This window comes from Escherichia marmotae, from assembly GCF_002900365.1.
Classification (GTDB): Bacteria; Pseudomonadota; Gammaproteobacteria; order Enterobacterales; family Enterobacteriaceae; genus Escherichia; species Escherichia marmotae.
In genome coordinates this window covers 3,328,697-3,385,983 of the sequence record NZ_CP025979.1, presented here as the reverse complement: position 1 = coordinate 3,385,983, position 57,287 = coordinate 3,328,697, and the positions used below count along the sequence as shown (strand labels likewise).

The window sequence follows — 57,287 nt, the reverse complement described above, 5'->3', positions numbered from 1 at the left end:
CGAAGCATTTTTTGCCTCCATAAAGGCTTGTGATACAGGATAATCCCAGGCCCAGTCATGCCAGGGCTTGGTTGGACCGATATAATGGATAAAAATAGTATTTTCGTTTACTGGGTTTTTAAAACTTTCTTTGAGTTGATAATTTAAGCTAAACTGGGTGTTATATTTAATATCAGCAAAAATAAGTTTGTCTGCCAGCAGCATATTTAATACATCCTGATCAGGATGTGTTATTTTTTTGATTATTTCTGGTTCATTTAACATTGCAATGGCTCGCGCAGAAACCTGCTCGACTGCCCATTGTTCTGTATTGATAAATAAAAAACCGGAGTTAAAGTAACCTTTAGCAATCCCCGCAACACCTAACGAATGTGCGCGTTTTTCCCACCAGTCAGCCTGGCCTTCCGTAACAACCATTGCGACTTTATAGTCTGGAAACGAGAAATTGGTTAGTGGCTCAATAGCCCCCTGGCAAATGATATCTGCATCCAGATAAAGGACTTTAGGCACCTTATTAATAAAGTAATCCGCAATAATAAATCGAAAATATATTGCATAAGTCCAGTTCTTGGTACTTGGCAATGATCGAAGTCGATCACCATTAATTAGATATATTTTAATTCTGGTTTTATACTGTAACGCCAGAGCATCAAAATACTTACGATCATCATCACCAAAATAATCAGTAAAAATATGGAAACACAATCGACTTCCTTCATTATATTTTAATATAGAAGCAATCGATATTCCGCAACCAAAAAGAAAATTTTTGTCAGTTCCATAAGCGATGTCCAGACAAAGATTTTCTGTTTCTACTTTATGATTATAATCAATAACTGAATTAAGAAACTCAGTTTCCTGGAAAAACACCTGCTGCATTATTTCCTCCGGGAAATAGCAGAAATAATTATCTTATGTAATCTGTCGTAATACTTCGGTTTATAAAACTTATCTATCGATGAAGGAATTTTTCCATGTTCGATATGAATTTCACCTGCTATATATTTATTCAGAAGAGTTACAAAACCAGTAATATCTCCCGGTTGATACAGATGACCATTAACATCAGATTGAATAATGTCAGCAGGTCCGGAGACACAATCGGCACTGATACAAGGAATTCCCCATGATAAAGCTTCAAGTAAAGTCATTGGGAAACCTTCAAAAGATGACGTGAGTAATAACGCACTCACTTTTTTAATATCTTGCTGGACTAATTCCCAAGGATGTTGTTGCCAACCATACCAGACAATTCGATCATCAATATTTAATTCTCTACTATAAGCCTGGCATTTTTCAAAATCGGAGCCATCACCCAATACATGGAGTTTCCAGTTACCTTGAGCTTGTGATAAGCCATCAAGGAGGTCTTTAACCCGCTTCTGGCTCTCGAATTTCATACGCCCAACATAAATGAACGTTGCCGTTTCGCCTTCCTCAGGCGCAGGAATGACTGTGTCTTTAGCTTCGGCTGGATTAAAAATAACATTTATCGTCGATTCTGGTACACCCCGATTAATCATTTGCTGTTTAATGCCAGAGCTGATTGCTAAATGATAGTCGGCACAGGTGATATATTCAGCATGTTTTTTGTGATCTAAAGAAAAATGTGGCCATGAAAATACTGGCACATCAATTCCTGATTTTTTACGTGCTTTGGCCACATACAAACACGAGATAACGTCAATACAAATAACAACATCTGGCTGATAATCCTGAAGCCATTTGCTTAAAGCATGAATATGTTTCGTTCGACGCAAAAAACCTAACCGAATATTGGAAAATGAACACGAGTATTCAATACCTTCCAACCATCCCTTATCCATTTTGTCATTGCGACAAAAGAAAAACATTTCACTTTGGATGTGTTGTTGCCTGAAGGTATTAATGACATCGCGGATAACCGTTTCCATGCCACCAAATCCAGAAACCGCTTCGCCGATAAATGCTATTTTCATAATTATATTAGTTTTCCATCTAAATTTTCACGTTGAATAATTTAGCGAACAGATAATGATAATAATAAGAAATGGCTTTGCCATATTTCCCTTCGGACCAATAAACTTTAGCTTTTAACCTAATATCACTTGATGATGGTGATAACATCCTTTTATGATGTCTCCACGGTGAATTATAAAAATAACGTTCAAAGTTTTGTGCCCTAAATATTTTATACCATGGTTTATTCTGAGTAACATAATGCATTATAATTGTGTTGGGTAAATTTTTTTGTTCTTCATCACATCTTACTGATAATGTTGTCTTTTTATTATATTTTTTATCGAGATAATATAATCGCCCATTAAGTAAAATATTTAGCACATCCTGGTCTGCATACCTATATACTTTCCCATTGTTGATCATCTCCAACGCTTTTTGTGTTATGTTCTCGTTTTTCCATGCGCTGGTATTAATAAGCATAACTCCGGCATTAAAATAATTGATAAATTCAATGCCATAGTCTAACTGTTTCACACGGTCTTGCATATCTGGTGAGTCAGGGATGACGCATGCTATATAATCATTTAAATCGTAATCAACGAGCTCATATAAAGAGCTATTACATATGATATCACAATCAAGATAAAGTATATTTGTTATTTTATCATCAATAACCTCTGGGATTAAAAAACGCAAACACGTTGATAACGGGATGCCCAGGATTAAGGTGTCCGGATTAATATCAAATTCATCTGTCACATGATATACTGATATTGACGTATTCGGTCCCTCTAGTTCGGAAAATACGGAGCATTCATTTTCACTTATTCCTGAAACAAGAAGGTGAAAGTGAAGATTAATATCACTATTATTTGAAATGATTGAATATAATGCAACACCCGCTGGCATTATGAATCCACGGTCAAAGCATAATGCTATATGCAAATGTTTAACATTCGGTATTTCGTGTTGAAATAAATTTTGTTTCTTAGCGACGAAGTTCCTAATATTTAACAATTTTTAAGCCCTTATTATAAAAAATGAACATTTAAAGCTTTTTCCTTATTGTTCTTTCTTTTATTTTTTGCGCCTTAATTCCTGCTTCTTTAATTAAGTTAACTTCCCGCAATAGAACTTCGTGTAAAGGCATTCCAAAATAAACCTTCATAAATCGCCATATATCTCTCTGCGTCAGACCAATATTCATTGATGAGAAATATAAGCCAATCAAGTCTTTATCGCGCCAACGGCGCGGTACTTTTGAGCGTATCTGCGCCCGATGTAGATCGATAACCGAAATTTTTAATTCATCTTCCCGGCCAGTAAATGGCAAATGAAGCAAAAAGTGGCAAATGTAACAGTCACGGTGATTTATCCCTGCTGCGTGCATTTTACGCACCATGGTTGCCACTCGCGTGATCAACATACGTTTAATACGCACATCAGGTGGGTTGACTGCCCAATCTGCACAATAATCTTCAAGGCTAATCGTGGGAGTGAGATCTTCGGTAATAATAAATGATGTACGGGTTAATGGATTTAAACCTTTTTCACCAAACCCAATGCCATTCATCGTATCAACACCGACATCACTCAGGCGATGAATAGCATGCCACTCTCTGTCTGCGCCCAAAACGGGCATCCGCAATGAGAGCAGATTTTTTATAATCTCTTTTAATGTTGTCCCCTTGTGCCATTTAAGAAAATAGCTTTTCCCGGACAGTTCAAAGCGTAATGTGCGACGTGTCTCCAGTTCGCGGAAGACCTCGCCATTCAGTTCCTTAACTTCGGCAAAAGCATCTTTACCACGCCAAAGTGTGGCAAGCGGCTCTTTTAATTCAACCATCTAAACCACCTGTAATGATATCCGCGGCTTTCTCTGGCAAGCTATACAAATCCTGAGTATCGGCATAATGGCGAGCATTCTCCGCCCAGGCCATTCGCAATGAAGATTGTGTTAATGCTTTACGTAAAACTTCATTTAATTGTTCCTGGGAGAAAGGTTCAGCGATAACCGTTCCACAATTGGCATCGGCAATATAATGCGCGTAGCCGCATACCGCTGTTGTCAAAACAGGTAATCCAGCAGTGATCGCTTCAAGGAGAACGATACCAGCAGCTTCCTGATAAGCGGGATGCAATAATAAATCGGCTGCAGCCATTAATTCTGACACATCATTGCGACCGGAAAAGAAATGCACGTTGCTCCGCACGCCGAGTTTTTCTGCCAGCACTTCGAATTTTCGCGGTTTATCCTGGCCAACAACAAACAAAAGCGTATTGTGGCGTAATGATTCCGGTAACGCTGCCAAAGCTTCAATTGAGCGATCCACACCTTTACGAACAAAATCTGATCCAACTTGTAGCAATAAGTTTTGTTGCTCTTTTATGCCATTTTTCTGGCGATAAATTTCACGGCTATTTGGGATTTGCTCGCTGTATTTTCTGTCCGGATAGATGCCGGGGGGAAGAATTTTAAAACGTTCAGGTTCAGTTTGATAATGCTTCTGGAAATCGGTGATTTGCTTATCAGTCAGCATCATGAGTTTCGTCGATTTACCATGCTCGAAAGTCGCTCGCTCAAATGCGGCATAATGACGATAACGTGATGTTAGACGATATAAAAAACCTTTTTCTTGCGCAACTTTCTCGGCGTAACAAACATCAGCGGCAAAATAAACATCCAACCCAGGCATCTTATTAAACCCAACAACGCGATCAGCGGGATGCGCTTTGAGATGATTTTGTACCCAGGCATAATATTCTGCATTGCGTCCATGGTTGGTATGGGACTTAACTGGCACATGAATAAGCTCAAATGTTTTTGGGCACTCGCCTTCCCACGACTGCGTATAGACCCGAACATGGTGGCCTCGTGCGGCAACGGTTGATGCAATACGCATAAAATCACGTTGAAGCCCACCAAAAGGAAAATATTTATATAAACAAAACGCCACGATCATAATTGTACATTCCTGTCAACTGAAGGGGCATCTTCTGGCAGCAGCTTTTCCGTAGCGGCGATAACATCTTCCGCGGGGATAACAGAAAGATATTTTTTATTGCGGTCAAGTTCATGTCGGCTCGGCATTTGCTGATAATTCCCCGCCCAGAATTGAATAATATTCTCAGTCCAGGGACGCCAGAATATGTGATCAGTTGCACCAAATAAACTAATTATTGGCGTTTTCACTGCCGCTGCAATATGTCCTGGTGCAGAATCCACACCAATAAAGAGTACGGCATGATCAATTAAAGCACCCAGTTCAGTAAACCGTGTTTTACCCGCAAGGCCAGCGACAGGTTTTGTTTGGCAGCCTTGCACTATTTCATCGATACAGGCGAGATCATCTGCCGAAGGCCCGCAGGTCAGCACAACCTGATACCCTCGCTGTTGCAACGCATCGATAACCTTAGAAAATTTATCGTTATCCCAGCACTTAAATATCTGACGAGCAGTCGGCTGGATAACAACATAATGCTCTTTCACGCCCAGAGCATCTAATTCCTGGCGCATCTTCTTCCAGCAATCTTCGGCGTAACTCATTGTTGTATCAGTGTAGAAATCGGTAATACCTAATGGCTCAAGGACCGATAAATTACGCTCAACAATATGTGTGCCGTGTATTGGCGCTAAGTGTGTAAAGCTTTTTTTCCAGATGCTATGCTGCCGATGACCATAAAGTTGCGATATTTTCACCTGTGCGGGTAAACAACGTACCAACAGTGCCACCATCCACTGATCCGTAAGATTAATGACCAGGTCGTAATTATTCGCACGCAGAGTTTTTATCAATGAAAGCACATTTTTAATTTTATCGAATGTTCCTGCACTTTTATTGCTTATACCGTAGAGCGCATTAATTTCCGGGTTTTCAGACAAAATAGGGATGGTGTCCTGATAAAGCAGCATATCGATTTTTGCATCAGGATAATTCTGCTTGAGCGTACTGATGACAGGAGTAGTTAATAACATATCTCCGTGATATCGCATCTTTATGACCAGGATTTTTCGAAATGGCTTTTCCACTAGCGACTCTTTTGTATGATTGTCTGGTTAAGTTAAGCAGAAAAAAAGCACGCTACCGCCCCAGGCTCAACAGCTACCTGAATACTGATAACGTACTTACTTTGACGTGCTAGTGTAGCATTTCTTTCGCAGCAATCCGACCCGAATGATTTTTATACACAAAATATGTTTTAATCATAAAAATCATATAGATAAGAAAAAGCGCGCAGATAATACCGGTATAGCCGATGTAGAGTTGAAAATAGGGTCGAGTTTCAATAAATCGCATAAAAATACAAAAAAACTGGAGATGTAGCGGCAGTTCAGGCCAAACAGAAGCTATTTAAGTCAAAAACGGGAAAAGTAATGGTAAAGCCCCAGCTAAATACATAGAATCCCCAGCACATCCATAAGTCAGCTATTTATTATGCTTGAATTGCTTTACACCGCCCTTCTCTACCTTATTCAGCCGTTGATCTGGATACGGCTTTGGGTGCGCGGACGTAAGGCTCCGGCCTATCGAAAACGCTGGGGTGAACGTTACGGTTTTTACCGCCATCCGCTGAAACAAGGCGGCATCATGCTGCACTCCGTCTCCGTCGGTGAAACCCTGGCGGCGATCCCGTTGGTGCGTGCGCTGCGTCATCGCTATCCTGATTTGCCAATTACCGTCACGACTATGACGCCGACCGGCTCGGAACGCGTGCAATCTGCTTTCGGTAAAGATGTTCAGCACGTCTATCTGCCTTACGATCTACCCGATGCGCTCAACCGTTTTCTTAATAAAGTCGATCCTAAACTGGTGTTGATTATGGAAACGGAGCTGTGGCCTAACCTGATTGCGGCACTACATAAGCGCAAGATCCCGCTGGTTATCGCCAACGCGCGACTTTCTGCACGCTCTGCGGCGGGGTACGCCAAACTGGGCAAATTTGTTCGTCGCTTGTTGCGTCGTATTACACTAATCGCCGCGCAAAACGAAGAAGATGGCGCGCGTTTTGTGGCGCTGGGCGCAAAAAATAATCAGGTGACTGTTACTGGTAGCCTGAAATTCGATATCTCGGTAACTCCGCAGCTAGCCGCTAAAGCAGTAACACTGCGCCGCCAGTGGGCACCTCATCGTCCGGTATGGATTGCCACCAGCACTCACGATGGCGAAGAGAGTGTGGTGATTGCCGCACATCAGGCGCTGTTGCAGCAGTTCCCTAATTTATTGCTTATTCTTGTTCCACGTCATCCGGAACGCTTCCCGGATGCGATTAACCTTGTCCGCCAGGCTGGGCTAAGCTATATCACACGCTCTTCCGGAGAAATCCCTTCCGCCAGTACACAAGTGGTAATTGGCGATACGATGGGCGAGCTGATGCTGCTGTATGGCATTGCCGATCTCGCTTTTGTTGGCGGTTCATTGGTCGAACGCGGTGGGCATAATCCGCTGGAAGCCGCCGCACACGCTATTCCGGTACTGATGGGGCCGCATACTTTTAACTTTAAAGACATTTGCGCACGGCTGGAGCAGGCAAGCGGGCTGATTACCGTCACCGATGCCGCGTCACTGGCAAAAGAGGTTTCCTCTTTGCTCACTGACGCCGATTACCGTAGTTTCTATGGCCGTCATGCCGTTGAAGTGCTGTATCAAAACCAGGGCGCGCTGCAGCGTCTGCTTCAACTGCTGGAACCTTACCTGCCACCGAAAACGCATTGAGGTTGTTATGCAAAAACGGGCGATTTATCCGGGGACTTTCGATCCCATTACCAATGGTCATATCGATATCGTGACGCGCGCTACGCAGATGTTCGATCACGTTATTCTGGCGATTGCCGCCAGCCCCAGTAAAAAACCAATGTTTACCCTGGAAGAGCGTGTGGCGCTGGCTCAGCAGGCAACCGCACATCTGGATAACGTTGAAGTGGTCGGTTTTAGTGATTTGATGGCGAACTTCGCCCGTAATCAACAAGCCACGGTACTGATTCGTGGCCTGCGTGCGGTAGCAGATTTTGAATATGAAATGCAACTGGCGCATATGAATCGCCACTTAATGCCGGAGCTGGAAAGCGTCTTCTTGATGCCTTCGAAAGAGTGGTCGTTTATTTCTTCATCGTTGGTGAAAGAAGTTGCGCGCCATCAGGGTGATGTCACCCATTTCCTGCCGAAGAATGTCCATCAGGCGCTGATGGCGAAGTTAGCGTAGCTTTTATGCCGGATGGAATGCCATCCGGCTCGCATGAATTACTTCTGGCACTGTCGGCAATAAAATGTCGCCCGCTGCGCATGTTTAGTCGCCACAATCGGCGTACCACAAACCCGACACGGTTCGCCTTTACGCCCGTAAACCTGTAATTCCTGCGCGAAATAACCTGGTTTTCCGTCGCTTTGCAGAAAATCTTTCAGCGTCGTGCCGCCCTGCTCAATAGAACGCAGTAACACTGCTTTAATCACCCGTGCCAGCAGTTCGCACTCCGCCAGCGACAGCGATGACGCCAGCCGATCCGGATGGATCCCCGCAGCAAACAGTGACTCGCTGGCATAGATATTCCCCACGCCCACCACCAGCTTGTTATCCATCAGCCAGGGTTTAATCGCTGTCTTTTTCTTCGCGCATTTCTGATGCAGGTATTCGCCGTTGAAATCATCGCTAAGCGGCTCCGGTCCAAGATGTGCCAACACATTGTGTCCTTCCAGCTCTTTGGTCCACAACCAGGCACCAAAGCGACGAGGATCGGTATATCGCAGCACTTTGCCGTTGCTCATCACCAAATCAACATGGTCATGCTTTTCAGGAGGACGTTCTTCCGTAAGTATGCGCAGACTGCCAGACATACCCAGATGAATGATGATCCAGCCTTCCGGCAATTCCAGCAACAGATATTTAGCGCGGCGCTGCACACTAAGCACCGGCTGGTCACTTAGACGGTAGATTTCTTCCGAGACTGGCCAGCGCAAACGCCCGTTGCGGACCACCGCATGAAGAATGGTCGCGCCAACGAGATGCGGTTCAATGCCGCGGCGGCTGGTTTCAACTTCTGGTAATTCAGGCATAGCATCTCCTGGAATGAACAGATGCAGTCAATATGGGGGCAAGCAGATAACAAAAAACCCCGCCGGAGCGAGGTTTTTATTACATCAAAGCGAGAATTATTTGATTTTCGCTTCTTTGTAGATCACGTGCTGGCGTACAACTGGATCGAATTTTTTCAGTTCCAGTTTTTCCGGCTTAGTACGTTTGTTCTTCGTAGTGGTATAGAAGTGACCAGTACCAGCAGAAGAAACCAGCTTGATTTTCTCACGAATACCTTTAGCCATGATTTATTTCCTCTAAGTACTTAGTACTTTTCGCCACGGGCACGCAGTTCAGCCAGAACTGTATCGATGCCTTTTTTATCGATTACACGCATACCTTTAGCAGATACGCGCAGGGTGACAAAACGCTTCTCGCTCTCAACCCAGAAACGGTGAGAGTGCAGGTTAGGCAGGAAACGGCGTTTAGTCGCGTTCAGTGCGTGGGAACGGTTGTTACCGGTCACCGGACGCTTGCCAGTAACTTGGCAGACTCGGGACATGTCTATTCTCCAAAAATCAAATTAGCTCGAGCTTCGTATGGGGTATTGGCGCCTCGTCAGGCTTTACAGCCCGGTCATCGCAGTTCTATGTGAACTCTCGATTGCCAGGCCCAAATGCCAAACCCGAGATTCTCAAAGGTGGCGTAGTATACGCTGACTCAGCGATGTGCTCAAGTCCCGAACAGACAAAGATCCCGAAGGATCGCGCATAGCGGGTTAAATCCAGCCGCGTTCGGCAAAAGAAACATACTCTCCACGCCCAATCACGATATGGTCGAGCACGCGTAAATCCATGAACTGACAACTTTTTATTATCCGTTCGGTGATGAGTTTATCCGCTTTACTGGGTTCAGCACAACCCGAAGGGTGATTATGGGCAAGGATCAGTGCCGCCGCGTTTATTTTTATCGCTTCCCGAACAATCTCACGCGGATGGACTTCCACATGGTTTAGTGTGCCGGAAAACAATCGGCTGTGAGTAAGTACCCGGTGTTGAGTGTCGAGAAAGATCACCATAAAGATCTCGCGCTCTTCGCCCGTAAGCTGGCTTTGTAAAAACTCGCGCGTCATCTCCGGGCTAAGTAACGGGCTTTCTTCGCGTATCCGCACGTTGTAGTAACGCCGGGCCAGTTCGGCAATCCCCTTTAACTGGGCGAATTTCGCCACACCTATTCCATGAACGCCTCTAACTTGTTCATATTCAGAGGATAACAAGCCGTAAAGAGAGCCGAAATTCTCCAGCATCTCTTTTGCCAGGGTTAGCACATCTTTTCCGTGCGTTCCTGTACGCAGAAACAGCGCCAGCAGTTCAATATCCGTTAACGCGCTAATACCCAACTTCAGCATTTTTTCACGTGGCATCAACAAGTCAGCATTGCTTTTCACCTTCACCTCCTTTGTGGAGGGCGCATCCTGTCATAGTCGTTTGGTTAAATCGACGGTCAGTTTTCAATCCTGGAAAGCGCCTCGCAAAGTGATTCTCAGGTGAAAGCACGACAACAAAAGTATTGTGATAAAATCGCCAACTTCTGGTGTCACCCAACAGGAAAAATCATCATGAGCTTGGCCGGTAAAAAAATCGTTCTCGGCGTCAGCGGCGGTATTGCTGCCTATAAAACCCCTGAACTGGTGCGTCGTTTGCGCGATCGCGGGGCCGACGTCCGTGTAGCCATGACCGAAGCGGCAAAAGCCTTTATCACTCCACTTAGCTTGCAGGCAGTCTCTGGTTATCCCGTTTCCGACAGTCTGCTGGACCCGGCTGCCGAAGCGGCAATGGGCCATATTGAGCTGGGAAAATGGGCTGATTTAGTGATTCTTGCTCCAGCGACAGCGGATTTGATTGCCCGCGTTGCTGCTGGTATGGCGAATGATCTGGTATCAACGATTTGCCTTGCGACGCCTGCGCCTGTTGCCGTGCTGCCAGCAATGAACCAGCAGATGTATCGGGCTGCAGCTACTCAGCATAATTTAGAGGTACTTGCCTCGCGAGGTTTGTTGATCTGGGGGCCAGATAGCGGCAGCCAGGCCTGTGGTGATATCGGCCCAGGGCGAATGCTCGATCCGTTAACCATTGTTGATATGGCGGTGGCCCATTTCTCCCCCGTCAACGACCTGAAACATCTGAATATTATGATTACCGCAGGTCCGACACGTGAACCACTCGATCCGGTGCGTTACATCTCTAATCACAGCTCCGGCAAGATGGGATTCGCCATTGCCGCAGCAGCAGCACGTAGAGGAGCAAACGTCACGCTGGTTTCTGGCCCGGTTTCGCTACCGACGCCACCGTTTGTGAAACGTATTGACGTGATAACCGCACTGGAGATGGAAGCGGCCGTGAAGGCTTCTGTACAACAGCAAAATATATTTATCGGTTGCGCTGCCGTTGCGGATTATCGCGCAGCTACCGTTGCCCGCGAAAAAATCAAAAAGCAGGCCACGCCGGGCGATGAATTAACAATAAAAATGGTTAAAAACCCCGATATCGTCGCCGGTGTTGCCGCATTAAAAGACCATCGGCCTTATGTTGTTGGATTTGCGGCCGAAACAAATAATGTGGAAGAATACGCCCGACAAAAACGTATCCGTAAAAACCTTGATCTGATCTGCGCGAACGATGTTTCCCAGCCAACTCAAGGCTTTAATAGCGACAAAAACGCATTACACCTTTTCTGGCAAGATGGCGATAAAATCTTACCGCTTGAGCGAAAAGAGCTCCTTGGCCAATTATTACTCGACGAGATTGTGACCCGTTATGATGAAGAAAATCGACGTTAAGATTCTGGACCCGCGCGTTGGGAAGGAATTTCCACTCCCGACTTATGCCACTTCTGGTTCTGCCGGACTTGACCTGCGCGCTTGTCTCGACGACGCCGTAGAATTGGCACCGGGCGACACGACACTTGTGCCGACCGGACTGGCGATTCATATTGCCGATCCTTCACTGGCGGCGATGATACTGCCGCGCTCCGGGCTGGGCCATAAGCACGGTATCGTGCTCGGCAACCTGGTGGGATTGATCGATTCCGACTATCAGGGCCAATTGATGATCTCTGTATGGAACCGTGGTCAGGACAGCTTCACCATTCAACCTGGTGAACGTATCGCACAGATGATTTTTGTTCCGGTGGTACAGGCTGAATTTAATCTGGTGGAAGATTTTGACGCTACTGACCGCGGTGAAGGCGGCTTTGGTCACTCTGGTCGTCAGTAACACATACGCATCCAAATAACGTCATAACATCGCCGCAAACATTTTGTTTGCGGTCATAGCGTGGGTGCCGCCTGGCAAGTGCTTATTTTCAGGGGTATTTTGTAACATGGCAGAAAAACAAACTGCGAAAAGGAACCGTCGCGAAGAAATACTTCAGTCTCTGGCGCTGATGCTGGAATCCAGCGATGGAAGCCAACGTATCACGACGGCGAAACTGGCCGCCTCTGTCGGCGTTTCCGAAGCGGCTCTGTATCGCCACTTCCCCAGTAAGACCCGCATGTTCGATAGCCTGATTGAGTTTATCGAAGATAGCCTGATTACTCGCATTAATCTGATTCTGAAAGATGAGAAGGACACCACTGCGCGTCTGCGTCTGATTGTGTTGCTACTTCTCGGTTTTGGCGAGCGTAATCCAGGCCTGACCCGTATCCTCACCGGCCATGCGCTAATGTTCGAACAAGACCGCCTGCAAGGGCGCATCAACCAACTGTTCGAGCGTATTGAAGCGCAACTGCGTCAGGTATTGCGTGAAAAGAGAATGCGTGAGGGTGAAGGTTACACCACCGATGAAACGTTGCTGGCAAGCCAACTTCTGGCATTTTGTGAAGGGATGCTGTCTCGTTTTGTCCGCAGCGAGTTTAAATACCGCCCGACGGATGACTTTGACGCTCGCTGGCCGTTGATTGCCGCGCAGTTGCAATAAAATGACGCCGGATGACTTACCATCCGGCGTTTTTTATCAAACCCCGTACTCTTCGCGATAAGCCTTAACGGCTGCCAGATGTTCCGCCATGTCCGGCTTCTCTTCCAGATAAGCAATCAGGTCTTTCAGGGTGATGATAGAGATCACTTTGCAGTTGTAATCACGCTCAACTTCCTGAATCGCTGATATCTCGCCACGACCACGTTCCTGACGATCGAGCGAAATCAGCACGCCAGCAAGCGTCGCGCCATTGGCCTGAATAATTTCCATCGACTCACGAATCGCCGTTCCGGCGGTGATCACATCATCCACCAGCATTACTCGTCCTTGTAACGCGCTACCAACCAGATTGCCACCTTCGCCGTGGTCTTTTGCTTCTTTGCGGTTAAAGCAGTATGGCAGGTCAAGGTCATGATGCTCCGCCAGTGCCACAGCGGTTGTGGTCGCGATTGGAATACCTTTGTAAGCGGGGCCAAACAGCAGATCGAACTCAATGCCAGAATCCACTAACGCTTCAGCGTAAAAACGGCCTAACAGTGCCAGGTCGCGCCCGGTATTAAATAGTCCGGCGTTGAAGAAATAGGGGCTTTTACGCCCGGATTTCAGCGTAAACTCACCAAACTTTAATACCTGTTTGCCAAGCGCAAACTCAATAAACTGGCGCTGATATGGTTTCATGCCTTCGCTCCTCATCTTACTTTTCTACAGACAAAAAAAAGGCGACTCATCAGTCGCCTTAAAAATCAGTTTGCCAGCGCCGCCTTCTGCGTCGCTACAATGGATTCGATTCCCCCTCGGGCCAGCGCCAACAAGGTGAGGAGTTCTTCGTGGGTGAATGGTTCGCCTTCTGCCGTTCCCTGAACCTCAATGATCCGCCCATCTTCGGTCATCACCACGTTCATGTCCGTTTCTGCGGCAGAGTCTTCAACATATTCCAGATCGCAAATCGCTTCGCCATTAACGATACCCACCGAAACCGCAGCTACCATGCCTTTCATCGGGTTGGTTTTCAGTTTGCCATTCTCAACCAGCTTATTCAGCGCATCTGCCAGCGCCACGCAAGCACCGGTGATCGAAGCAGTGCGCGTGCCGCCATCGGCCTGAAGTACGTCGCAGTCCAGCGTAATGGTGAACTCACCCAACGCTTTCAAATCAACCGCTGCACGCAATGCACGGGCGATCAGACGCTGGATTTCCATCGTGCGTCCGCCCTGCTTACCTTTCGCCGCTTCGCGGGCGTTACGGGTGTGGGTGGAGCGCGGCAACATACCGTATTCTGCGGTGATCCAGCCCTGCCCCTGACCTTTCAGGAAGCGCGGCACGCCTTCTTCAATAGAGGCAGTACACAACACTTTGGTATCGCCAAATTCGACCAGCACCGAGCCTTCTGCATGTTTTGTATAGTTACGAGTCAGGGTAACGGGACGCACCTGATTATTGCTACGGCCTGCTGGACGCATATTGAAATCTCCGGCTTGAAACAAATGTGGCTGCGCATTATACGGACTTCCGGCGGTTATTCCTATCCTGACAAGGCATCGATGGCTATAATCCTTCCACCTCTCCTTTCAAAAACAGGAACGTCTATGATCCGCAGTATGACCGCCTACGCCCGGCGTGAAATCAAGGGTGAATGGGGGAGCGCAACCTGGGAAATGCGCTCGGTAAACCAGCGTTATCTGGAAACTTACTTTCGTCTGCCGGAGCAGTTCCGTAGCCTTGAACCTGTCGTTCGCGAGCGTATTCGTTCTCGCCTGACGCGCGGTAAAGTGGAATGCACCCTGCGCTATGAGCCAGATGTTAGCGCACAAGGCGAGCTGATTCTCAACGAAAAGCTGGCTAAACAGCTCGTAACTGCTGCTAACTGGGTAAAAATGCAGAGCGACGAAGGGGAAATCAACCCGGTTGATATCCTGCGCTGGCCGGGTGTGATGGCAGCTCAGGAGCAGGATCTCGACGCCATTGCCGCTGAAATTCTCGCTGCGCTGGATGGTACTCTTGACGACTTTATTGTCGCGCGCGAAACCGAAGGTCAGGCGCTGAAAGCGTTGATCGAGCAGCGTCTGGAAGGTGTCACCGCCGAAGTGGCTAAAGTTCGTGCCCATATGCCGGAAATCCTGCAATGGCAGCGTGAACGTCTGGTAGCGAAACTGGAAGATGCTCAGGTACAGTTGGAAAACAATCGCCTGGAGCAAGAGTTAGTGCTGCTGGCGCAACGAATTGACGTTGCCGAAGAGCTGGACCGCCTCGAAGCGCATGTCAAAGAGACCTACAACATTCTGAAGAAAAAAGAAGCGGTTGGCCGTCGTCTGGACTTTATGATGCAAGAGTTTAATCGCGAGTCGAACACCCTGGCCTCGAAGTCTATCAATGCCGAAGTAACTAATTCAGCTATTGAACTGAAAGTACTGATCGAACAAATGCGCGAACAGATTCAGAATATCGAGTAACCCTCATAATTCCGTAGGCCGTTGTTAAATTACAGCGGCGCTACGTATACAGACTTCTTATTTACTTTAAAACACGCCCTAATATTTCTAATGCATTTTTCTTCTGACAATCTAAGAGAAACGCATTAAAACTACAGAAAACACCAATTTCACATAACTAAATATTATCAATAACCTCTCACCTTAAAAAATCTCAATCGTGACGATGCGTACAAATCGCTACCCTGCCAGACAGATTTTTAGGGAGAGAACCATGCTGTTACACATTTTGTATTTGGTTGGCATTACTGCCGAAGCCATGACGGGAGCGCTGGCGGCCGGACGGCGGCGCATGGATACATTTGGCGTAATTATTATTGCGACCGCCACTGCAATCGGCGGCGGTTCAGTACGGGATATACTTTTGGGCCACTATCCGCTCGGCTGGGTCAAACATCCGGAATATGTGATTATCGTCGCCACCGCCGCGGTACTCACCACTATTGTTGCTCCCGTAATGCCTTACCTGCGCAAAGTCTTTCTGGTGTTAGATGCGCTCGGACTGGTGGTCTTTTCTATCATTGGCGCACAGGTCGCGCTGGATATGGGCCACGGCCCGATCATTGCCGTTGTCGCTGCGGTGACAACCGGCGTATTTGGCGGTGTTTTGCGCGATATGTTCTGTAAACGCATCCCGCTGGTCTTTCAGAAAGAACTGTATGCCGGGGTTTCATTTGCTTCCGCCGTGCTGTATATCGCACTGCAACACTATGTTTCCAACCATGATGTGGTGATTATCTCCACCCTGGTGTTTGGCTTTTTTGCTCGCTTGCTGGCACTGCGTCTTAAACTGGGATTACCCGTTTTTTACTACAGCCACGAAGGTCATTAAGGTACAAAACCTGCGATCTGCTGGGTAGCCAACCAGCTACCTAGCGTCTTGATTTGCACATTATTCTTCCATTCAATAATCTGGCTGGCGCGACGAGATCCGGTTCCCGGCAGATGCTGCCAATGTTGTTCACTTCTCTGCAAAAGTTGCGTCCAGGACCGTTCATCACCGGCATTAAGCGCCCCCCGGGTTAACGGTATTCCCATTGCCATCACCCAGCGGGTAAAAGGCTGCTTACGAGCCAGATTAAACTGATGCCATAACTGCCCGCTTTTACTTTTCGCTATCCCTGGCGTGTTCTGTAATTGCTCTGGCGTTAATGAAAGCCAGGAAAAGATATGCTCAAAGCGATGCGTCTGATGCAGTGCGCGCCAGCCAGCTTCGCCAATGCCATCCAGCCCCAAAACCTGTTTTGACCCCAACCAGACTAAGCGTGATATGAATTGCTCCAGACAAACATCAGAAGCAAAGTAACAGGTCAACGAGTTAAAGCGGTTTTCTGGCGGTGTCGGCTTTCTGCGTTCCGCAGTCCGCCACACCACATCATCAATACGTGGAATACCCTGACCGGCAAGACTTATGAGGATTTGATCGCCAGGCGCTATGTCCCACTCCTGCCAGCGTCTGACGGAACCAATATTCACCCGCTGAACTTTTTTATCATCCAGCATGACTGGTGCGAGTGACGCCACCACCGATATTTTTCCGCTTTTGCCCACTGCAAACTGAATCGAACTCACTTCAGCAACCTGTGCCACAGGTTGATATTTCCACGCCACCAGCCAGTCCGCCTGCCCCGGTAACCAATGGCGGGATTCGGGTTCCTTAGCCGCTCGCACAACCACGCCATCGGTGACGAAGGGCAATTTCGCTTTCCACCACTCATTACGTGCTCGCTCAACCTCATCAGCATTTTTCACCGTGTGAGTGTACGCTTGCGTCAGACTAAATCCCGCGCTTGCAAGCTGCTGCAATCGCTCGGCCATTAACTGCGGTCCATCCGGCCACGCCCAGATAAAAACGCCCAGCGAATTTAGCGTGTCGTTATTGTCCTGGCGCATCAACATACCTGCAACTTTTGCACGCGCATTCATTCCGCCCATTTGCTGCTGGATATGACCTTCGCTCCGGAGAAATATTTCTCCTTGCAGTGTGCTATTGGCTAAAGGTTCGCTGACGGATTGCGGTACAGAAGGAATCGAGCGCACTTTCTGCGTCCAGTCTTCACCTTTCAGGCCATTGCCACGGCTGATCGCCTTAATCAGTTTTCCGTCACGATAGACCAGAGTTACCGCGACACCATCAACTTTTGGCTGCACCCAAAGATCGCTGCGTTCACGCATCCAAAGGCTCAATGCATTTTTATCCGCCAGCTTACGCACTCCAGTATGAGCAACTGGATGCATTACGGTTCCAATTAAAGGCAGTATCATGGCTTCACGAGTTGCCTCTTCACCAAAACAACGTTGCCACTGTGCAAGGCGGGCGCTGAGTTGATCATAAACGCCGTCTTCAACAGCACTTTTTCCCTTTTTCCAGTAATCCTCATCCCACTGTTTTATTTGCTGTTGCAGGCGGGAAATTTCTTCATGCGCTCTGGCTGGCGACCAGACTGGGCAGACTCCCTGCGCCGATGATTGCCAGCATAAAACACTCATTAACACTGCAATCCATACTTTCATCGTCACCTCCGCTGTTGTCAGGCTGGCAGGTATACAACGAGGTGAATGCAAAGCCGAGAGGCAAAACTGAAGTGTGCGATGATGCTTCCAGAGAATCGTCCTGATTGCAGTAAATGACAGGGAATAGCGGAAACAGCTACGCAAAACGCAACAACTTTGCGCAAAAAGTGTGAGCAAGGGCTACGTCACATGGCCACGCCGTGTATAATAAGCTCGTATGTAGGCTTTATTTCGCTAATCACATACGAAAGATACTCATGGCTCAAGGCACGCTTTATATTGTTTCTGCCCCCAGTGGCGCGGGTAAATCCAGCCTGATTCAGGCTTTATTAAAAACCCAACCGTTGTATGACACCCAGGTTTCTGTTTCACACACCACGCGCGCACCGCGTCCTGGTGAAGTACACGGTGAGCATTACTTTTTTGTTAATCATGATGAATTTAAAGAAATGATTAGCAGAGATGCATTCCTTGAGCACGCGGAAGTGTTCGGTAATTACTACGGCACTTCGCGCGAGGCCATTGAGCAAGTACTGGCAAGCGGTGTGGATGTTTTTCTTGATATCGACTGGCAGGGTGCGCAGCAAATTCGCCAGAAGATGCCGCATGCGCGTAGTATCTTTATTTTACCGCCGTCCAAAATCGAGCTGGACCGCCGTCTACGCGGTCGCGGTCAGGACAGCGAAGAGGTCATTGCAAAGCGTATGGCGCAAGCAGTTGCAGAAATGAGCCATTACGCCGAATATGATTATTTGATTGTGAATGATGACTTCGATACCGCATTGACCGATTTGAAGACCATTATTCGCGCCGAACGCTTGCGCATGAGTCGCCAAAAGCAACGTCATGACGCTTTAATCAGCAAATTGTTGGCAGACTGAACCTTCTTTCAGTATCATGCCCAGTCATTTCTTCACCTGTGGAGCTTTTTAAGTATGGCACGCGTAACTGTTCAGGACGCTGTAGAGAAAATTGGTAACCGTTTTGACCTGGTACTGGTCGCCGCGCGTCGCGCTCGTCAGATGCAGGTAGGCGGAAAGGATCCGCTAGTACCGGAAGAAAACGATAAAACTACAGTAATCGCGCTGCGCGAAATCGAAGAAGGTCTGATCAACAACCAGATCCTCGACGTTCGCGAACGCCAGGAACAGCAAGAGCAGGAAGCCGCTGAATTACAAGCCGTTACCGCTATTGCTGAAGGTCGTCGTTAATCACAAAGCGGGTCGCCCTTGTATCTGTTTGAAAGCCTGAATCAACTGATTCAAAACTACCTGCCGGAAGACCAAATTAAGCGTCTGCGGCAGGCGTATCTCGTTGCACGTGATGCTCACGAGGGGCAAACACGTTCAAGCGGTGAACCCTATATCACGCACCCGGTAGCGGTTGCCTGCATTCTGGCCGAGATGAAACTCGACTATGAAACGCTGATGGCGGCGCTACTTCATGACGTGATTGAAGATACTCCCGCCACCTACCAGGACATGGAACAGCTTTTTGGCAAAAGCGTAGCCGAACTGGTAGAGGGGGTGTCAAAACTTGATAAACTCAAGTTCCGCGATAAGAAAGAGGCGCAGGCCGAAAACTTTCGCAAGATGATTATGGCGATGGTGCAAGATATCCGCGTCATTCTCATCAAACTCGCAGACCGTACCCACAACATGCGCACGCTGGGCTCACTCCGCCCGGACAAACGTCGCCGCATCGCCCGTGAAACCCTTGAAATATACAGTCCGCTGGCACACCGTTTAGGTATCCACCACATTAAAACCGAACTCGAAGAGCTGGGTTTTGAAGCGCTGTACCCCAACCGCTACCGCGTGATTAAAGAAGTGGTGAAAGCTGCACGCGGCAACCGTAAAGAGATGATCCAAAAAATCCTCTCTGAAATCGAAGGGCGTTTGCAGGAAGCGGGAATACCATGCCGTGTCAGTGGTCGCGAGAAACATCTTTATTCGATTTACTGCAAAATGGTGCTCAAAGAGCAGCGTTTTCACTCGATCATGGACATCTATGCTTTTCGCGTAATCGTCCATGATGCCGATACCTGTTATCGCGTGCTTGGTCAGATGCACAGCCTGTACAAGCCGCGTCCGGGGCGCGTGAAAGACTACATCGCCATCCCAAAAGCGAACGGCTATCAGTCTTTACACACCTCAATGATTGGCCCGCACGGCGTTCCGGTTGAAGTCCAGATTCGTACCGAAGATATGGACCAGATGGCGGAGATGGGTGTTGCCGCGCACTGGGCGTATAAAGAGCACGGCGAAACCAGCACTACTGCACAAATCCGCGCCCAGCGTTGGATGCAGAGCCTGTTGGAGCTGCAGCAAAGCGCCGGCAGCTCGTTCGAATTTATCGAGAGCGTTAAATCCGATCTCTTCCCGGATGAGATTTACGTTTTCACACCGGAAGGGCGCATTGTCGAGTTGCCTGCCGGTGCCACACCTGTCGACTTCGCATACGCAGTGCATACCGATATCGGTCACGCCTGCGTGGGCGCGCGCGTCGACCGCCAGCCGTACCCGCTATCGCAGCCGCTCTCCAGTGGTCAAACCGTTGAAATCATTACCGCACCGGGCGCTCGCCCGAATGCCGCATGGCTGAACTTTGTCGTCAGCTCGAAAGCGCGCGCCAAAATTCGCCAGTTGCTGAAAAACCTCAAGCGTGATGATTCCGTAAGCCTCGGTCGCCGTCTGCTCAACCATGCATTAGGTGGCAGCCGCAAGCTGAATGAAATTCCGCAGGAGAATATCCAGCGCGAACTGGACCGCATGAAGCTGGCAACGCTTGACGATCTGCTGGCTGAAATTGGCCTTGGTAACGCAATGAGCGTGGTGGTCGCGAAAAATCTGCAACATGGTGACGCCTCTATTCCACCAGCGACCCAAAGTCACGGGCATCTGCCGATCAAAGGTGCCGATGGCGTGCTGATCACCTTTGCGAAATGCTGCCGCCCAATTCCTGGCGACCCGATTATCGCCCACGTCAGCCCCGGTAAGGGTCTGGTGATCCACCATGAATCCTGCCGTAACATCCGTGGCTATCAGAAAGAGCCAGAGAAGTTTATGGCTGTGGAATGGGATAAAGAGACGGCGCAGGAGTTCATCACCGAAATAAAAGTTGAAATGTTCAACCATCAGGGCGCACTGGCAAACCTGACAGCAGCGATCAACACCACTAATTCCAATATTCAAAGTCTGAATACAGAAGAGAAAGATGGTCGCGTCTACAGTGCCTTTATTCGTCTGACCGCACGTGACCGCGTACATCTGGCAAATATCATGCGCAAAATCCGCGTGATGCCAGACGTAATTAAAGTCACCCGAAACAGAAATTAATGTTTTATGAACCCAACACGTTATGCACGCATCTGCGAAATGCTCGCCAGGCGGCAGCCTGACCTGACCGTCTGCATGGAACAGGTTCACAAACCCCATAACGTTTCTGCGATCATTCGTACCGCAGATGCCGTTGGCGTACACGAAGTTCACGCTGTCTGGCCTGGTAGCCGGATGCGCACCATGGCTTCGGCTGCTGCTGGTAGTAACAGTTGGGTACAGGTGAAAACACACCGCACCATTGGCGATGCAGTCGCCCACCTGAAAGGTAAGGGTATGCAGATTCTGGCAACCCACCTTTCTGATAAAGCCGTCGATTTTCGCGAAATCGATTACACCCGCCCGACCTGTATTTTAATGGGACAGGAAAAAACGGGCATCACGCAGGAAGCATTAGAACTGGCAGATCAGGACATCATCATTCCGATGATCGGCATGGTGCAGTCGCTTAATGTCTCCGTCGCCTCCGCACTTATTCTTTACGAAGCCCAGCGTCAGCGGCAAAACGCGGGTATGTATCTGCGTGAAAACAGTATGTTGCCGGAAGCAGAGCAACAACGCCTGCTGTTTGAAGGTGGCTATCCGGTGCTGGCTAAAGTTGCGAAACGCAAAGGCCTGCCCTACCCCCACGTCAATCAACAAGGCGAGATTGAAGCCGATGCTGAGTGGTGGGCTACCATGCAGGCCGCAGGGTAAGCGCTATGAAAGGTCGCCTGTTAGATGCTGTCCCGCTCAGTTCCCTAACGGGCGTTGGCGCGGCGCAAAGTAACAAACTGGCGAAAATCAACCTGCATACCGTGCAGGATTTACTGTTACACCTTCCCCTGCGCTATGAAGATCGCACCCATCTCTATCCCATAGGTGAGCTGTTGCCGGGCATTTATGCCACGGTGGAAGGCGAAGTACTGAACTGCAATATCTCCTTCGGCGGTCGCCGGATGATGACCTGTCAGATTAGCGACGGTTCCGGCATTCTCACCATGCGCTTTTTCAACTTTAACGCCGCGATGAAAAATAGCCTGGCGACAGGTCGACGCGTATTGGCCTATGGCGAAGCAAAGCGCGGTAAATATGGTGCGGAGATGATCCACCCGGAATACCGCGTACAGGGCGATCTCAGTACTCCGGAGTTACAGGAAACCCTCACCCCGGTTTACCCAACAACGGAAGGTGTAAAACAGGCAACGCTGCGCAAACTGACCGATCAGGCGCTGGATCTGCTCGACACCTGCGCCATTGAAGAACTGCTGCCGCCGGAACTGTCACAAGGAATGATGACGCTGCCGGAAGCCTTGCGCACCCTGCATCGTCCACCGCCAACACTACAGCTCAGCGATCTGGAAACCGGGCGGCATCCGGCACAGCGTCGTCTTATTCTGGAAGAGCTGCTGGCGCACAACCTCAGCATGTTAGCGTTACGCGCCGGTGCCCAACGTTTTCATGCTCAGCCGCTTAGCGCCAGTGACGCGCTGAAGGACAAACTGCTCGCTGCCTTACCGTTCAAGCCAACGGGCGCGCAGGCGCGTGTGGTGGCGGAGATTGAGCGCGATATGGCGCTGGATGTGCCAATGATGCGTCTGGTACAGGGCGATGTAGGTTCCGGTAAAACACTGGTTGCCGCTCTCGCTGCGCTGCGTGCTATCGCTCACGGCAAACAAGTGGCACTGATGGCACCAACCGAATTGCTTGCCGAACAGCACGCCAATAATTTCCGCAACTGGTTTGAACCGCTCGGTATCGAAGTGGGCTGGCTGGCGGGCAAACAGAAGGGCAAAGCGCGGCTGGCACAGCAAGAAGCCATCGCCAGCGGTCAGGTGCAGATGATTGTCGGCACCCACGCTATCTTCCAGGAACAGGTACAGTTTAACGGTCTGGCGCTGGTGATTATCGACGAACAGCATCGTTTTGGCGTGCATCAACGCCTGGCGTTATGGGAGAAAGGCCAGCAGCAGGGCTTTCATCCTCATCAGTTGATCATGACCGCCACGCCAATTCCCCGCACTCTGGCGATGACCGCGTATGCCGATCTCGATACCTCGGTCATTGATGAACTGCCGCCAGGACGTACCCCAGTGACGACAGTGGCGATCCCGGATACGCGTCGTAACGACATTATCGACCGCGTGCGCCACGCCTGCATAACGGAAGGCCGTCAGGCGTACTGGGTTTGTACATTGATTGAAGAATCGGAATTACTGGAAGCGCAGGCAGCCGAAGCAACGTGGGAAGAGTTAAAACTGGCGCTGCCGGAACTGAACGTCGGTCTGGTTCATGGGCGGATGAAACCTGCCGAAAAGCAAGCGGTAATGGCGTCGTTTAAACAAGGCGAGCTACACCTGCTGGTTGCGACGACTGTTATTGAAGTAGGCGTCGATGTCCCCAACGCCAGCCTGATGATTATCGAGAACCCGGAGCGTCTGGGTCTGGCGCAGTTACACCAGTTGCGCGGGCGCGTAGGTCGTGGCGCGGTGGCTTCTCACTGTGTTCTGCTTTACAAAACACCACTCTCCAAAACGGCGCAAGTCCGCCTGCAAGTGCTACGCGACAGCAACGACGGATTTGTGATTGCGCAAAAAGATTTAGAGATTCGCGGCCCTGGTGAACTGCTGGGCACGCGCCAGACAGGCAATGCAGAGTTTAAAGTGGCTGATTTGCTGCGCGATCAGGCCATGATCCCGGAAGTTCAGCGCCTGGCACGCCATATTCACGAACGTTATCCCCAGCAGGCAAAAGCCCTGATAGAACGCTGGATGCCGGAGACGGAACGCTATTCGAATGCGTAAAAAGCGGCGGTATTTGCACCGCCGCTTCATCAGTTAACCCGCAAAAATCGGCAACATCAGGTAGAGCTTAATCACCAGGGCATTGACGATATCGATAAAGAACGCACCGACCATCGGCACCACCAGGAAGGCCATGTGCGACGGGCCAAAGCGTTCGGTGATCGCCTGCATGTTGGCGATTGCCGTGGGCGTTGCACCAAGGCCAAAACCACAGTGCCCCGCGGCCAGCACCGCCGCATCGTAGTTTTTCCCCATCATGCGCCAGGTGACAAAGATAGCGTACAACGCCATGAAGATGGTTTGCGCGACCAGAATCGCCAGCATCGGCAACGCCAGCGAAGCCAGCTCCCACAGTTTCAGCCCCATCAACGCCATCGCCAGGAACAGCGACAGGCTTACGTTACCAAGTACGGATACCGCGCGCTCAAAGACGCGGTAAAAGCCCAACATTGACAAGCCGTTGCTCAGAATCACGCCCACAAACAGCACGCAAACAAAGGTTGGCAATTCAAAAGCGGTGCCAGCCAAAAGTTGCGCAACGATTTTCCCTACCGTCAGACAGATAGCAATCAGCGCGATAGTTTCAATCAGTACCAGCGAGGTGATCATGCGCCCTACGTCGGGCTTTTCAAATGCGGTGGGGACTTCCTGGTCATCAGGTATGCCGTTCGGCGTGGTGGAGTGTTTCACCAGGTAACGCGCCACCGGGCCGCCAATCAGTCCACCCAGAACCAGACCAAACGTCGCACAGGCCATCGCCACTTCCGTCGCGTTGGTGAAGCCATAACGTTCAATGAACAATTTACTCCACGCTGCGCCGGTCCCGTGACCGCCAGAAAGCGTAATAGACCCCGCCAACAGCCCCATCAGCGGATCAAGCCCTAACAGGCTAGCCATGCCAATGCCGATGGCATTTTGCATCACCAACAGACCAACAACCACAATGAGGAAAATCCCCACTACGCGTCCACCGGCACGCAGGCTGGCAATATTGGCGTTCAGGCCAATGGTGGCGAAGAAAGCCAGCATTAATGGATCGCGCAAGGACATATCAAAATTAACTTCCCAGCCCATGCTTTTTTTCAACACCAGCAGAGCCAGTGCCACCAACAACCCTCCGGCAACCGGTTCTGGTATGGTGTATTTTTTCAGAAAGGAGACGGAATGGACCAACTTGCGCCCGAGCAGCAACGTCAGCGTTGCGGCAACAAGCGTTGCTAAAGTATCGAGATGAAACATAGTTACTCCTTTGTATCCGCACCACTCTTCATACTCGTCATACTTCATCGCGCAATCATAGTAAGACGAAATATGACGAGTATCGAGTCATGCTTTCCCGGTTCGAATTCTTAGCTGAAAATAAAAAAATGGCATGGATTTTAAGCAGAAAACAACCAAAAGTTATATAAAAAAGTGCATTTATCGCATTTAAATATTTAGAAGAATAATTGGCAAACGTTTGCTTTTGCCTTTCGGTCAGCTAAAATGCCCGCTTTGCTACCACGGGATTGTTTTCGATGTCTGTTTCCACCTTCGAGTCAGAAAATGCGCAACCGGTTGCGCAGACTCAAAACAGCGAACTGATTTACCGTCTTGAAGATCGTCCGCCGCTTGCTCAAACTCTGTTTGCCGCCTGTCAGCACCTGCTGGCGATGTTTGTCGCGGTAATCACGCCAGCATTGTTAATCTGCCAGGCGCTGGGTTTACCAGCACAGGACACGCAACACATTATTAGTATGTCGCTGTTTGCCTCTGGTGTGGCATCAATTATTCAAATTAAAGCCTGGGGTCCGGTTGGCTCCGGTTTGTTGTCTATTCAGGGCACCAGCTTTAACTTCGTTGCCCCGCTGATTATGGGCGGAACAGCGCTGAAGACCGGTGGTGCCGATGTTCCTACGATGATGGCGGCTCTGTTCGGCACACTGATGCTGGCAAGCTGCACCGAAATGGTTATCTCCCGCGTTCTGCATCTGGCGCGCCGCATTATTACGCCGCTGGTTTCCGGCGTCGTGGTGATGATTATTGGCCTGTCACTGATTCAGGTTGGGCTAACATCCATTGGTGGCGGTTATGCGGCCATGAGCGATAACACCTTTGGTGCACCGAAAAATCTGCTACTGGCGGGCGTGGTCTTAGCTTTAATCATCCTGCTTAATCGCCAACGTAACCCCTACTTACGCGTAGCCTCGCTGGTGATTGCGATGGCGGCAGGATATGCACTGGCGTGGTTTATGGACATGTTGCCAGAAAGCAACGAGCCGATGACGCAAGAGCTGATTATGGTGCCAACGCCGCTCTATTACGGACTTGGTATTGAATGGAGCCTGCTGCTACCACTGATGCTGGTCTTTATGATCACCTCACTGGAAACTATTGGCGATATCACAGCCACCTCCGACGTTTCCGAACAACCGGTTTCTGGCCCACTGTACATGAAACGTCTGAAAGGCGGCGTGCTGGCAAACGGCCTGAACTCGTTTGTGTCGGCGGTGTTTAACACCTTCCCGAACTCCTGCTTCGGGCAGAACAACGGTGTGATCCAATTGACCGGTGTTGCCAGCCGTTATGTCGGTTTTGTCGTGGCGCTGATGTTGATCGTGCTGGGCCTGTTCCCTGCGGTGAGCGGTTTTGTCCAACACATTCCCGAACCTGTTCTGGGCGGCGCTACGCTGGTGATGTTTGGTACTATCGCCGCATCCGGTGTGCGTATCGTTTCTCGTGAGCCACTGAACCGTCGGGCGATTCTGATTATTGCCCTGTCGCTGGCGGTCGGTCTGGGTGTTTCTCAGCAGCCACTGATTTTGCAGTTTGCCCCTGACTGGCTGAAAAATCTGCTCTCCTCCGGGATTGCCGCTGGCGGTATCACTGCCATTGTACTGAATCTGATTTTCCCGCCAGAAAAGCAGTAATTTACTCGCGGCGGTAAAATTCTTTACCGCCGTAACCACTCTCTTTCTCCATTCCTGCCTTGAGGAATGCGCGTAAATCGTGCATAACTCCCTTATGTGCATTTCACGGGATGGAAGACCATGAAATTTATTGGGAAGCTGCTTCTCTACATTTTCATCACGCTGTTAGTGGCGGTAGTTGGCCTCTATTTCCTTCTGCAAACCCGCTGGGGAGCAGAGCATATCAGCGCATGGATTTCCGAGAATAGCGACTATCATCTGGCCTTCGGGGCGATGGATCACCGTTTTTCCGCGCCGTCTCATATCTTGCTGGAGAACGTCACATTCGGTCGTGATGGTCAACCCGCCACTCTGGTTGCAAAAAGTGTCGATATCGCGCTAAGTAGTCGGCAACTGAGCGAGCCACGGCATGTCGATACTATCCTGCTGGAAAACGGGACGCTGAATCTCACCGACCAGACCGCGCCGCTACCGTTTAAAGCGGATCGTTTGCAACTGCGTGATATGGCATTTAACAGTCCCAATAGCGAGTGGAATCTTAGCGCACAGCGAGTCAATGGCGGCGTCGTTCCGTGGTCGCCGGAAGCCGGTAAAGTACTAGGCTCAAAAGCACAAATTCAGTTCAGTGCTGGCTCTCTGTCGCTCAATGATGTTCCTGCCACCAATGTGTTGATTGAAGGAAATATTGATAACGATCGCGTCACACTGACTAATCTGGGTGCCGACATCGCCCGCGGGACATTAACCGGAAATGCGCAGCGTAACGCCGACGGTAGCTGGCAGGTGGAAAATCTGCGCCTGGCGGATATCCGCCTGCAAAGCGAAAAATCGCTCACCGACTTCTTTGCGCCCTTGCGCTCTGTCCCGTCATTGCAGATTGGCCGCCTGGAAGTGATCGACGCCCGCCTGCAAGGCCCGGACTGGGCGGTGACCGATCTCGATCTCAGCTTGCGCAATATGACCTTTATTAAAGATGACTGGCAGACACAGGAAGGCAAGCTGTCAATGAACGCCAGCGAGTTTATTTATGGTTCGCTGCATTTATTTGACCCGATTATAAACGCGGAATTTTCCCCGCAAGGCGTAGCACTGCGCCAGTTCACCAGCCGCTGGGAAGGGGGGATGGTCAGAACGTCAGGAAACTGGCAGCGCGATGGAAAAACGCTGATCCTCGACGATGCAGCGATTGTTGGACTGGAATATACCTTACCTAAAAACTGGCAACAGTTGTGGATGCAGCAAACTCCCGCCTGGTTAAACACTCTGCAACTGAAGAGATTCAGCGCCAGCCGCAATCTAATCATTGATATTGACCCAGCCTTCCCGTGGCAGCTCACAGCGCTGGATGGCTACGGCGCGAATCTGACACTGGTAGCCGATCATAAGTGGGGCGTCTGGAGTGGCACGGCAAATCTGAATGCTGCCGCTGCAACATTCAATCGTGTTGATGTGCGCCGCCCGTCGCTGGCGCTAACCGCCAACAGCAGCACGGTGAATATCAACGAACTTAGCGCGTTTACCGAGAAAGGCATTCTGGAAGCCACTGCCAGCGTCTCACAAACGCCGCAGCGCCAGACCCATATCAGCCTGAACGGACGCGGTGTGCCGGTGAATATTCTGCAACAGTGGGGATGGCCAGAGTTACCGATTACGGGCGATGGCAATATTCAGCTCACCGCCAGCGGCGATATTCAGGCCGATGCACCGCTAAAACCCACGGTTAACGGACAGCTCCACGCCGTAAATGCTGAAAAACAACAAGTGACCCAAACCATGAATGCTGGCGTGGTTTCCAGTGGTGAAGTTACATCGACGGAGCCGGTACAGTAAAATCAGAGCCTGTTTAAGATTCTGTGTAAATGCCTTTTCTCAGAAGTGACCGTCCAGGCGGTCACCGAACTCGATAATAAAGCGGCTCATTGCCATTCGCCAGTCCTTCAACGGCATCGTCCATTTCTGGGACGCAGACTGGATTGCCAGCCACACCACTTTTTTCACCGAGTCGTCTGTCGGGAACACTTTACGCTTTTTGAGCGCATGGCGGATCACGCTGTTTAGCGACTCGATGGCATTCGTCGTATAGATCACTTTGCGGATGTCCGTTGGATAAGCGAAGAACGTGGCAAGATTCGGCCAGTTAGCCTGCCAGCTTCGGCTTATCTGAGGATAGCGACAGTCCCAGGCCGCAGCGAACGCTTCCAGTGCCTGCTGGCCTGCCTCTTCCGTGGGAGCCTGATAAATCGCTTTCAGGTCGCGAGTGACGGCTTTGTAGTCCTTCCATGACACGAAGCGCAGGCTGTTGCGCACCATATGCACGATGCATAACTGGATGCGGGCCTTCGGATATACTGTGTTGATGGCATCCGGGAAGCCTTTCAGGCCATCCACACAGGCGATGAGGATATCGTTCAGACCGCGGTTTTTCAGTTCAGTCAGCACATTGAGCCAGAACTTCGCCCCTTCATTTTCGGCCAGCCACATACCCAGCAGTTCTTTCTGACCTTCGATATTGATGCCCAGTGCCAGGAACACCGATTTGTTGATGACGCGACTGTCCTGCCGAACTTTCAGGACGATACAGTCAAGATAAACAATGGGGTAAACAGCATCCAGTGGTCGGTTTTGCCATTCTACAACCTGCTCCATCACGGCATCGGTAACCTTTGATATCAGTGCCGGTGAAACATCTGCGTCATACAGTTCTTTGAACGCAGCAGCTATCTCACGGGTGGTCATCCCTTTGGCATACAACGAGAGGATCTGGTTATCCATCCCGGTAATACGGGTCTGATTTTTCTTTACCAGTTGTGGTTCGAAGGTACCGTCACGATCGCGCGGAGTACGCAGTTCCAGTGGACCGTCGCCTGTGATAACGGTCTTTGTGGAAAAACCGTTGCGGGAGTTAGCTCCTGGTCTGGACTGATTTTTCTCATACCCAGGATGGTGTGTCATCTCTGCATTGAGAGCGGCTTCAACGCTGAGCTTTTTCAGCAGCCGATCAAACTGACTGAGGTCTTCAGGGGTTTTGAGGTTTTTGGCCAGTTCGTTAGCCAGAGCCTGTAACTGTTTTTCGTCCATAAATTAACCTTCATTTGATGCTGGATTGAACATATCAAAATCAGGCAATTACACAAATCTATGTACAGGCTCCTTTCGGCGTCGGGCCGTCGATAACAAAGTATTCGAGGTATTCACTCTCCACGCTGAACTGCACTTTGGAGACTTTCTCCGATCCCACTTCAAAAGAGACGCATTGGGGATGATTGACCAGTACACCATAACCACGGTTAGTCATGTAGAACGGGATATTTTTATACGCCTGTTCAGTACTTGTGCCGCCATCCCGGTTCCAGGTTTCTACCGTCTGACCATTGCGCACCAGGGCAGTAAAACGCTCTCCCAGCCCGTAAACCGTTTCACCGACGCCAAGATCCAGCCGCTCAAACATATAATTTCGTTGATTATTAGTGTCCTGCACATAGCCATTATTTTTCACCTGGCTACCGGTAATACGTTCGCCATTACGCAGAAAATCCAGTGACCAGAACTCACCTTTACTGACACGCGCGCTTAAGTTGCCACTTTTAAACTCAGCGTAACTTTCTGTGTTTTCGATTGTGACATTCGCGTCCTGCAAAATATTGAGCGGATAATGAGGGCCGTTCTCCAGCGCCCCCTGAAAATGCTCAATCCGTACACCGACAATACCTTCCTGTGGGGAGAAAAAACGCAGCGTAAATAAAGGCGTGTCAAGCTGCCAGGTACGTTCACGCACATCACGGGGGGCAGCATAGACCACCATTTCATTACCCTGCTGTTCAACCTCGAACACCTGAAGCGGGTGAATCAAATTGAGGCCAGGTTGAATCAACCAGTTTCCATCGCTAATTTTCATTGCCGTTCCTTAGTTCTGCACTTCTTGAGAGGTGAATTGCTGCTGGCAACGGCGTTTGCCCTGAGCCAACTGTTCCATAACGGTTTTCAGATTGTGCGTTGTGAGAGAGTAGTAGCGTTTAGCGACAATCGCGCTCAGCAAATAACAGATCGCCGGAACAATCGTGAATAGCGCGATAATGATGCTAATTGTGGCGCTGTTCTGCGCTTTTTCTGCTGCATCATATCCACCGTAAGCCAGCATCCATCCGATAAGTGCGCCTCCGAAGGCCAACCCCAGTTTGAGCACAAACAGCGTGCCAGCAAAACTGATCCCGGTGAGTCGTTTACCATTACACCACTCGCCGTAGTCAACGGTATCGGACATCATTACCCACTGGATAGGTGTCACCAGTTGATGCAACACACCAATCACGAAGATGAAGACAAACATGGTGATGCTGGCCTGCATGGGAACGAAGAACATCGCGAGGCTAATCACGGCCAGCAGGGCGTTCGTCCACCAGAAGACAGAGACTTTACATTTCCAGTCGGTCAGTGGTTTTGCCAGTGCGGAGCCAATCAGGTTACCCACGCAATAAGTGGTGAGAAAAGCGACAAACACTTCCGGCGTACCCAGAATCCACGTGACGTAATACATCATCGCCCCACCACGTACACACACCGCCAGAATATTAAAAATGGTGAGAATACCGACAATACGCCACTGGTCGTTTTGCCAGATATCACGTAAATCTTCCCGCATAGGCGTCATCGTAGGTGGCGCTTCAACGCGTTCTTTAGTGGTGAAGAAACAGAAAGCCAGCATCATAAATGCCACCACGGAAAGCACCGCGATGCCGCCCTGGAAACCGAGTGGTTTATTATCACCACCAATTAAATTAACCAGCGGCATCATCAGCACAGTGGAGAGCATGCCTCCCGCGGTCGCCAGCACAAAACGCCAGGATTGCAGCGAGATACGCTGAGTCGGGTCATTGGTAATTACACCACCCAATGCGCAGTAAGGGATATTGACGACGGTATAAAGTAAGGTAAGTAGGGTATAAGTAATTGCTGCATAGATCATTTTACCGTTCATACTGAGATCTGGCGTGCTATATGCCAGTACACAGACCACACCAAATGGCAGTGCGCCAAACAGTACCCACGGTCGAAATTTACCCCAGCGAGAGCGCGTTCGATCGGCCAGCAACCCCATGCAAGGATCGGAAATCGCATCCAGTACACGAGCGACCAAAAACATGGTTCCGACAAATCCGGCAGGAATACCAAAAATATCGGTGTAAAAGAACATCATATATAACATTACGTTATCGAAGATAATGTGGCTGGCGGCATCTCCCATGCCATAACCAATTTTCTCTTTAACGGACAACACTTCACTCTTCATCTGCTTTTCCTTGATGCTATGGGTAACCGGCTCATTTAAACCGTCTGGTCTGTTTCCTCCGGCTCTACAAAAATAATGTCCATCATTTTTAATGGACACTATCGTATGAAACACCGGACCTGGATCACTGAAGCTTTACGTCTTCACTTTGAAGAACATTTACCCCGGGTTGTGGCCGGGCGTCGCCTGGGTGTACCAAAATCAACAGTTTGTAGTATGTTCGTGCGCTTTCGGAGAGCTGGCCTTTCGTGGCCTTTGCCCGCAGGCATGTCGGAGCAGGAACTTGATGCCTGCCTTTACGGACAATTTTCCACGGTACCAGTCGTACGTCCTGAAAGCACCGTTATATCCGAAGCCCCCGTGGTAAAAAAACGTCCCCGGCGGCCCAACTTCCCTTATGAGTTTAAAATCGCCTTAGTGGAGCAGTCACTGCAGCCCGGAGCCTGTGTGGCGCAGATCGCCCGGGAAAACGGAATCAACGATAACCTGCTCTTCAACTGGCGCCATCAATACCGGAAAGGTGGCCTGCTGCCTTCCGGAAAAAATATGCCGGCACTGCTTCCCGTGACGTTAACGCCGGAGCCGGATAATAAAATCCCGGCCCCCGCACAGGAACCAGAGCAGATAAATACACCGTCCGACAGTCTGTGTTGTGAGCTGGTTCTGCCGGCCGGAACTCTCAGGCTTAAAGGTAAACTGACGCCGGCGTTATTACAGACACTTATCCGCGAAATAAAAGGGAGCAGCCACTGATGATATCTCTCCCTGCCGGTTCGCGTATCTGGCTGGTTGCCGGTATCACCGACATGCGGAATGGCTTTAACGGCCTGGCATCAAAAGTTCAGAACGTCCTGAAGGATGACCCGTTCTCCGGACACCTGTTCATCTTCCGCGGACGCCGGGGTGACCAGATAAAAGTGTTGTGGGCTGACAGTGACGGACTGTGCCTCTTCACCAAACGCCTGGAGCGGGGCCGCTTCGTCTGGCCAGTCACCCGTGACGGCAAGGTGCACCTTACTCCGGCTCAGTTATCCATGCTTCCTGAAGGTATCAACTGGAAGCACCCGAAACGAACGGAACGCGCTGGAATCCGCATATAACCCGTTGTAAAGTGAGGATATGGACACCTCACTTGCTCATGAGAACGCCCGCCTGCGGGCACTGTTGCAGACGCAACAGGACACCATCCGCCAGATGGCTGAATACAACCGCCTGCTCTCACAGCGGGTGGCGGCTTATGCTTCCGAAATCAACCGGCTGAAGGCGCTGGTTGCGAAACTGCAACGTATGCAGTTCGGTAAAAGCTCAGAAAAACTTCGTGCAAAAACCGAACGGCAGATACAGGAAGCTCAGGAGCGAATCAGCGCACTTCAGGAAGAAATGGCGGAAACGCTGGGTGAGCAATATGACCCGGTACTGCCATCCGCCCTGCGCCAGTCTTCAGCCCGTAAACCGTTACCGGCCTCACTTCCCCGTGAAACCCGGGTTATCCGGCCGGAAGAGGAATGCTGTCCTGCCTGTGGTGGTGAACTCAGTTCTCTGGGATGTGATGTGTCAGAGCAACTGGAGCTTATCAGCAGCGCCTTTAAGGTTATCGAAACACAACGTCCGAAACTGGCCTGTTGCCGGTGCGACCATATCGTGCAGGCACCAGTACCTTCAAAACCCATTGCACGCAGTTATGCCGGAGCGGGGCTTCTGGCCCATGTTGTCACCGGGAAATATGCAGACCATCTGCCGTTATACCGCCAGTCAGAAATATACCGTCGTCAGGGAGTGGAGCTGAGCCGTGCCACACTGGGGCGCTGGACCGGTGCCGTTGCTGAACTGCTGGAGCCGCTGTATGACGTACTGCGCCAGTATGTGCTGATGCCCGGTAAAGTCCATGCCGATGATATCCCCGTCCCGGTCCAGGAGCCGGGCAGCGGTAAAACCCGGACAGCCCGGCTGTGGGTCTACGTCCGTGATGACCGCAACGCCGGTTCACAGATGCCCCCGGCGGTCTGGTTCGCGTACAGTCCGGACCGGAAAGGTATCCATCCACAAAATCACCTGGCCGGTTACAGCGGTGTGCTTCAGGCCGATGCTTACGGTGGTTACCGGGTGTTATACGAATCCGGCAGAATAACGGAAGCCGCGTGTATGGCTCATGCCCGGAGAAAAATCCACGATGTGCATGCAAGAGCGCCCACCGACATCACCACGGAAGCCCTGCAGCGTATCGGTGAACTGTATGCTATCGAGGCAGAGGTCCGGGGCTGTTCAGCAGAACAGCGTCTGGCGGCAAGAAAAGCCAGAGCCGCGCCACTGATGCAGTCACTGTATGACTGGATACAGCAACAGACGAAAACACTGTCGCGTCACTCAGATACGGCAAAAGCGTTCGCATACCTGCTGAAACAGTGGGATGCACTGAACGTGTACTGCAGTAATGGCTGGGTGGAAATCGACAACAACATCGCAGAGAACGCCTTACGGGGAGTGGCCGTAGGCCGGAAAAACTGGATGTTCGCGGGTTCCGACAGCGGTGGTGAACATGCGGCGGTGTTGTACTCGCTGATCGGCACATGCCGTCTGAACAATGTGGAGCCAGAAAAGTGGCTGCGTTACGTCATTGAACATATCCAGGACTGGCCGGCAAACCGGGTACGCGATCTGTTGCCCTGGAAAGTTGATCTGAGCTCTCAGTAAATATCAATACGGTTCTGACGAGCCGCTTACTGCTATGGGGGTGCTGAGACCGATAAAGAGTTTTGTAAACCATCCCTGCCAGAGTGAATATTCCGATATCTGGTTATTAATTTATGATTCTTGTTTTATGTGATCGTGGTAGCGATAAACCTACCCATATATCATTGGAATATATGATATTTATGTTAATTATAATGGGTTAGTGATAAAGCTTTGCGCATATTGCCCGGAAAAAAATGAACCAGGGGATGTAGAAACTCAAGGAAGTAGCTATAATGCGCCCCGCCTCCATGTAGCAATCGAGGCGCGGAAGATCGTCGTCTCCGGTGAGGCGGCTGGACTTCAAATCCAGTTGGGGCCGCCAGCGGTCCCGGGCAGGTTCGACTCCTGTGATCTTCCGCCAAACCTCATCCAGCCAGTTCCGAGACACTCCATAAAATCATTTATATTCAATGCGATGAATAATCAGCTTGTCCGTAATAGTCCGAGATCATCTCCCTGAATCCGCGAAAAATATGTATAGTAATGTGTATAGATTTTTTATACGTAGTTTTCAGTTATACACATGGCCCTAACCGATATACAGATCAAACGTGCAAAACCACAAGACAAACCATACACATTGAACGATGGACAAGGTCTGTCATTGCTTATCAATCCCGATGGCTCGAAAGGCTGGCGTTTCCGTTTCCGGTTTGCAGGGAAAGCGCGGTTAATGTCATTTGGTAGTTACGACCTTGTAAGCCTCGCGGAAGCACGTGAGAAACGCGATACGGCACGTAAACAGGTTGCAAATGGCATTGATCCAGTAGAAGAACGTAAGGCTCAGAAAATTGCTCAGAAATTATCATCTGAAAACTCTTTTGAGGCCGTTAGCAGAGAATGGCATGCAGCAAAAGCAGATCGCTGGACTTTAGCTTATCGCGAAGAAATTATTAAAACATTTGAACAGGATGTTTTTCCTTTCATTGGTAAACGGCCAATAGCTGAAATAAAACCCCTAGAACTGCTTGAAGTACTTAAACGCATAGAAAAACGTGGAGCGTTGGAGAAAACCAGAAAAGTACGTCAACGATGCGGAGAGGTGTTTCGCTACGCGATCATCACTGGCCGCGCTGAATACAATCCAGCACCTGATTTAGCTATCGCATTAGCTGTACCGAAGCAAAAACATCATCCTTTTCTATCAGCAGAAGAACTCCCTCATTTTGTCAAAGATCTTGAGGCTTATACTGGCAGCATAATCACTAAAAATGCAACCAAGATTGTGATGCTTACCGGGGTAAGAACACAAGAACTGCGTTTTGCCACATGGGAAGAAGTCAATTTAGAAAAAGGAATATGGGAAATACCAGCAGAACGCATGAAAATGCGTCGTCCTCACCTTGTACCTTTATCATCTCAAGTTATTACCCTCTTTAATCAATTAAAACCGCTCTCTAGCCATTATCCTTATATATTTATTGGACGTAACAATCGTACTAAACCAATTTCTAAAGAAAGTATATCACAAGTGATCGAATTACTTGGTTATAAGGGACGTGCAACAGGCCACGGATTTAGACATACAATGTCGACAATACTACATGAACAAGGTTTTGATAGTAAATGGATTGAAATGCAACTAGCTCATGTTGATAAAAATAGCATTAGGGGAACATATAATCATGCTCAATACTTAGAGAAAAGATTAAAAATGTTACAATGGTATAGCGATTTTATTTATCCAGCCGGTTGCGTTAATTATGATTACTAAAAGGAGTATTTTGTGGATAAAAGCGCAATAATATCTGTTTTAATTAGATTACTAAGTGAAAAACGTGAAGGTCTAATTTTGTTAAATGGTGAGTGGGGAGTTGGTAAAACATTCTTCCTTCAACATGAATTTAAAAAATATTATTCTCACAAGAACCAATTTTATATATCTGTGCTTGGATTAAACAGTTTACAAGATTTTAAAGACAAGATGTTGAGTGTAACTTATTTAGAAAATCCACCTGATATCGAAATAATTACAGAGTTAGCATCAAATGTAACCACAGCTATTACTAAAGAAGAAAACACTGGGAGGTTGGCTGGAAAAATAATCTCAACATTTGCTGGAGCAATGCAACATTATGTATTAAAAGATCTTTCCGGAGTTTTTATCATTGATGATCTAGAACGTATACCTCAAACTTTACGAGATGAAATAGCAACCTTTTGCTTACAAAATTATCAAAATAACAAGATGCTAGATTATATTTTAGTGGGTAACTTTTCAAAGCAAAGCAATAATGCATTGAATCATAAAGAAAAGGTTATTAGCGATGAGATATATTTTTCTATAAACAATCTTTCTGAGATTTTAGACAAAAAGCTTGAGAAGACACAAGGAAATTATAGAGACATCATTAAGCAAGTAATTATAGGTTTCGAAGAAACCAATATCCGGATTATTAATAGAGTCATTGTAAAACTCCTACCATTTTTTGAACAAACAACTCAAGACAGAGATATCTCTGATATAGATATTAAAAATTTAGTAAGCTCATTGTGTGCACATATAATACTTAAGGAAAAATTCAACTATAAGGAAAATGAATTCCATGAAAATATTGTTTCATCATCATATAGAACAATTTCAACCACTCCAGAAAGTGAACAAAATAAAATAAGTGAAGAGGAAAACAATTTATTAAGCATTATTGCATATAAAAACTACAATAATAAAATGGCTCCATATTGTTTTAATGAAATTTCGCATAAAGATATTCTTCCATATGTTTTTACTTACAACACTCCTCCCAAGAAAGATGATTATGCTGGATTAGCAAGGCCCGAACTATATAGCATATCTGAAGATGACTATCAGGAAGAAATAACAAAAACAATCTTAAAATCAAATTCTCCAAATCTATCCACATGGCTAACTGCCACGAATAACTATATTAGACTCTCAGAATCTGAATATATACCACGTGTAGATGCCTTGGATGAAAACACCATCAAACAAAATATGTTTAGCTTTAGTGACCATGAAATAAAATCATATTTTCATGAAACTGTTCCAAATATTAATAGCATACCACTCCACATTCTAAAACATGATGGGGACGACCTTTATAATTTTTTCGTTGAAAAATATATTGAAATAACGGAAAAAGAAAAAATACAAGAATTAAGAAACAAGATGGTTAACGATGGTTGGACCGCTATCGACATGGATATATACCATTCAGATTTCAAGTATAAAGCCCTGGAAACCTTAGATGTAGATTTAATCATAAATGCCATACAAAATAGCTGGTCCATTTATGATATTCAATTATTTTCAAACCATCTATTGTCTGTATATAACTTCTCAAATCTTTGTGACTTTCTATCCAACGAGCTACCTCATCTAAAAAAACTAGATGAGTTTTTAAATTCATACCTGGATGAAATTAAAATTTCTTTTCGTCGTGGAGCCATTATTGAATTAAAAAATAGCGTAAAAAAAGTTAAGGAGTCACTAGAGAAAAGTATTTCATTAATAAATAAAACCTGAACACATCCATGTAACAAAACACAAAACTCTCCAGTTAAGTTTCTTTCTCTGGCTGGAGAACCAAGTTATTTCCTGCATACATGCGCGCGGTGCTTTCCCCGCCTCGCCCGCCCGCTTTGCGGGGCGGTTTTAATGCAGTTGCACTGACACGCTCACGCCGCGTCGGGCGCGGCGTGATCTGCAGGAAATGAGGCAGGAAAACGCATGCAAAGCCATGCACCTTATCGATGCATGGCTTTTTTCAGTAAAAACAGGCGGATTTTCGGGGAGTTTTACACAGACTGACGTGATGCCAGTTCTGCACTTTTACGCGAAAAAATCATGTTCTGCGCAGGGGTGAATTTTTCACGGCTGTCATCCACCGAAGCCGCGTCAGGCCTGAATCCGATGGTCGTTAAAATGTCGCTATCCTGTGCGGAATAATTAATTTTTTCCCCCTTCGCAAGCCAGGACAGAAGGGCTTCACGCAGGGCATCTGTGGCACGCTGTATGGCACAGTTTCGGGCAATGGCCGTCAGCTCACTGTAGCCCATCAGCTCCGGTGCCAGTGCGGCCGCCAGTGCTGTGCCGTGCTGCTGCATAAAATCATTCAGCCGCTCGCGGATGCTGATGTGCTGAACGGCTTCATGCGAACGAATATAACGACCGGCGGCCTGATTCACCTGCCATTTTCTGACTTCGATAATATTGCGTAATTCGTCCAGGCGGCTGACGTTTCTGCCTTCTCCTGACAGAAGCCGCAGATATTCCTGTTCGGCCGCAGCCAGCTCATTTTTGCGTTGCAGCCATGCTGCTTTGTTATTCTGGCAGACCTCAAAAGCCTGCTGTAATGACATTGTGGTCACACCCCGTCTCCTGATTAATGGTTGAATGGTGAGCTGTAACAGCCTTTAACTTTTCGGACAACAGCCGGTGCTGTGCTTGCCGGTGCTGGTTTTTCCTCCGTGACCGGAGAACGAATCACGGCACAAATTGACTCATGCGTTTTAAATGTCGCCGAACAGTAAATATTCTGGCACTGCAGATAACTTTCTTTGACATTGTCACTCACATACCGGCTGGTGCGGGTATGCGCTGAATGACGACAGAAAGGGCAGCGCATCATGACAGCAGTCCTCTGGCCTTAAGCTCTGCTCCCTGCTGGTCTATTTTGTCCTGCCACACCTTGCGCTGTGCCGGTGTGCCTGCCACCTCATAATCCATGTGCGGGAGTGTTGCCGCTGACAGTCCGGTCAGCCGGAGAACCGGCTCGCCGGTGAGGCTGATTTGCATCTGTTTAATTTTCTGTTCCAGCGATGATTTCACCTGCTGCATGACAGCTTTATCGGGTGCGACGTAGCCCTGATGGCCGGTGGTGTTGGCGAGCGGATTTTCCTGTACCAGGATACTCAGATGCATTGCCCGGACAAGCGCCTCACAGGTTTCATTCAGGGCGTGTTCCAGCTCATGCTCTGCATACAGACTCAGAAGGTGATGATGTGCCTTCCGGTAGGCGGTGGCCGTGCTGTCACACGCCCCTTTCAGGCGTTCACGTTCAAAATTCAGCACCACGGCCAGATTGTCATATTCCTGTACCAGCTCCCGGCGTGCCACGCGCTCAATGTGGCGCTGTTTCAGCTCGTCGCTCAGGACACCACCGGCTGCACGAAAGGCCGTGCGCCAGTCTTCAGCGTCGTTTCCGTCGGCCTGCGCCAGCGCATTTTTTTCCTGCTCTGCCCGTTCAATGGCCGTGACGGTCTCATCCATCAGTCGGGCGTTCTCAAGGTGGGCGGCTCTGGCCTTTTCCAGTTGTGCCAGTGCGGGTTGCAGATATTCAGGGATGGTGTTGTCAGACATTTTCCGGCTCCTCGTCACTTCAGGTTGAGAAAATTGTGACGTACACCGGACAACAACACGACGCATTGCAGATGTGCCAGCCCTGACACAGGAGACTCATCCTCAGACCGGCAAGCCAGGAAAAGGTCGCTGGAAAAACCGGCTTACTGTTTATTTTTTTATATTTTACTGTTCACCTCTGTTCACCATAAGAAAAAAGATAGGTAATACAGTAAGTTAAAGGGTGAACAATCGCAGTAATGACTGTTCACCGTCTGTTCACCACTGTTCACCCGTTGATGGGCTTTTTGTGCTGTTCATTACTTTTTATTTTTATTAATTCACTGAAATAAATAAGAAAAAACAATTTGTATTTCACTATAAAAAATTCCAGGTCCTTCAGAACCCTTTGAGACCCTTCCAGTCCGGATGGATAAAAAACATACAGCCATCGTAAGGCTGCCGGAACAAATCCCCCCTGTTGCGTCTGCTGAAAATATTCACAAAATAAAGCGCTACCCGAAGCCGGACGGACTTATCCGGTGCTGTATGGACATTAACGAGGTAGCCCGATGCAAGCTGTTTTTTCTTCCCCGTCTCCCTCCCCTGTGACGCCACTGATGCCGCTGCCGGACATCACGCAGGAGCGTTTTTTACGTCTGCCGGAAGTGATGCACCTGTGCGGCCTGTCACGCTCGACCATCTATGAACTCATCCGTAAGGGGGAATTTCCGCCGCAGGTGAGTCTTGGCGGTAAAAATGTGGCCTGGCTGCACTCTGAAGTCACCGCATGGATGGCCGGGCGCATTGCCGGACGCAAACGGGGGTACGACGCATGATGATGCCTGTTCTGCAAAAACTCCCTTTTTCTGGCTTGCCTTTTTCCGGCATTTGCGGATATAGTTTTTCCGCTGTCGCAAAATCGGCAGCCGGGCGTGAGAACCCGAGTATGTTATCGGCGACATATGACGCGCCATGCGTCTTTTTTTGTGTCGCAATCAACGCCACAGAGCACCAAATTATGGTGTGGCGTGTGGTTTGCCGTGCAGGTATGATCCTGTTCGCAATCGCATGTTATGCCTCTGAGTCAATGGTAGCTCAGGCGGGGCAGCCTCCGGGCTGGCCGGTTTCCGATAACGCCGGTATTCTCACCCCCGTCTGGGCTATCGCCATCGAGCGTGAGAACTCCGGCGATAGCGTCATTTACGCTGTTATCGGAGGTTGCCTTATGGCTACGACCCTTACCCCTTCACACCCTGAATTTGTCTTTGTGTTTGCGGCTGTCCGTCGCGCAGACCGTCATCCCCGTATCTGCATGCTTCGCACCGTCGCCGGTGATGAACGCAGTGCCCGCCGTTCCCTTGTCCGTGACTATGTGCTCTCCCTTGCGGCCCGTCTGCCGGTGATGGAGGTGTCCCGTGCGTAATAAAAAAGCCCCTCAGACCGTCTCAGCGCGTCATGACGCCCGTGAACACCTCAGCATTGAGGCTTACCATAAGCTCAACCGCGCCAGCGCCGTATCCCAGTTTGTTGGGGGTGATTTGATTCACCGTGAACTCTCCGGCCTGCATCAGCTCTACATTCCGCATATTTTCAGCTACCTGAATGAGGATATTGATTTTGTGCTGAATGAGCTGAAAGCCAAAGGCCTGTGCCGCGATTTTCTCGCCCAGCAGAAAGACCGGGGAGACAGGACGCATGTTTGATTTTCCCCAGCCCGGTGAGATTTACCGTTCTGCCGGTTTTCCCGATGTGACCGTGGTCGGCATTCTGGAAGACGGTATTCCGTGGGAAATGCCGTACCGCTGCCCGGACATTGTCTGGAACCCGTACCGCCGTAAATTCAGTATCCTTGTGCGTATCCTCGCCGACGGGCGCACCACAGACATCCCGCTGGGGCGTTTTCTGCGGGAATTTACCTGTGACCGTCCTGACCTGTTTAAACGCAGCCCCGTAAACCGGCATGCGGTACTGAAAGAAATGGCCGGAGACCCGGAATTACAGAAATGGCGGGAGAAATATCTGGATATTTACCCGCAGGACACTGTTCCGGCCAGCCGGGCGGCACCGGTGGCGCGGGAATGGCGGGAAATTCCCTGCACGGAGCCTGACCCGGAAATCACCCCGGATAACAGTTACCGCAATTATCTGTAATTAAAAAACGACACCCGAAAAATTAAATGTGCGTATTCGCGCAGGGATACGCACGTCTTCAGGAGACGCAGATATGCCTTATCAGTTAATGCAACCGGCACGGAATGCAGTCATCTGTCACAGGGAGGAAAACAAATGAAAACACCCTTACCGCCCGTCTTACGCGCAGCCCTTTACCGTCGTGCTGTCGCCTGTGCCTGGCTGACCGTGTGCGAACGTCAGCACCGCTACCCGCATCTCACCCTTGAGTCACTGGAGGCGGCCATCGCCGCTGAGCTGGAAGGCTTTTATCTGCGCCAGCACGGTGAGGAAAAAGGGCGTCAGATAGCCTGTGCCCTGCTGGAAGATTTAATGGAATCCGGCCCCCTGAAGGCCGCGCCGTCGCTGTCCTTTCTCGGGCTGGTTGTGATGGATGAACTCTGTGCCCGTCACATAAAAGCGCCGGTACTGCACTGAAGGAGAACAACACCATGAAAATGAACGTAACCGCCACCGTCAGCCATGCGCTCGGTCACTGGCCGCGTATTCTCCCGGCGCTGGGGATTCAGGTGCTGAAGAACCATCATCAGCCCTGTCCGGTCTGTGGCGGGAGTGACCGCTTCCGTTTTGATGACAGGGAGGGGCGCGGCACCTGGTACTGCAATCAGTGTGGTGCCGGTGACGGCCTGAAACTGGTTGAAAAGGTGTTTGGTGTTTCCCCGTCCGACGCGGCCACAAAGGTGGCTGCCGTGACCGGCAGCCTGCCCCCGGCTGACCCGGCAGTGACGACCGCCGCCGGTGCTGAAACAGACGCTGCCCGGAAGAACGCCGCCGCACTGGCACAAACCCTGATGGCGAAAACCCGTCCCGGAACCGGTAACGCCTACCTGACCCGCAAGGGCTTTCCCGGCCGGGAATGCCGGATGCTGACCGGCACACACAGAGCCGGTGGCGTGAGCTGGCGCGCCGGTGACCTTGTGGTGCCACTGTATGACGACAGCGGCGAACTGGTTAACCTTCAGTTAATCAGCGCTGACGGCCGTAAGCGCACCCTGAAAGGCGGACAGGTCAGGGGCACCTGTCACACCCTTGAAGGACAGAATCAGGCCGGAAAACGTCTGTGGATAGCGGAGGGATACGCGACCGCACTAACCGTGCATCACCTGACCGGTGAAACGGTGATGGTGGCGCTTTCTTCCGTGAACCTCCTTTCTCTGGCCAGCCTTGCCCGGCAGAAGCATCCCGCCTGTCAGATTGTCCTTGCCGCTGACCGTGACCTCAGCGGTGACGGCCAGAAAAAAGCCGCCGCAGCCGCAGATGCGTGTGAAGGTGTTGTTGCCCTGCCGCCGGTCTTCGGTGACTGGAATGATGCCTTCACGCAGTACGGCGGGGAAGCCACCCGTAAGGCCATTTATGATGCCATCCGGCCACCGGCTGAAAGCCCGTTCGACACCATGAGCGAAGCGGAGTTTTCCGCCATGAGTACCAGCGAAAAGGCCATGCGTATCTATGAGCATTACGGCGAGGCGCTCGCGGTCGATGCCAACGGCCAGCTTCTGTCCCGCTATGAAAATGGTGTCTGGAAGGTGCTGCCACCACAGGACTTTGCCCGGGATGTGGCCGGGCTGTTTCAGCGTCTGCGCGCGCCGTTCTCCTCCGGGAAAGTGGCCTCCGTGGTGGACACCCTGAAGCTGATTATTCCGCAGCAGGAAGCCCCCTCCCGCCGCCTGATTGGCTTTCGTAACGGCGTGCTCGACACGCAGAACGGCACGTTCCACCCGCACAGTCCGTCACACTGGATGCGCACCCTGTGTGATGTGGATTTCACCCCGCCGGTGGAAGGGGAAACGCTGGAAACCCACGCCCCCGCGTTCTGGCGCTGGCTTGACCGTGCCGCCGGTGGCCGTGCGGAAAAACGCGACGTGATTCTGGCCGCACTGTTTATGGTGCTGGCAAACCGCTACGACTGGCAGCTCTTTCTGGAGGTGACCGGTCCCGGCGGCAGCGGCAAAAGTATCATGGCCGAAATCGCCACCCTGCTGGCCGGGGAGGATAACGCCACATCGGCCACCATTGAGACGCTGGAATCCCCGCGTGAACGTGCCGCGTTAACTGGCTTCTCACTGATACGCCTGCCGGACCAGGAAAAATGGAGCGGCGACGGTGCCGGACTCAAGGCCATCACCGGCGGCGATGCGGTGTCCGTTGACCCGAAATACCGGGATGCATACTCCACGCATATCCCGGCGGTGATTCTGGCCGTGAACAATAACCCGATGCGCTTCACCGACCGCAGCGGCGGCGTGTCACGCCGGCGGGTGATTATTCACTTCCCGGAACAGATAGCCCCGCAGGAGCGCGACCCGCAGCTTAAGGACAAAATCACCCGCGAGCTGGCGGTCATCGTGCGTCACCTGATGCAGAAGTTCAGCGACCCGATGCTCGCCCGGTCACTGCTTCAGTCCCAGCAAAACTCAGACGAGGCGCTGAACATCAAACGGGATGCCGACCCGACGTTTGATTTTATCGGCTATCTGGAAACCCTGCCGCAGACCAGCGGCATGTATATGGGGAACGCCAGTATCATCCCGCGCAATTACCGTAAATACCTCTATCACGCCTATCTGGCCTACATGGAGGCAAACGGCTACCGGAATGTACTCAGTCTGAAAATGTTCGGGCTGGGGCTGCCGGTGATGCTGAAGGAATACGGACTGAATTACGAGAAGCGCCATACCAAACAGGGGATACAGACCAACCTGACGCTGAAAGAGGAAAGCTACGGCGACTGGCTGCCAAAATGTGACGACCCTGCAACAACCTGACCCACCTGACCGGCATCTGCCGGTCTTTTTTTATCCCTGAACTCCCCGAAGGTGAACAATCCACTGTTCACCCTTCACCGTATATTCACCCGTTATCACACTGAAATTAAAAGAGAAAAACGAAAGGTGAACAGTGTGAACAATCAAATCAAAAAAAACTTTTTTTCTCCCTGTGTGATTTCAGTACGGGGGATTAATCACCGGTATGAGTCACACCGGCAGAATGCCGGAGGTGAAGAATCGAATGTTCACCCTTCACCCATTATTCACCACCTATCATACTGAAATAAAAGGAGAAAAAAGAAAGGTGAACAGTGTGAACAGTTCTTTCGAAAAAAAATTTTTTTCCTGAGTTAACGTGCGTGAAGATACGTGTAACAATTAATCGATAGATATTATATGTATAAGGATGTGTATAAATGAATTAGAATAGAAAAATATAAACGATTTGAATCAAATAGTTATATGGCAATTTTGACTCCTGTGATCTTCCGCCAATTTGCCTCTTCTGAACTCTCCCGACATTCACAAAACCTCTTCTATTTCCTTATATACCTGGCTTTATTTGTATCCTGTGACCCGTCCTGAATAGCGTTATTTTTGTAACCGGCTCATTTAAACCGTCTGGTCTGTTTCCTCCGGCTCTACAAAAATAATGTCCATCATTTTTAATGGACACTATCGTATGAAACACCGGACCTGGATCACTGAAGCTTTACGTCTTCACTTTGAAGAACATTTACCCCGGGTTGTGGCCGGGCGTCGCCTGGGTGTACCAAAATCAACAGTTTGTAGTATGTTCGTGCGCTTTCGGAGAGCTGGCCTTTCGTGGCCTTTGCCCGCAGGCATGTCGGAGCAGGAACTTGATGCCTGCCTTTACGGACAATTTTCCACGGTACCAGTCGTACGTCCTGAAAGCACCGTTATATCCGAAGCCCCCGTGGTAAAAAAACGTCCCCGGCGGCCCAACTTCCCTTATGAGTTTAAAATCGCCTTAGTGGAGCAGTCACTGCAGCCCGGAGCCTGTGTGGCGCAGATCGCCCGGGAAAACGGAATCAACGATAACCTGCTCTTCAACTGGCGCCATCAATACCGGAAAGGTGGCCTGCTGCCTTCCGGAAAAAATATGCCGGCACTGCTTCCCGTGACGTTAACGCCGGAGCCGGATAATAAAATCCCGGCCCCCGCACAGGAACCAGAGCAGATAAATACACCGTCCGACAGTCTGTGTTGTGAGCTGGTTCTGCCGGCCGGAACTCTCAGGCTTAAAGGTAAACTGACGCCGGCGTTATTACAGACACTTATCCGCGAAATAAAAGGGAGCAGCCACTGATGATATCTCTCCCTGCCGGTTCGCGTATCTGGCTGGTTGCCGGTATCACCGACATGCGGAATGGCTTTAACGGCCTGGCATCAAAAGTTCAGAACGTCCTGAAGGATGACCCGTTCTCCGGACACCTGTTCATCTTCCGCGGACGCCGGGGTGACCAGATAAAAGTGTTGTGGGCTGACAGTGACGGACTGTGCCTCTTCACCAAACGCCTGGAGCGGGGCCGCTTCGTCTGGCCAGTCACCCGTGACGGCAAGGTGCACCTTACTCCGGCTCAGTTATCCATGCTTCCTGAAGGTATCAACTGGAAGCACCCGAAACGAACGGAACGCGCTGGAATCCGCATATAACCCGTTGTAAAGTGAGGATATGGACACCTCACTTGCTCATGAGAACGCCCGCCTGCGGGCACTGTTGCAGACGCAACAGGACACCATCCGCCAGATGGCTGAATACAACCGCCTGCTCTCACAGCGGGTGGCGGCTTATGCTTCCGAAATCAACCGGCTGAAGGCGCTGGTTGCGAAACTGCAACGTATGCAGTTCGGTAAAAGCTCAGAAAAACTTCGTGCAAAAACCGAACGGCAGATACAGGAAGCTCAGGAGCGAATCAGCGCACTTCAGGAAGAAATGGCGGAAACGCTGGGTGAGCAATATGACCCGGTACTGCCATCCGCCCTGCGCCAGTCTTCAGCCCGTAAACCGTTACCGGCCTCACTTCCCCGTGAAACCCGGGTTATCCGGCCGGAAGAGGAATGCTGTCCTGCCTGTGGTGGTGAACTCAGTTCTCTGGGATGTGATGTGTCAGAGCAACTGGAGCTTATCAGCAGCGCCTTTAAGGTTATCGAAACACAACGTCCGAAACTGGCCTGTTGCCGGTGCGACCATATCGTGCAGGCACCAGTACCTTCAAAACCCATTGCACGCAGTTATGCCGGAGCGGGGCTTCTGGCCCATGTTGTCACCGGGAAATATGCAGACCATCTGCCGTTATACCGCCAGTCAGAAATATACCGTCGTCAGGGAGTGGAGCTGAGCCGTGCCACACTGGGGCGCTGGACCGGTGCCGTTGCTGAACTGCTGGAGCCGCTGTATGACGTACTGCGCCAGTATGTGCTGATGCCCGGTAAAGTCCATGCCGATGATATCCCCGTCCCGGTCCAGGAGCCGGGCAGCGGTAAAACCCGGACAGCCCGGCTGTGGGTCTACGTCCGTGATGACCGCAACGCCGGTTCACAGATGCCCCCGGCGGTCTGGTTCGCGTACAGTCCGGACCGGAAAGGTATCCATCCACAAAATCACCTGGCCGGTTACAGCGGTGTGCTTCAGGCCGATGCTTACGGTGGTTACCGGGTGTTATACGAATCCGGCAGAATAACGGAAGCCGCGTGTATGGCTCATGCCCGGAGAAAAATCCACGATGTGCATGCAAGAGCGCCCACCGACATCACCACGGAAGCCCTGCAGCGTATCGGTGAACTGTATGCTATCGAGGCAGAGGTCCGGGGCTGTTCAGCAGAACAGCGTCTGGCGGCAAGAAAAGCCAGAGCCGCGCCACTGATGCAGTCACTGTATGACTGGATACAGCAACAGATGAAAACACTGTCGCGTCACTCAGATACGGCAAAAGCGTTCGCATACCTGCTGAAACAGTGGGATGCACTGAACGTGTACTGCAGTAATGGCTGGGTGGAAATCGACAACAACATCGCAGAGAACGCCTTACGGGGAGTGGCCGTAGGCCGGAAAAACTGGATGTTCGCGGGTTCCGACAGCGGTGGTGAACATGCGGCGGTGTTGTACTCGCTGATCGGCACATGCCGTCTGAACAATGTGGAGCCAGAAAAGTGGCTGCGTTACGTCATTGAACATATCCAGGACTGGCCGGCAAACCGGGTACGCGATCTGTTGCCCTGGAAAGTTGATCTGAGCTCTCAGTAAATATCAATACGGTTCTGACGAGCCGCTTACTTATTTTTGGGGTATCAGGTTAGTTACTGGCGCACATCCCCCTGGATGATGGATTCGTCAAAAGCCGGAGGATGTCATGGCACTCGATTACCAGAAAGGCAGTGGGCATATCACATTCAAGCGGCTGGATCTGGTGGGTAAGATGAATGACATGGTGGCGAAGCACTATCCGTCAGCGTTATCAGCAAAATAACACTGTTCATATGCGGTTCTCTGGCATACTACGTGAGTTATAGCATTACGGATTTGATTCTAACGGAGGCGGCATGTCAGACAAAGACTTAACCCAGTCCCCAGAAGGCGAATTTATTATGTTTGCCAGCGGTGACGGAGAAGTGCGTGTTGAATGTCGCTTTGAACAAGAAACACTCTGGCTCCCTCAGGCAACCATCGCAAACCTTTATCAGATCACTCCTCAGGCCGTCACGCAGCACATTAAAGCGATCTATGAAGAAGGCGAACTTGACCAAAACGCAACCTGTAAGTCTTACTTACAAGTTCAACAGGAAGGTAACCGCCAGGTAAGTCGCAACAAGCTACATTACAGCCTGCCTGTAATACTCGCTGTTGGCTATCGCGTTCGCTCGCCTCGCGGCACTCAATTCCGTCAGTGGGCAACACAGACGCTTCAGGAATACCTGATCAAAGGTTTTGTGATGGACGATGAGCGACTGAAGAATCCCCCTGTCGGTTCATCGGTTGTGCCCGACTATTTTGATGAGATGCTCGAACGTATCCGCGATATTCGCGCCAGCGAGCGCCGGGTATATTTGCGGGTGCGGGAGATCTTTGCATTAGCTGCTGACTATCAGCCTTCGTTAAAAGAAACCACGCAATTTTTTCAAACCATCCAGAACAAACTGCATTTTGCCTGTACCGGGCATACCGCTGCTGAACTCATTCATCTGCGTGCCGATGCCAGCCAGCCGCATATGGGGCTGACCAGCTATAAAGGTGAAGAGGTGCGTAAGAGCGACGTGACGGTGGCAAAAAATTATCTCACCCAGGATGAAGTCAGCGAGCTTAATCGCGTGGTTAACATGTGGCTGGACTTTGCCGAGGATCAAGCCCGTCGTCGTCAGCAGGTCTTTTTGCGCGACTGGCAGGATAAGCTGGATCAGTTCCTGCAATTTAATGACCGTGAGGTTCTACACGGCGCGGGTAAAATCAGTAAGAAAATGGCCGATGAAAAAGCGCAGACGGAGTATGTTCAGTTTGCCAAACAACAACGGTGCTTAAAAGAGGCCGAAGGCGAGAAGGATATTGCCGCTTTGCTACAGTGGAATAAAGAGTCGAAAAAGTAGCTCAGAATGCCCCCAACTCCATATGCAAAACCATTTGGGGATACTTATGGGGGTTACTCATTTATCCAATTCAAAATATGAATATTAAATCAATAAATTAACCATCAAATACGACCCCGATAATCTTCCGCCAATTTGCCTCTTCTGAACTCTCCCGACATTCACAAAACCTCTTCTATTTCCTTATATACCTGGATTTCTTTGTATCCTGAGGTCAACCGACTTCAACCTGCGGCACGTTATTTTTGGGGGGGCATTGGGGGTATCTTACCTGACTGATCTGGCCGCAATCACCGGGAAATCCTGTTCCCCGATGCTGCTTCATATCGACCTGGCTTTACCAGCGCTGATAAAACAACGGGAGCTGAAGCTGGCATTCCCTAGGATTTCTGGCTTACTACTGCGCCTGTTTTTCAACAAATCAACAGCAAGCAGGAGAGATCGTCCCCGGTATTGATCATGTCGATCGCTTTATCCATCCGCTGATTGATAATTGGCGAATGCAAGGTTTTCTCAGCAAGGCTCGCCACAATCTTCAGCACCGTTGCCTCATCTGGAGTGACTTCCAGCGATATCACACTCAGCAAATGCTTTGTGTAGAAATAGTCGAGGATCAAACGGTAAACCTGGCGCATAACCGTTGAGAAATCAGCCTCAGGAAAATGGCTGTGGTAAATTTTGTAGGTCAGTAAATTGCGCAATACATGCGGAGCGCTGAGGATAGATTCCTGGCAAAGCTGCTGCCACTGCTTGTCCAGAACTGCAAACTTGTCAGCCAGAACCTGCTTATCCGGGCTGTTTGCTACGTCTAAATACACTGCCATCTTTCGATGCGCATCAGCAATAATACGATCCCTGCTGCTCTTATTCGCGACAAGCGAACCCAATACCGTCAGCGCACGCACCTTCAATCCCACCGACTCCGTAGGCGTTGATTGACTCATCAGGCTAATACCTGCCGCCAGCTCGCTTAATAACTCCTGATGGTACTGTTCAGCCTGCACAAAATAGCGGTGCAGATCGAACTCAATGCGCTGTAGGTAAACCATAAACTGTGCCAGCGCCATCAGATTCTCTTCAACGTTCAACGATGGCGACTGCAGGAGGTGCCAGGCAAAGAGATGCACAATCTGGTGGATCTGATTAACCGGCTGCCTGGCAGTGAAGGGGGTTTTCGCCTTCGCCAACAGCTCATCCTGTTCGTACACTAACATGCTGTCGGCATCAAACAATACCAGTCGGGCTACTTCTGGACATGAGAGCACCATCGAATGGCGAGTTGTATCCGCGTAGTGCCTTTTGTTACGTGGATAAGTAGAACAGGTTTCTGAAAGCGCTTCTTCTCCCAGATCGCGATGAACCAGGCAGAGTTTATTTTCATCGAGAAACGGACACTGCCCCTGAGCGTCCAGTTTGATTATCGAATAGCGGCTTTTACCATTTCGCACCCGTAATAGATTCTCTTTCGCCAACTGGGCAATTTTCGGGTGTTGTTCGTTGAGGTAAGTATGATGGGTTTTCTTGTCGATGTGTATATTCCATCCCTGACAGCAGGAAATCAGGCAGTTGGGACCGACGCAGGAAAACTTCTTCACAAACTCGGGGGTTATTACTTTATGGATTTGCATAACATTCTTCGCGTTTAAAAAGCGAACAATAGCACGCTGTCAGAACAAAATGATAACGTCATAACCTGACGGTTTAACAAGTATTTCACCCGTTTCATAAATGTCGCCCCATCAAATGACTGGTTTACCTGAAGAGCCATCCTCGCCATTTTTGCTATCATGCCTGCAACATAAACGACAAAACAGTATGCAGAGGAAAATATGAGTTCCACCAGAAAGGGAATGCTGAACGTTCTAATTGCCGCCGTTTTGTGGGGGAGTTCAGGGGTCTGCGCACAATACATCATGGAGCAAAGCCAGATGTCATCGCAGTTTCTTACCATGACGCGACTGATATTTGCCGGGTTTATTCTGCTGACACTCTCATTTGTCCACGGCGATAAAGTCTTCTCAATCATTAGAAATCATAAAGATGCCATCAGCCTGCTGATTTTTTCCATCGTTGGCGCGCTGACCGTCCAGCTTACTTTCTTACTGACCATCGAAAAATCCAATGCCGCTACAGCAACGGTGCTGCAATTTTTATCACCAACGATTATCGTGGCCTGGTTCTCACTAGTACGTAAATCACGCCCCGGCATTCTGGTATTTACCGCGATTTTGATCTCTCTCGTGGGCACCTTTTTGTTGGTCACCCACGGTAATCCGACATCGTTATCGATCTCTCCTGCCGCGCTGTTCTGGGGGATAGCTTCAGCCTTCGCTGCCGCATTCTATACAACATACCCCTCAACGCTCATTGCCCGTTACGGCACGCTGCCCGTCGTTGGCTGGAGTATGCTCATTGGTGGTCTGATCCTGCTACCTTTTTATGCCGGGCAAGGAACAAATTTCGTGGTTAATGGCAGCCTGATCCTGGCGTTTTTCTATCTGGTGGTAATTGGAACTTCACTGACCTTTAGTCTGTATTTGAAGGGCGCACAGTTAATTGGCGGGCCGAAAGCCAGCATTTTGAGTTGCGCAGAACCGTTAAGTAGCGCGCTGCTTTCTTTGCTGTTACTGGGGATCACCTTCACATTACCAGACTGGTTAGGGACACTATTGATTCTTTCATCAGTAATATTAATTTCTGTAGATTCCCGCCGCCGCGCCAGAAAAATTTAACTATCCAGCGCGGTACGGTTGATGATTACCAGCCCGGCATCGCGCCACCGTTAAAGATAGTTTCTGCCGCTTTAGCCACTTCCGGTGATTGATAAGATTGCAAAAATTCCTTCACATTTTCTGCATCCTTATTATCTGCCCGCGCCACCAGAATATTCACATACGGCGAATTTTTATCTTCAATAAAAACGCTGTCATGCACCGGGGAAAGCCCGGTTTGCTGAATATAAGTCGTGCTGATAATTGCCACATCCACTTTCGGATCATCCAGCACTCGCGGTAATTGTGCCCCTTCCAGCTCCATTATCTGCAAATGGCGCGGGTTCCCGGTAATATCCAGCGCCGTTGGCAGTAAACCTTTTCCCTCTTGCAGGGTGATCAGTTTCTCTTTTTGCAGCAGTAACAGCGCACGACCCAGATTGGTCGGATCATTCGGAATTGCTACTGTCGCTCCATCTTCTAGCTGATCGACCGTTTTGATTTTTTTCGAATAACCAGCCATCGGGAAGACAAAGGTATTTCCCACCGCCACCAGCTTGTAACCATGAGCCTGATTATCCTGTTCAAGGAAAGGGCGATGCTGGAAAACGTTGGCATCCAGTTCACCATGATTTGTTGCATCATTAGGCAGCAATGAGCCACTAAATCCTACCAGTTCAACCTCAAGGCCATACTTCTCTTTGGCCACTTTTTTAGCGACTTCCGCCACATCCTGTTCGGCACCGTTAATTACGCCAACTTTAATGTGTTTTGTATCGCTGCTTTGCTGGTCGCAGCCTGCCAGCAAGATCCCCGCCAGTAATAATGCAGCCCCTGTCCGTAGATGATGTGTTGTCAGTTTCATTTTTTATCCTTTTATTAATGATTACCTGACTATAGCGGTAAGGTCGCTGCGGTTTAAAAAACGAAACGCTATCGATAAGAATAAAAAGGAATAAAAGAGGCATATAAGGTCTGGCACTTCTTACTGACTACACAAGCGCGTTTCGTACAGCATGATGAGAGCGAATAAAGCAAACTACACTTATGCTTTATTCGATGCGCATTTGTAAGAGGTTGAATCCATGAAATCAACGACACTACTGCTTATTTTCACCGTTTTTACTGTGCCAGATATCGTATACGCCGAGTCACCTTTTAGCTCATTACAATCCGCAAAAGAGAAAAATACGGTATTGCAGGATTTGCGGAAAATTTGCACCCCACAGGCTTCATTGTCAGATGAAGCATGGGAAAAGTTAATGTTGTCAGATGAAGGCAATAAACAACACATACGCGAAGCCATCGTGGCGATGGAGCGTAATAATCAGAATAACTACTGGGAAGCGTTGGGTCGGGTAGAATGCCCGGATATGTAAGAGTGGCAATGACCTCTGACTAACGCCTCTTTAACCTGACATCAGGATTTCTTCATTTTCACCTTTGCGGTAACCAACAGTGCGGTAAGCAACATCAACGTACCGGACAATATTAACGGCGAAGTCAGGCCAATGTTATCCAACGCATAACCGCCGATTGCCGCGCCACAGGTATTGGCAAGCTGAATAACGGCCACCTGAATAGACCCGGCTTTTTCTGCTTGATCAGCCAGTGAGCGGGTGATCCACGTTGACCAGCCAACGGGAATTAAAGCAAAGGTCAGCCCCCAGATAATCGCCACGCCGGTAGCAACAATTTTATCGCTTCCCCACAACACCAGTATCAGCGCGCTAAAGGCGAGCACTAACGGTGCGCCCGCTAAGGCCAGTTTTACCGAACGTTTAAGAATGATCGACGAAAGCGATGTACCGACAAAGCTGGCGAGACCAAAACTCAGCAGTACCAGCGTTAAGCCATCTACGCCGAATCCCGCCAGATTCATATACACAGGGCGAATATAAGTGAAGAAAGCGAATTGCCCCGCAAAGGACATAAAGATAGCGATCATCCCGGCCATCACCCCCGGACGCTGCAACAGGCGGAAGGTATTTTGCTTCTGATGTGACGGTTCGCCAGGCAGTGAGGGCAATGATTTAATAATCCAGAAAATACACAGAACGCCCATCACTGCCGCCGCGTTAAAGACATTGCGCCAGCCGATAAGCTCGCCTAAAAAGCTGCCTAACGGCGCGGCAATCACCAGCGCGATAGAAACGGCACCGAAGATCACCGACAGAGCCTTCGGCACCATTCGAGGCGGCACCAGCCGCATGGTCAGCGACGCTGACATTGCCCAGAACCCACCCAGCGCCAGTCCCAGACAAGCGCGGCCGATTAACAACATCCTGAAGGAACTGGCAAAGGAAACCAGCAAGCAAGAGAGCGTCAGCAAAACGGCAAACAAAATAACAACGTAGCGACGGTCAGTGGCCTGAATTGTCTGGGTAATAAACAAACTGGCAAACATCGCTACAAAGGCGGTAACAGTCACCGATTGTCCGGCAACCCCTTCCGAAATACCTAAATCCTGAGCCATTGGCGTCAATAAACTGACAGGCAAAAACTCAACGATAATCAGGCAAGCGACGCAAAACGCCACCGAGAAAACGGCTGACCAGTTCGGTCGGCTGATGGCACCCGCGCCGCGGTTTTCTGTAATAAATTCACTCATGGTGTTACTCGAGGCATGTTTCAGGGGAAAAGCCGACCACTTTAACATTGAAATGTGTGATGCATTTAACGTTTTTGCAACTTTTACGGTGTCGCATGAGGTAGGGGTAAGATTGAAACGGAACAAGACAAAGATTGCCGGATGCGGCGTGAACGCCTTATCCGTACTCGGTCTGTAGGCCTGATAAGACGCGCCAGCGTCGCATCAGGCAAAGCGGTTTTAATGCAGCCAGTGAACGCCCTCAGTAGGCTGAAAAAACGCGTTATAGCGCATCTGGAAAGCGGTAATGTCCTGCATTTCAGGCTCTGTCTCTCGTAGAAAACCCAGCGCCAGCCTCACCTGTGCATCGGTAATGGGTGCGGCGAGACGGGCTTTTTGCAAAATTCGATGCCATTGATGCAGGTTCTGTTCACTGCCATCGACAATGACAATTTGCCAGATGAGCAACACCTGCGCGGCGTTTTGCAAGTGCGACTCATCCGGGCGATGCAGATAACGTAAAAATTCGTCACCGGCTAATTTTCCCATCTGATCGACCATCGATTCGACAGGCACCACGTCAATATTCAGCCGATCGCTCAGGCGGCGAATCGCTTTTCTGGCCCCGGATGTCAGCACCCGAAAACCAACCACAAACACCACCGCCAGCGTGGCAAGCATTATCCAGATCATGAGTTCTCCTGCGTAAACGGCACTCATGATATCTGGAAACACTTATCAGATACTAATCCACCAGGATGATTTTCAACGCAAATAGCGCCGCTACCACCACCACACACAGGTTCAGATCGCGCCAGCGCCCGGTGCACACTTTCATGATGCAGTACGACATAAAGCCCAGCGCGATACCTTCAGTAATTGAAAAGGTAAAAGGCATCATTACCGTGGTAATAAATGCGGGCACCGATTCGGTAAAATCATCCCAGTTAACGCGCGCCAGACTTGAAGTCATCAACACACCAACAAAGATTAACGCCCCGGCGGTTGCGTAAGGAGGAACCATCGCCACCAGCGGCGAGAAAAACATAACCAGCAGGAACATAACGCCGACCACTACCGCAGTCAGCCCCGTGCGACCACCGACCGCCACACCAGAAGTACTTTCAATATAGGCGGTAACAGAAGAGGTGCCGATAAACGCGCCAGCCACCGAACTGACGCTATCGACATACAGCGCCTTATTCATATTCGGGAATTTACCGTGACTATCTATTAAGCCAGCTTTATCAGTTACGCCAATTAATGTTCCTGATGAATCAAATAGGTTGATCAACATAAAGGAGAAAATGATACCGGCCAGTTCAAGCGACAATGCTCCGCTCAAATCAACTTCACCAATAACACCGCTAATATCAGGTGGAATGGAATAGATGCCGCTAAAATGAACATCACCAAAAAATAATCCACAGCAGGAAGTAACAACAATAGAAACCAACACCGCGGCGTGAAAATTACGTGATGACAACACGGTTATAATAAAAAAACCTAAAATACCCAACAACACACCATGAGAACTTAAATCACCAATCATCACCAGCGTATCTTTATTGGCGACAATAACACCGGTGTTTTTTAATCCCATTAAGGCAATAAATAACTCGATGCCACTGGTGATACCAATACGTAAACTTAACGGAATGTTAGATATCATCCAGTAACGTATACGAAAAAGCGTGAGCAAAAATAGCCCTATTGCGCCCCAGAATATAGCGCCCATACCGGTCTGCCAGGAGATGCCCATTGCCCCCACCACCACAAACGCAAAGAAGGCATTCAGCCCCATTGCTGGAGCCAGCGCTACGGGTAAGTTAGCAAATATCCCCATCGCAATGCTGCCGATACCGGCAATCAGACAGGTGGTGACAAACACCACTTTCGGATCCATTTGCGCCGCACCGAGAATTTGCGGGTTAACGAAAACGATGTACACCATGGTTAAAAAAGTGGTCATCCCTGCAATCAATTCTGTGCGGACGGTGGTCCCATGTTGCGGCAGTTTAAATAATCGCGAAAGCGTCCCTGATTCATTACTCACGTAATCGGTATTGTCATTATTCATTTTTTTGTCCATTGAAGGAGATTTAATTCCTTGCTTTTGTAAAACAAATGACAACAACGGT

At 49.7% G+C, this 57,287-nt stretch carries 55 protein-coding genes, 1 tRNA gene and 3 pseudogenes (1 of these 59 cut by a window edge); 33 read left to right on the top strand and 26 right to left on the bottom strand.

The genetic code is table 11. The annotated features are described in order from the left end of the window. The 6 genes in view from waaO to rfaQ are tightly spaced (at most 31 nt apart) and all read right to left on the bottom strand, a layout consistent with a single transcriptional unit that may run on beyond the window. On the bottom strand, positions 1-879 hold the 5' portion of the coding sequence (gene waaO / locus C1192_RS17495; RefSeq protein WP_038355026.1) for a lipopolysaccharide 3-alpha-galactosyltransferase. The gene continues 141 nt to the left of window position 1, outside the view; the window shows 879 of its 1,020 coding nt (coding positions 1-879); it begins with the start codon at positions 877-879; its stop codon lies beyond the left edge, outside the window. Continuing rightward, entirely contained in the window at positions 879-1,958 is a 1,080-nt protein-coding gene (gene waaB / locus C1192_RS17490) for a lipopolysaccharide 1,6-galactosyltransferase (RefSeq protein ID WP_038355027.1), read from the bottom strand. Before waaB ends, waaO begins: the two co-directional genes overlap by 1 nt. 19 nt (positions 1,959-1,977) lie before the next feature. After that, positions 1,978-2,958 carry a glycosyltransferase family 8 protein gene (locus C1192_RS17485; protein ID WP_024214641.1) on the bottom strand — a complete coding sequence of 327 codons (981 nt, stop codon included), beginning with the start codon at positions 2,956-2,958 and terminating at the stop codon, positions 1,978-1,980. Positions 2,959-2,989: 31 nt separating this feature from the next. Then, the gene (gene rfaP / locus C1192_RS17480; RefSeq protein ID WP_016249414.1) at positions 2,990-3,787 is read right to left on the bottom strand and encodes a lipopolysaccharide core heptose(I) kinase RfaP; all 798 of its coding nucleotides are present in this window, start codon (positions 3,785-3,787) and stop codon (positions 2,990-2,992) included. Then, positions 3,780-4,904 (bottom strand): lipopolysaccharide glucosyltransferase I, encoded by a 1,125-nt coding sequence (gene rfaG / locus C1192_RS17475; RefSeq protein ID WP_038355028.1) that lies wholly within the window; start codon positions 4,902-4,904, stop codon positions 3,780-3,782. The genes rfaP and rfaG overlap by 8 nt, the downstream gene beginning before the upstream one ends. Then, complete coding sequence (gene rfaQ, locus C1192_RS17470) at positions 4,901-5,971, bottom strand: lipopolysaccharide core heptosyltransferase RfaQ (RefSeq protein WP_038355029.1); 1,071 nt, start codon at positions 5,969-5,971, stop codon at positions 4,901-4,903. Before rfaQ ends, rfaG begins: the two co-directional genes overlap by 4 nt. Before the next feature lie 406 nt (positions 5,972-6,377). Here rfaQ and waaA point away from each other — a divergent pair, with 406 nt between their 5' ends. Beyond that, a complete protein-coding gene (gene waaA, locus C1192_RS17465) occupies positions 6,378-7,655 on the top strand; it encodes a lipid IV(A) 3-deoxy-D-manno-octulosonic acid transferase (protein ID WP_000891578.1) in 1,278 nt (425 codons plus the stop codon). Positions 7,656-7,662: 7 nt separating this feature from the next. After that, positions 7,663-8,142 (top strand): pantetheine-phosphate adenylyltransferase, encoded by a 480-nt coding sequence (gene coaD, locus C1192_RS17460; RefSeq protein WP_001517454.1) that lies wholly within the window; start codon positions 7,663-7,665, stop codon positions 8,140-8,142. A 38-nt stretch (positions 8,143-8,180) separates the two neighbouring features. On the opposite strand, the gene mutM is transcribed toward coaD, so the two are convergent. From mutM to radC, 4 genes are all read right to left on the bottom strand, one after another. Then, entirely contained in the window at positions 8,181-8,990 is an 810-nt protein-coding gene (gene mutM / locus C1192_RS17455) for a bifunctional DNA-formamidopyrimidine glycosylase/DNA-(apurinic or apyrimidinic site) lyase (RefSeq protein ID WP_001114550.1), read from the bottom strand. Positions 8,991-9,086: 96 nt separating this feature from the next. Continuing rightward, positions 9,087-9,254, bottom strand: a complete 168-nt coding sequence (gene rpmG, locus C1192_RS17450) for a 50S ribosomal protein L33 (RefSeq protein WP_001051798.1) — start codon at positions 9,252-9,254, stop codon at positions 9,087-9,089. Between the two features lie 20 nt (positions 9,255-9,274). Continuing rightward, positions 9,275-9,511, bottom strand: coding sequence for a 50S ribosomal protein L28 (gene rpmB / locus C1192_RS17445; RefSeq protein WP_000091955.1), 237 nt, complete (start codon positions 9,509-9,511; stop codon positions 9,275-9,277). Between the two features lie 216 nt (positions 9,512-9,727). After that, the gene (radC, locus tag C1192_RS17440) at positions 9,728-10,396 is read right to left on the bottom strand and encodes a RadC family protein (protein WP_001517452.1); all 669 of its coding nucleotides are present in this window, start codon (positions 10,394-10,396) and stop codon (positions 9,728-9,730) included. A 171-nt stretch (positions 10,397-10,567) separates the two neighbouring features. Between radC and coaBC the strand changes: the two genes are divergently transcribed. The 3 genes from coaBC to slmA all read left to right on the top strand — a co-directional run bounded on the left by coaBC (position 10,568) and on the right by slmA (position 12,927). Next, positions 10,568-11,788, top strand: coding sequence for a bifunctional phosphopantothenoylcysteine decarboxylase/phosphopantothenate--cysteine ligase CoaBC (coaBC, locus tag C1192_RS17435; RefSeq protein WP_000050132.1), 1,221 nt, complete (start codon positions 10,568-10,570; stop codon positions 11,786-11,788). After that, entirely contained in the window at positions 11,766-12,224 is a 459-nt protein-coding gene (gene dut / locus C1192_RS17430; protein WP_038355030.1) for a dUTP diphosphatase, read from the top strand. The genes coaBC and dut overlap by 23 nt, the downstream gene beginning before the upstream one ends. 106 nt (positions 12,225-12,330) lie before the next feature. Beyond that, positions 12,331-12,927: a nucleoid occlusion factor SlmA gene (gene slmA / locus C1192_RS17425; RefSeq protein ID WP_000818603.1), complete on the top strand. Its 597-nt coding sequence runs from the start codon at positions 12,331-12,333 to the stop codon at positions 12,925-12,927. Positions 12,928-12,963: 36 nt separating this feature from the next. Here slmA and pyrE read toward each other — a convergent pair whose 3' ends face one another. Both pyrE and rph read right to left on the bottom strand, forming a co-directional pair. Beyond that, the gene (gene pyrE, locus C1192_RS17420) at positions 12,964-13,605 is read right to left on the bottom strand and encodes an orotate phosphoribosyltransferase (RefSeq protein ID WP_001517450.1); all 642 of its coding nucleotides are present in this window, start codon (positions 13,603-13,605) and stop codon (positions 12,964-12,966) included. A gap of 65 nt (positions 13,606-13,670) precedes the next feature. Next, positions 13,671-14,387, bottom strand: coding sequence for a ribonuclease PH (rph, locus tag C1192_RS17415; RefSeq protein ID WP_001247086.1), 717 nt, complete (start codon positions 14,385-14,387; stop codon positions 13,671-13,673). Positions 14,388-14,513: 126 nt separating this feature from the next. Between rph and C1192_RS17410 the strand changes: the two genes are divergently transcribed. Then, complete coding sequence (locus C1192_RS17410; RefSeq protein WP_000621334.1) at positions 14,514-15,377, top strand: YicC/YloC family endoribonuclease; 864 nt, start codon at positions 14,514-14,516, stop codon at positions 15,375-15,377. Positions 15,378-15,630: 253 nt separating this feature from the next. Continuing rightward, the gene (locus tag C1192_RS17405; protein ID WP_000924289.1) at positions 15,631-16,248 is read left to right on the top strand and encodes a trimeric intracellular cation channel family protein; all 618 of its coding nucleotides are present in this window, start codon (positions 15,631-15,633) and stop codon (positions 16,246-16,248) included. Here C1192_RS17405 and ligB read toward each other — a convergent pair. After that, entirely contained in the window at positions 16,245-17,930 is a 1,686-nt protein-coding gene (gene ligB / locus C1192_RS17400; RefSeq protein WP_038355031.1) for an NAD-dependent DNA ligase LigB, read from the bottom strand. The genes C1192_RS17405 and ligB overlap by 4 nt on opposite strands. Before the next feature lie 257 nt (positions 17,931-18,187). On the opposite strand from ligB, the gene gmk reads away from it, so the two are divergent. Genes gmk through recG form a run of 5 tightly spaced genes read left to right on the top strand, consistent with a single transcriptional unit; the run spans position 18,188 to position 24,051 of the window. After that, entirely contained in the window at positions 18,188-18,811 is a 624-nt protein-coding gene (gene gmk, locus C1192_RS17390; protein WP_001517448.1) for a guanylate kinase, read from the top strand. Between the two features lie 54 nt (positions 18,812-18,865). After that, positions 18,866-19,141, top strand: a complete 276-nt coding sequence (gene rpoZ / locus C1192_RS17385) for a DNA-directed RNA polymerase subunit omega (protein WP_000135058.1) — start codon at positions 18,866-18,868, stop codon at positions 19,139-19,141. 18 nt (positions 19,142-19,159) lie between these two features. Continuing rightward, positions 19,160-21,268 carry a bifunctional GTP diphosphokinase/guanosine-3',5'-bis pyrophosphate 3'-pyrophosphohydrolase gene (gene spoT, locus C1192_RS17380; RefSeq protein ID WP_000280466.1) on the top strand — a complete coding sequence of 703 codons (2,109 nt, stop codon included), beginning with the start codon at positions 19,160-19,162 and terminating at the stop codon, positions 21,266-21,268. Positions 21,269-21,274: 6 nt separating this feature from the next. Next, entirely contained in the window at positions 21,275-21,964 is a 690-nt protein-coding gene (trmH, locus tag C1192_RS17375; RefSeq protein WP_038355032.1) for a tRNA (guanosine(18)-2'-O)-methyltransferase TrmH, read from the top strand. A gap of 5 nt (positions 21,965-21,969) precedes the next feature. Further along, positions 21,970-24,051, top strand: a complete 2,082-nt coding sequence (gene recG, locus C1192_RS17370) for an ATP-dependent DNA helicase RecG (RefSeq protein WP_001517447.1) — start codon at positions 21,970-21,972, stop codon at positions 24,049-24,051. Between the two features lie 33 nt (positions 24,052-24,084). Here recG and gltS read toward each other — a convergent pair whose 3' ends face one another. Further along, on the bottom strand, positions 24,085-25,290 hold the full coding sequence (gltS, locus tag C1192_RS17365; protein ID WP_000468834.1) for a sodium/glutamate symporter: 1,206 nt from the start codon (positions 25,288-25,290) through the stop codon (positions 24,085-24,087). A gap of 278 nt (positions 25,291-25,568) precedes the next feature. On the opposite strand from gltS, the gene xanP reads away from it, so the two are divergent. Beyond that, positions 25,569-26,960, top strand: coding sequence for a xanthine/proton symporter XanP (gene xanP / locus C1192_RS17360; protein ID WP_001517446.1), 1,392 nt, complete (start codon positions 25,569-25,571; stop codon positions 26,958-26,960). A gap of 120 nt (positions 26,961-27,080) precedes the next feature. Then, positions 27,081-28,790: an AsmA family protein gene (locus tag C1192_RS17355; RefSeq protein WP_038355033.1), complete on the top strand. Its 1,710-nt coding sequence runs from the start codon at positions 27,081-27,083 to the stop codon at positions 28,788-28,790. Between the two features lie 39 nt (positions 28,791-28,829). Here C1192_RS17355 and C1192_RS17350 read toward each other — a convergent pair whose 3' ends face one another. The 3 genes and pseudogenes from C1192_RS17350 to C1192_RS17340 all read right to left on the bottom strand — a co-directional run bounded on the left by C1192_RS17350 (position 28,830) and on the right by C1192_RS17340 (position 32,247). Beyond that, the gene (locus tag C1192_RS17350; protein ID WP_103194764.1) at positions 28,830-30,038 is read right to left on the bottom strand and encodes an IS256-like element IS1414 family transposase; all 1,209 of its coding nucleotides are present in this window, start codon (positions 30,036-30,038) and stop codon (positions 28,830-28,832) included. 73 nt (positions 30,039-30,111) lie between these two features. After that, a pseudogene (locus tag C1192_RS17345) lies at positions 30,112-30,855 on the bottom strand (alpha-xylosidase); the annotation flags it as partial. 9 nt (positions 30,856-30,864) lie between these two features. Then, positions 30,865-32,247 (bottom strand): glycoside-pentoside-hexuronide family transporter, encoded by a 1,383-nt coding sequence (locus tag C1192_RS17340; protein ID WP_038354865.1) that lies wholly within the window; start codon positions 32,245-32,247, stop codon positions 30,865-30,867. 75 nt (positions 32,248-32,322) lie between these two features. Here C1192_RS17340 and tnpA (C1192_RS17335) point away from each other — a divergent pair, with 75 nt between their 5' ends. The 6 genes from tnpA (C1192_RS17335) (at position 32,323) to C1192_RS17310 (ending at position 38,467) form a co-directional block, all read left to right on the top strand. Then, a complete protein-coding gene (gene tnpA, locus C1192_RS17335) occupies positions 32,323-33,000 on the top strand; it encodes an IS66-like element accessory protein TnpA (protein ID WP_001339397.1) in 678 nt (225 codons plus the stop codon). Further along, positions 33,000-33,347 (top strand): IS66 family insertion sequence element accessory protein TnpB, encoded by a 348-nt coding sequence (gene tnpB, locus C1192_RS17330; RefSeq protein ID WP_069906977.1) that lies wholly within the window; start codon positions 33,000-33,002, stop codon positions 33,345-33,347. The genes tnpA (C1192_RS17335) and tnpB (C1192_RS17330) overlap by 1 nt, the downstream gene beginning before the upstream one ends. A gap of 19 nt (positions 33,348-33,366) precedes the next feature. Continuing rightward, the gene (locus C1192_RS17325) at positions 33,367-34,938 is read left to right on the top strand and encodes an IS66-like element ISCro1 family transposase (protein ID WP_103194797.1); all 1,572 of its coding nucleotides are present in this window, start codon (positions 33,367-33,369) and stop codon (positions 34,936-34,938) included. 308 nt (positions 34,939-35,246) lie between these two features. Further along, positions 35,247-35,341, top strand: a tRNA-Sec gene (locus C1192_RS17320). A 162-nt stretch (positions 35,342-35,503) separates the two neighbouring features. Further along, positions 35,504-36,694: a tyrosine-type recombinase/integrase gene (locus C1192_RS17315; RefSeq protein ID WP_001218982.1), complete on the top strand. Its 1,191-nt coding sequence runs from the start codon at positions 35,504-35,506 to the stop codon at positions 36,692-36,694. Positions 36,695-36,706: 12 nt separating this feature from the next. Continuing rightward, a complete protein-coding gene (locus tag C1192_RS17310; RefSeq protein ID WP_038354828.1) occupies positions 36,707-38,467 on the top strand; it encodes a P-loop NTPase fold protein in 1,761 nt (586 codons plus the stop codon). A 34-nt stretch (positions 38,468-38,501) separates the two neighbouring features. Here the strand turns inward: C1192_RS17310 and C1192_RS25710 are convergent, their stop codons facing one another. Genes C1192_RS25710 through sid form a run of 4 tightly spaced genes read right to left on the bottom strand, consistent with a single transcriptional unit; the run spans position 38,502 to position 40,303 of the window. Further along, positions 38,502-38,687 carry a hypothetical protein gene (locus tag C1192_RS25710; RefSeq protein ID WP_038354827.1) on the bottom strand — a complete coding sequence of 62 codons (186 nt, stop codon included), beginning with the start codon at positions 38,685-38,687 and terminating at the stop codon, positions 38,502-38,504. Between the two features lie 52 nt (positions 38,688-38,739). Further along, positions 38,740-39,303, bottom strand: coding sequence for a phage polarity suppression protein (locus C1192_RS17300; RefSeq protein WP_097333481.1), 564 nt, complete (start codon positions 39,301-39,303; stop codon positions 38,740-38,742). 23 nt (positions 39,304-39,326) lie between these two features. Continuing rightward, on the bottom strand, positions 39,327-39,572 hold the full coding sequence (locus tag C1192_RS17295) for an ogr/Delta-like zinc finger family protein (protein ID WP_000984201.1): 246 nt from the start codon (positions 39,570-39,572) through the stop codon (positions 39,327-39,329). Further along, a complete protein-coding gene (gene sid, locus C1192_RS17290) occupies positions 39,569-40,303 on the bottom strand; it encodes a capsid size-determining scaffold Sid (protein ID WP_038354826.1) in 735 nt (244 codons plus the stop codon). The genes C1192_RS17295 and sid overlap by 4 nt, the downstream gene beginning before the upstream one ends. 551 nt (positions 40,304-40,854) lie before the next feature. Here sid and C1192_RS17280 point away from each other — a divergent pair. The 11 genes and pseudogenes from C1192_RS17280 to C1192_RS17225 all read left to right on the top strand — a co-directional run bounded on the left by C1192_RS17280 (position 40,855) and on the right by C1192_RS17225 (position 49,845). Further along, entirely contained in the window at positions 40,855-41,121 is a 267-nt protein-coding gene (locus C1192_RS17280) for a helix-turn-helix transcriptional regulator (RefSeq protein ID WP_001149162.1), read from the top strand. Then, positions 41,118-41,708, top strand: a complete 591-nt coding sequence (locus C1192_RS17275) for a host cell division inhibitor Icd-like protein (protein ID WP_000980258.1) — start codon at positions 41,118-41,120, stop codon at positions 41,706-41,708. The genes C1192_RS17280 and C1192_RS17275 overlap by 4 nt, the downstream gene beginning before the upstream one ends. Continuing rightward, the gene (locus tag C1192_RS17270) at positions 41,701-41,988 is read left to right on the top strand and encodes a derepression protein (RefSeq protein ID WP_001244665.1); all 288 of its coding nucleotides are present in this window, start codon (positions 41,701-41,703) and stop codon (positions 41,986-41,988) included. Before C1192_RS17275 ends, C1192_RS17270 begins: the two co-directional genes overlap by 8 nt. Then, positions 41,981-42,436 (top strand): hypothetical protein, encoded by a 456-nt coding sequence (locus C1192_RS17265; RefSeq protein ID WP_038354824.1) that lies wholly within the window; start codon positions 41,981-41,983, stop codon positions 42,434-42,436. The genes C1192_RS17270 and C1192_RS17265 overlap by 8 nt, the downstream gene beginning before the upstream one ends. A gap of 135 nt (positions 42,437-42,571) precedes the next feature. Further along, entirely contained in the window at positions 42,572-42,892 is a 321-nt protein-coding gene (locus C1192_RS17260; protein WP_000856729.1) for a DUF5375 domain-containing protein, read from the top strand. A gap of 14 nt (positions 42,893-42,906) precedes the next feature. Then, on the top strand, positions 42,907-45,240 hold the full coding sequence (locus C1192_RS17255; protein WP_038354823.1) for a primase-helicase zinc-binding domain-containing protein: 2,334 nt from the start codon (positions 42,907-42,909) through the stop codon (positions 45,238-45,240). A gap of 655 nt (positions 45,241-45,895) precedes the next feature. Next, a complete protein-coding gene (gene tnpA, locus C1192_RS17245) occupies positions 45,896-46,573 on the top strand; it encodes an IS66-like element accessory protein TnpA (protein ID WP_001339397.1) in 678 nt (225 codons plus the stop codon). Continuing rightward, complete coding sequence (gene tnpB, locus C1192_RS17240; protein WP_069906977.1) at positions 46,573-46,920, top strand: IS66 family insertion sequence element accessory protein TnpB; 348 nt, start codon at positions 46,573-46,575, stop codon at positions 46,918-46,920. The genes tnpA (C1192_RS17245) and tnpB (C1192_RS17240) overlap by 1 nt, the downstream gene beginning before the upstream one ends. Before the next feature lie 19 nt (positions 46,921-46,939). Then, positions 46,940-48,511: an IS66-like element ISCro1 family transposase gene (locus C1192_RS17235; RefSeq protein ID WP_103194767.1), complete on the top strand. Its 1,572-nt coding sequence runs from the start codon at positions 46,940-46,942 to the stop codon at positions 48,509-48,511. Between the two features lie 118 nt (positions 48,512-48,629). Beyond that, positions 48,630-48,734: pseudogene (locus C1192_RS17230) on the top strand (DUF4942 domain-containing protein); the annotation flags it as partial. Between the two features lie 73 nt (positions 48,735-48,807). Then, complete coding sequence (locus C1192_RS17225; protein ID WP_001280590.1) at positions 48,808-49,845, top strand: virulence RhuM family protein; 1,038 nt, start codon at positions 48,808-48,810, stop codon at positions 49,843-49,845. Positions 49,846-50,258: 413 nt separating this feature from the next. Here the strand turns inward: C1192_RS17225 and fliB are convergent, their stop codons facing one another. After that, positions 50,259-51,473 carry a flagellin lysine-N-methylase gene (gene fliB / locus C1192_RS17215; RefSeq protein ID WP_038355390.1) on the bottom strand — a complete coding sequence of 405 codons (1,215 nt, stop codon included), beginning with the start codon at positions 51,471-51,473 and terminating at the stop codon, positions 50,259-50,261. 201 nt (positions 51,474-51,674) lie between these two features. On the opposite strand from fliB, the pseudogene C1192_RS17205 reads away from it, so the two are divergent. Beyond that, a pseudogene (locus C1192_RS17205) lies at positions 51,675-52,599 on the top strand (carboxylate/amino acid/amine transporter). 3 nt (positions 52,600-52,602) lie between these two features. Here C1192_RS17205 and nlpA read toward each other — a convergent pair. Then, positions 52,603-53,421, bottom strand: coding sequence for a lipoprotein NlpA (nlpA, locus tag C1192_RS17200; protein ID WP_038355392.1), 819 nt, complete (start codon positions 53,419-53,421; stop codon positions 52,603-52,605). Positions 53,422-53,641: 220 nt separating this feature from the next. Here nlpA and yicS point away from each other — a divergent pair, with 220 nt between their 5' ends. Next, positions 53,642-53,935, top strand: a complete 294-nt coding sequence (yicS, locus tag C1192_RS17195; RefSeq protein ID WP_000843473.1) for a protein YicS — start codon at positions 53,642-53,644, stop codon at positions 53,933-53,935. Positions 53,936-53,976: 41 nt separating this feature from the next. Here the strand turns inward: yicS and nepI are convergent, their stop codons facing one another. The 3 genes from nepI to adeQ form a co-directional block, all read right to left on the bottom strand. Then, positions 53,977-55,167: a purine ribonucleoside efflux pump NepI gene (nepI, locus tag C1192_RS17190; RefSeq protein ID WP_001288577.1), complete on the bottom strand. Its 1,191-nt coding sequence runs from the start codon at positions 55,165-55,167 to the stop codon at positions 53,977-53,979. Between the two features lie 219 nt (positions 55,168-55,386). Further along, positions 55,387-55,839 carry a DUF1198 domain-containing protein gene (locus C1192_RS17180; RefSeq protein WP_038355393.1) on the bottom strand — a complete coding sequence of 151 codons (453 nt, stop codon included), beginning with the start codon at positions 55,837-55,839 and terminating at the stop codon, positions 55,387-55,389. 52 nt (positions 55,840-55,891) lie between these two features. After that, positions 55,892-57,226: an adenine permease AdeQ gene (adeQ, locus tag C1192_RS17175; RefSeq protein ID WP_077784574.1), complete on the bottom strand. Its 1,335-nt coding sequence runs from the start codon at positions 57,224-57,226 to the stop codon at positions 55,892-55,894. Positions 57,227-57,287 lie beyond the last annotated feature (61 nt).

Coding starts and splice junctions, on each gene's coding strand:
- waaB (WP_038355027.1), bottom strand. CDS start 1,958: ATGAAAATAGCATTTATCGGCGAAGCGGTTTCTGGATTTGGTGGCATG.
- rfaP (WP_016249414.1), bottom strand. CDS start 3,787: ATGGTTGAATTAAAAGAGCCGCTTGCCACACTTTGGCGTGGTAAAGAT.
- rfaG (WP_038355028.1), bottom strand. CDS start 4,904: ATGATCGTGGCGTTTTGTTTATATAAATATTTTCCTTTTGGTGGGCTT.
- waaA (WP_000891578.1), top strand. CDS start 6,378: ATGCTTGAATTGCTTTACACCGCCCTTCTCTACCTTATTCAGCCGTTG.
- coaD (WP_001517454.1), top strand. CDS start 7,663: ATGCAAAAACGGGCGATTTATCCGGGGACTTTCGATCCCATTACCAAT.
- mutM (WP_001114550.1), bottom strand. CDS start 8,990: ATGCCTGAATTACCAGAAGTTGAAACCAGCCGCCGCGGCATTGAACCG.
- rpmG (WP_001051798.1), bottom strand. CDS start 9,254: ATGGCTAAAGGTATTCGTGAGAAAATCAAGCTGGTTTCTTCTGCTGGT.
- rpmB (WP_000091955.1), bottom strand. CDS start 9,511: ATGTCCCGAGTCTGCCAAGTTACTGGCAAGCGTCCGGTGACCGGTAAC.
- coaBC (WP_000050132.1), top strand. CDS start 10,568: ATGAGCTTGGCCGGTAAAAAAATCGTTCTCGGCGTCAGCGGCGGTATT.
- dut (WP_038355030.1), top strand. CDS start 11,766: ATGATGAAGAAAATCGACGTTAAGATTCTGGACCCGCGCGTTGGGAAG.
- slmA (WP_000818603.1), top strand. CDS start 12,331: ATGGCAGAAAAACAAACTGCGAAAAGGAACCGTCGCGAAGAAATACTT.
- pyrE (WP_001517450.1), bottom strand. CDS start 13,605: ATGAAACCATATCAGCGCCAGTTTATTGAGTTTGCGCTTGGCAAACAG.
- rph (WP_001247086.1), bottom strand. CDS start 14,387: ATGCGTCCAGCAGGCCGTAGCAATAATCAGGTGCGTCCCGTTACCCTG.
- C1192_RS17410 (WP_000621334.1), top strand. CDS start 14,514: ATGATCCGCAGTATGACCGCCTACGCCCGGCGTGAAATCAAGGGTGAA.
- C1192_RS17405 (WP_000924289.1), top strand. CDS start 15,631: ATGCTGTTACACATTTTGTATTTGGTTGGCATTACTGCCGAAGCCATG.
- ligB (WP_038355031.1), bottom strand. CDS start 17,930: ATGAAAGTATGGATTGCAGTGTTAATGAGTGTTTTATGCTGGCAATCA.
- gmk (WP_001517448.1), top strand. CDS start 18,188: ATGGCTCAAGGCACGCTTTATATTGTTTCTGCCCCCAGTGGCGCGGGT.
- rpoZ (WP_000135058.1), top strand. CDS start 18,866: ATGGCACGCGTAACTGTTCAGGACGCTGTAGAGAAAATTGGTAACCGT.
- trmH (WP_038355032.1), top strand. CDS start 21,275: ATGAACCCAACACGTTATGCACGCATCTGCGAAATGCTCGCCAGGCGG.
- recG (WP_001517447.1), top strand. CDS start 21,970: ATGAAAGGTCGCCTGTTAGATGCTGTCCCGCTCAGTTCCCTAACGGGC.
- gltS (WP_000468834.1), bottom strand. CDS start 25,290: ATGTTTCATCTCGATACTTTAGCAACGCTTGTTGCCGCAACGCTGACG.
- xanP (WP_001517446.1), top strand. CDS start 25,569: ATGTCTGTTTCCACCTTCGAGTCAGAAAATGCGCAACCGGTTGCGCAG.
- C1192_RS17355 (WP_038355033.1), top strand. CDS start 27,081: ATGAAATTTATTGGGAAGCTGCTTCTCTACATTTTCATCACGCTGTTA.
- C1192_RS17350 (WP_103194764.1), bottom strand. CDS start 30,038: ATGGACGAAAAACAGTTACAGGCTCTGGCTAACGAACTGGCCAAAAAC.
- C1192_RS17340 (WP_038354865.1), bottom strand. CDS start 32,247: ATGAAGAGTGAAGTGTTGTCCGTTAAAGAGAAAATTGGTTATGGCATG.
- tnpA (WP_001339397.1), top strand. CDS start 32,323: ATGTCCATCATTTTTAATGGACACTATCGTATGAAACACCGGACCTGG.
- tnpB (WP_069906977.1), top strand. CDS start 33,000: ATGATATCTCTCCCTGCCGGTTCGCGTATCTGGCTGGTTGCCGGTATC.
- C1192_RS17325 (WP_103194797.1), top strand. CDS start 33,367: ATGGACACCTCACTTGCTCATGAGAACGCCCGCCTGCGGGCACTGTTG.
- C1192_RS17315 (WP_001218982.1), top strand. CDS start 35,504: ATGGCCCTAACCGATATACAGATCAAACGTGCAAAACCACAAGACAAA.
- C1192_RS17300 (WP_097333481.1), bottom strand. CDS start 39,303: ATGTCATTACAGCAGGCTTTTGAGGTCTGCCAGAATAACAAAGCAGCA.
- C1192_RS17295 (WP_000984201.1), bottom strand. CDS start 39,572: ATGATGCGCTGCCCTTTCTGTCGTCATTCAGCGCATACCCGCACCAGC.
- sid (WP_038354826.1), bottom strand. CDS start 40,303: ATGTCTGACAACACCATCCCTGAATATCTGCAACCCGCACTGGCACAA.
- C1192_RS17280 (WP_001149162.1), top strand. CDS start 40,855: ATGCAAGCTGTTTTTTCTTCCCCGTCTCCCTCCCCTGTGACGCCACTG.
- C1192_RS17275 (WP_000980258.1), top strand. CDS start 41,118: ATGATGATGCCTGTTCTGCAAAAACTCCCTTTTTCTGGCTTGCCTTTT.
- C1192_RS17265 (WP_038354824.1), top strand. CDS start 41,981: ATGTTTGATTTTCCCCAGCCCGGTGAGATTTACCGTTCTGCCGGTTTT.
- C1192_RS17260 (WP_000856729.1), top strand. CDS start 42,572: ATGAAAACACCCTTACCGCCCGTCTTACGCGCAGCCCTTTACCGTCGT.
- C1192_RS17255 (WP_038354823.1), top strand. CDS start 42,907: ATGAAAATGAACGTAACCGCCACCGTCAGCCATGCGCTCGGTCACTGG.
- tnpA (WP_001339397.1), top strand. CDS start 45,896: ATGTCCATCATTTTTAATGGACACTATCGTATGAAACACCGGACCTGG.
- tnpB (WP_069906977.1), top strand. CDS start 46,573: ATGATATCTCTCCCTGCCGGTTCGCGTATCTGGCTGGTTGCCGGTATC.
- C1192_RS17235 (WP_103194767.1), top strand. CDS start 46,940: ATGGACACCTCACTTGCTCATGAGAACGCCCGCCTGCGGGCACTGTTG.
- C1192_RS17225 (WP_001280590.1), top strand. CDS start 48,808: ATGTCAGACAAAGACTTAACCCAGTCCCCAGAAGGCGAATTTATTATG.
- fliB (WP_038355390.1), bottom strand. CDS start 51,473: ATGCAAATCCATAAAGTAATAACCCCCGAGTTTGTGAAGAAGTTTTCC.
- nlpA (WP_038355392.1), bottom strand. CDS start 53,421: ATGAAACTGACAACACATCATCTACGGACAGGGGCTGCATTATTACTG.
- yicS (WP_000843473.1), top strand. CDS start 53,642: ATGAAATCAACGACACTACTGCTTATTTTCACCGTTTTTACTGTGCCA.
- nepI (WP_001288577.1), bottom strand. CDS start 55,167: ATGAGTGAATTTATTACAGAAAACCGCGGCGCGGGTGCCATCAGCCGA.
- C1192_RS17180 (WP_038355393.1), bottom strand. CDS start 55,839: ATGATCTGGATAATGCTTGCCACGCTGGCGGTGGTGTTTGTGGTTGGT.
- adeQ (WP_077784574.1), bottom strand. CDS start 57,226: ATGAATAATGACAATACCGATTACGTGAGTAATGAATCAGGGACGCTT.